Source organism: Dongia mobilis, assembly GCF_004363235.1.
In the GTDB taxonomy this organism is placed as follows: Bacteria; Pseudomonadota; Alphaproteobacteria; order Dongiales; family Dongiaceae; genus Dongia; species Dongia mobilis.
In genome coordinates, this window is sequence record NZ_SNYW01000012.1 from 121798 (window position 1) to 177178 (window position 55381).

The window sequence follows — 55381 nt, forward strand, 5'->3', positions numbered from 1 at the left end:
CCAGAGCGGTCTGCACCTCCTGGAACTGCTGGGCGGGCTGATCGATCTGTCGGCCGTCGAATCCGGCCACCTGGAGGTTCGTTTCGAGCCGGTCACGCCAGCCGAGGTGATCGCCGATTGCCGCGCCGTCATGGAATCGCTGGCGCGCGAACACCAGCACCTGCTGGTGTTCAGCGAACGCGCAACCGGCACCTGCCTCGGCGACCGCCGGCTGCTGCGCCAGGCGATTCTCAACCTGGCCAGCAATGCCGCAAAATATACGCGCAAGGGCGGTCGCATCGAATGTGCGACCGAGGACCGCAATGGCATGATCGTATTCCGCATGAGCGACAACGGTATCGGCATGTCGCCGCAGGATATCGAGCGTGCCCTGCAGCCGTTCACCCGCCTGGGCGATCCGATGCGTGCGGAAGTGGGCGGTTCCGGCATCGGCCTCACCCTGGTGAAGCGGCTGGTCGAGGCCATGGGTGGCACATTGCAGATCGACAGTGCGCGCGGTCAGGGCACGCGCGTCGAAATACTCATGCCGCGCCGCTGAGATCGTCAGGCCACCAGCGGCAGCAGTGTCGCTGCCAACAGCAGCCCCATCACCGCATTGAACCATCTGAGGCGGCCGGGATCGGCGAGGAAGCCACGCAGGGTGATTCCGAAGCCGGCCCAGCAAGAAACACTGGGCAGGTTCACGAAGGCGAAGGCAAGCGATATCAGGGCCACCGACAGGAACGGCGCGGCTGGATTGGTGTAGACTGCCATCGCCGTCGTCGCCACCACCCAGGCCTTGGGATTGATCCACTGAAACAGCGCCGATTCCCAGAAACTGATCGGCCGGGTGCCACCCTGTGTACTGCCGATTGCGCCCCGCGACGTGGCGATACGCCAGGCGAGATAGAGTAGATAGGCACCGCCCGCCACCTTCAATCCCCCTTCCAATACGGGCATTGCCGCAAGCAATGCGCCAAGGCCAAGCCCCACCGCCAGCAAGAGGAGCTTGAATCCGACCGTGATGCCGAGCACCTGGGGCAGCGTCCGCCGGAAGCCGAAATTGGCGCCGGAGGCCAGCAGCATGAGGTTGCTGGGGCCCGGAGAGATCGAGGTAACGAAGGCGAAGACGCAAAGCGCCAGCAAGGTGTCGACGTTCATGGTTTCCTCTTCAAAGATGCGTCACCTTGAGTGCGCCGCCCCAGCGGTCGTTAAGGTAGTCGCAGACGAGTTGTCGGTGACAGTGATGCGGCCTGGCTTCGGAGCACAGCAGGCAGGAGTCGTCGAACACGGCCGGTTTCAGCTTCTGCTCGACCTGCCGGGACGCCATCAGTTGCAGGAACTGGCGGCTGAACTCCTGCCACTCGCCCTTCTCCTTCTTGTACATGGTCATCAGCGCCTCGCTCGGCGCCAGCAGCGGCTCGTGGCGGTAGCCGGCGCCACAGATCTCACGCAGGAAGAAGGCGAGGTCGTCGGCCTTGGCAAAGCCGGCCAGTTGCGACGTATTGTGCAGGCGCACATCCACCACTTGGCGCACCTTGGCCAGCCTCAACCGGTCGAAAAAATGGCTCGCGCTGGTCTTGGTAAACCCGATCGTGGTGACGTTGACCGTTTTCTTGGCCGTCGCCATGTCGCCCTCCGCTTGTCTGCCGTCTGTCAAAATGGCCCGCGACGGCAATGCTGGCCATTGGCAAGCTTGACATTCTTGGTATCATTCTTGCCATGAAATTGCAGATCCTCGCCCTCGACGGGGTGTTCGACACCGGGCTCGCCGCGCTGCTCGACGTCTTTGCCACGGCAAACGAGTTGGTGGGGCACCTCGCCCTCAGCGTGGCGCCGTTCGAGGTACGGGTGGTCGGATTGCGCCGGCGCGTGAAGACGGCGCTCGGCTTCTCGGTCCCGATCGCCGGCCCACCGGCGCCCGCGGCGGCCGATTGGATGGTCATGCCGGCGATCGGCTACAAGATGCCCCAGACCCTCGTCCCGGCTCTCGCGCGTGCGGATGTGGGTGAGGCGACCGCCGTCCTGCGCGAAGCCCGGGCTGCGCACCGCCCAGTCGCTGCCGCCTGCATCGGAACCTTCGTGCTGGCGGAATCCGGTGCCCTAGACGGTGAACGGGCAACCACGACCTGGTGGCTGGCGCCGCTCTTTCGCGAACGCTATCCCAATGTGCGGCTGGACGAGGGGCGCATGCTGGTGCGCTCGGGCGATGTGGTCACCGCCGGGGCTGCCTTGAGTCACATGGATCTCGCGCTCTGGCTGGTGCGGCAGGCCAGCCCCGAACTGGCCGGTCTCGTGGCGCGATACCTCATCGTCGATTCACGACCCGCACAATCGGCCTATGTGGTCAGCGACCACCTGGCCCACAGCGATCCGCTGGTCGAGAAGTTCGAGCGCTGGGCACGGCGTCATCTGGCGGAGGGATTCTCGCTGGACGCCGCCGCCGATGCCATCGGCGCCAGCAAGCGCACCCTCGCCCGCCGCCTGCAGGCCGTGCTCGGCAAGACGCCACTCACCTATGTCCAGGATCTGCGGATCGAGCGTGCCTTGCACCTGCTGCGGACCAGCAGCCGAAGCCTCGGCGAGATCGCCGCCGCCGTTGGCTATGCCGACGAAGTAACATTGCGCAACCTTCTGCGCCGACGCCTCGGGCGCGGCATCCGCGAAATGCGCCTGTCCGATTAGGGCTGCTTGAAGAAATCCTCGGGCAGATCGCCGATATCCGGCGGCGCCACCGGCTTCGGCTTGAAGGCAAGCGAGCGCTTCTGCGCTGCCTCGAGCTGGGCCGGTGTCAGTTGGGCAGCGACCGCTTCGCGCAGATCGATCATGTCGGTGCGCTCCTTGCTCTGGGGCAGATGCGCGACCGCGATGTTGTACCAGGCATAGGCCCTCCCGGGATCCGGCAGGGCGCCTTCGCCACGGTCATAGAGTTGTGCGGTCGGCGCATAGGCCGAGAAGCAGCCCTGGTTCGCCGCGCTCTCGAAATAGAACAGCGACATCCGGAAATCCACCGGCACACCCTGGCCGAAATAGTAGACCACGCCCATCAACCGCTGCGCCACCGGATGGCCGATATCGGCCAGCTTCTTGAACAACGGCACCGATTTGGCGAAGTCGCCGGCGGTATAGGCCTCCCACGCGGCGTCGACGCCCTTCTCCAGCGGATCCCATTTCAGCGGAACATCATCGACCACGACATCACGCTTGCAGGCCCGCCGGTCGATGGCGGCATCCGATAGGATAAGCTCCCTGGGCGGTCCGGGCGGCTGCGCCGTCGGGTCGGCAAGAACTTCCTGATCCTGGGCAGAGGCCGGCCCGCCCAGGGCCAGGATGGCCAGGACCGACAGGGTTGCGAGCCTGACAAGGGGTTGCCGCGTCGGGAAAAATCGTTTCATGCCCGGGAAGCTAGCATGATCCGGGCCAGTTCTCCACGCAGGGCCTTGCCCATGACCGCCGGCCACCCCATCTGCTGCCATGGCAGCCTGGTCCATGTTGGCATGGGCAGTGGCGGCCTGGCGGGAGGCATGGATGGCGGTGTCGGACGAATCTCGGCCTGGCGAGGGGATGGCGGAAAACGGCAAATTCGCGCGGGACCGGGCGCGGGTGATGTCAGGTTTCTGGCCCAAGCTGCGTCGCCTCGCCGCCCGGCTGCCGTTCCTGGATGAGCTGGTTGCCGCCTATTACTGCGCGCTCGATCCCGCGACCCCGTTCAAGGTGCGGGCGGTCCTGATGGGGGCGCTGGCCTATTTTGTCATGCCGGTCGACCTTATTCCCGATTTCATCGCAGCGCTTGGTTTTGCCGATGACGCCACGGTGCTCTACGGCGCCGTGAAGACGGTTGCCCAGCACATCACCGCCGCGCATCGCGAGAAGGCGGCAGCGGCAATCGAGAAGTTGCGCGGCTAGTCCCGGCGCCGCCTTGCCTCGCGGTGCGCGATGTAGATCGTGCTGCCGATGATGAGGGTGGCGCCCATCAAGGTCCATTTGTCGGGCAGTTCCGCAAAGGCAACGAACCCGATCATGCCGGCGAACAGCAGGCGCAGGTAGTCGAAGGGCGCCACCACCGAGGCGTCGCCGGCCTTGAAGGCGAGGATCCACCAGTATTGCGACAAGGCGCCGGTCGCGCCGATGATGCAGAGATAGAGCCATTCCAACGGGCTCGGCCATTGCCAGAACCAGATCGCGGGCGGCGCCACCAGTGCGGTCGCGATGATGCCGTAATAGAACAGCATGACCAGCGGCGTCTCGCTCGCCGGCAGGCGCTTCAGGATCGTGATCAGGATGGCGATCGAGAACGCATCGCCCAAGGCCAATAGCGCCCAGGCGTCGAAGGCCTGGCTGCCCGGCCGCATCATCACCAGCACACCGAGAAAGCCAACAAAGGTCGCCGCCCAGCGCCGCCAGCGCACGTCCTCCTTGAGGATGATAACCGCCAGCACCACGGCAAACAGCGGTTTGGTAAATGAAAGCGCCGTATAGGTCGCCAGTTCCAGCTTGGAAATGCCGAGATAGGCGCAGGCCATGGCGACGATACCCAGCACCGAGCGCCAGACATGGGCCTTCATGTGCTGCGTGTGCAGCGCCCTTGGCCCGGCATAGAGGATGAAGGGCAGCAGCGCCACGAAGCCGAACAGGCAACGGAAAAAGGTGATCTCGAAAGTATTGATTCCGGCCTGGCCGGCCAGCTTGACGAAGGTCGCCATGACCGAAAAGCCGAGCCCGCACAGTGCCATCCACAGGCAGCCGCGGGCATTGGGCGACAGCGCGTTGAAGGCGGCGATCATGAATCCTGGTCTTTGGAATAGGCCCCCCTGGGCAGGACAGGCGCGGCGCCGGCCTGGGCGCTTTCCGCTGTCGCTGCGGTGGCAGCGGCGCGGGTTCCGCGCTGGTGGCGCAGGCGCGCCTCGCGCTGGGCGATGTAGAAGCCGGCCGCGACGATGATTGCGGAGCCGACCCAGAACCAGGAATCCGGCACCTCGCCGAACCAGAACATGCCGAGCAGCACGGTGAAGATGAGGCGCGAATAGTCGTAGGGCACGATGGCCGAGGCTTCCGCCATGGCAAAGGCCCTCGTCCAGCACAGGTGTCCCAATGTCCCGAACAGGCCAAGCGCCACCACATATGGCCAGGCGGCAAGGCTTGGCCAGGACCAGACGAAGAGCGCTGGCACCAGCGAGATGGGTGTCGCAAGCAGGACCATGTAGGTCACGATTGCGTTCGAACTCTCCGAGCGCGACAGGGTCTTCACGATGATAGTCACGGTCGCGGTCAGAAACGCACTCGCGATAATCAGCGTCTCGCCGGTGCCGATACTGCCGAATCCGGATTCCGCCCAGGGTTGCAAAATGACGAGAACGCCGCCAAAGCCCATGAGTGTCGCCGACCAGCGGCGGAAGCGGACCCGCTCCTTGAGGATCAGCGCCGCGAGGATGGTGGCAAAGAGCGGCGCGGTAAAGGAAAGCGAGGTGGCGTTGGCGATCGGCAGATAGGCAAGGCCGGTGAAACCGCACATCATCGAGACGACGCTGATCGAGGAGCGCAGCAGGTAGGTACCAAACCGCCCCGTGCGCAAACTGCCGAAGCCGTGCTGCCACAGCCAGGGGATCATGAACAGGAAGCCGAACAGGTTGCGCCAGAAGGCGGTGACGAAGCCGTGCAATTCGCCGGACAGGTGCTTGACCGTGGCGCTGAGGCAGGAAAAGAAGACGCAGGCTGCCAGCGCCAGCAGGGCCGCCAGCAGGGGCTCCGGAAGGCGGCTGCGGCTGGGGTCGGAACTCGTCATGCGGATGTCGGGAATCGTCTTGCCAGGATGTGCGCAGGCCCAGAAGATGCGGCCGAAAGGCACAGTAAAAGCCAACAGGCGCAATAAAAAGGCTCGACAACGCGGCCAAGCCTTGCATTTTCCGCAGGGCCGGGCAGTTTGACGTTGTTGCAGCGCGGCATGGTGAGGGGAAGGATCAAATGGACGGATTGCTGTGGCAGCCCAGCGAGGAGGCGATCGCGGCTGCCAACATGACCAAGTTTCGCACCCAGGTGGCCCGGGACTGGCAAGTCAGCCTGAAGGACAGCGCCGAACTCTGGCAATGGTCGGTCGACGAGATCGAGAAATTCTGGCTCTCGCTATGGCGTTTCTGCGAGGTGATCGGCGACGGGCCCGGTCATGCCATCCTCGCCGAGGGCGACAGGATGCCCGGCGCGCGTTTTTTCCCCGAGGCGAAGATCAACATTGCCGAGAACCTGTTGCGCTTCTCGAAGCCGGGCGACGATCGGGATGCCATCGTCTTCTGGGGCGAGGACAAGGTGAAGCGCCGTCTATCCCATGGCGAGGTGCATGACAAGGTGGCGGCGTTGGCGGCCCATTTCCGCAGCATCGGCCTTCAGCCCGGCGACCGCATCGCCGGGTTCGTCCCCAACATGCCGGAGAGCTTCATCGCTGCCATGGCCGCCGCGTCACTGGGCTGTGTCTGGTCCTCCTGCTCGCCTGATTTCGGCGTCCAGGGTGTCCTCGACCGCTTCGGCCAGATCGAGCCTAGAATCCTCATCACCGCCGACGGCTACTGGTACAACGGCAAGAGCCACGACAGCCTCGCACGTGCCGGCGAGTTTCTCGCCAAACTGCCGAGTGTCGAGGAAGTGCTGGTCATTCCCTATATCAGCGACGATCCGGATGTCGCGAGGCTGCCCAAGGCGCGCAACATCAATGACGTGATCGCCGCCAATGCAGGCGCAGAGCTCGCCTTCACCCGGGTCGATTTCAACCATCCGCTCTTCATCATGTTTTCGAGCGGCACCACGGGCGTCCCGAAATGTATCGTGCACGGCCAGGGCGGTACATTGCTGCAGCACCTCAAGGAGCACCGCCTGCATGCCGATGTGAAGCCGGGCGACCGCATCTTCTATTTCACCACCTGCGGCTGGATGATGTGGAACTGGCTGATCTCGGGCCTCGGCTCCGGCGCCACCCTGCTGCTTTTCGACGGTTCGCCCTTCGCGCCCGACGGCAACATCCTGTGGGATTTCGCCCAGGCCGAGAAATGCACCTTTTTCGGCACGTCGGCGAAGTATATTGACGCCTGTGCCAAGGCCGGCGTCAACCCGATGAAGACCCACGACCTGCCCCATCTGCGCGCCATCGGCTCCACCGGTTCGCCGCTGGCGCCGGAAAGCTTCGATTACGTTTACGAGAAGATCAAGCAGGACGTCTGCCTCTCCTCCCTCTCCGGCGGCACCGACATCATCTCCTGCTTCATGCTGGGCAATCCGACCGGCCCCGTCTGGCGTGGCGAGATCCAGATGCGCGGCCTTGGCATGAAGGTCGAGGTCTGGGACGACAACGGCAAGCCGGTCAAGGGCGAAAAGGGCGAACTTGTCTGCACCCGCCCCTTCCCCTCGATGCCGATCGGCTTCTGGAAAGACGAGGGCGGCAAGCGCTACAAGGCTGCCTATTTCGAACGCTATCCCAATATCTGGCATCATGGCGATTATGTGGAACTCACCGAGCATGACGGCATCATCGTCTATGGTCGCTCGGATGCCGTGCTCAATCCCGGCGGTGTGCGTATCGGCACGGCCGAGATCTACCGCCAGGTCGAGCAACTGCCGGAGATTCTCGAGAGCATCGTCATCGGCCAGGATTGGCAGGGCGATGTGCGCGTAGTCCTGTTCGTGCGCCTGCGCGAAGGCGTCGTGCTTGACGACGATCTGAAAAAGAGGATCGCCGGGCAGATCCGTGCCAACACGACTCCGCGCCATGTGCCGGCCAGGATCGTCTCCGTTGCCGATATTCCACGCACCAAATCCGGTAAGATCGTCGAGCTTGCGGTGCGCGATGTGGTGCATGGCCGGCCGGTCAAGAACCAGGAGGCACTTGCCAACCCCGAGGCCCTGAAGCTCTACGTCGATATTCCGGAGCTGCAATCGTGAGTCTTGTCGCCAATCCGTGGCTCCGCGCTGTCGCGGTCCCGCCCATCGCCGAGGCCCAGGGCTGGATAGAGGGGCGCAGCTTTCCTGCAGACAGGCCGCTGATCGATGTCTGCCAGGCGGTACCGGGCTATGCCCCGCCGGCGGAACTGACGCAACACATGGCCGCGGCGCTGCAGCAGCCTTCGACCCACCGCTATACCGATATCGTCGGGCTCGCGGACCTTCGGGCTGCGTTGGCGACCGACATCGTGCGGGCCTATGGACTGGCTCCGGGCTCCGTCACGGCCGACAACGTCATGATCACGGCGGGCTGCAACCAGGCCTATTGCCTGACCGCCGCCGCTCTGGCAAAGGCCGGGGACGAGATCATCCTGCCGCTGCCCTATTACTTCAATTACCAGATGTGGCTGGAGATGATCGGCGTCACCGCGCGCCATGTCTCGTTCCGGCCCGATTCCGGCGGCGAGCCGGATCTGGCCGAGATCGCGGCGGCAATCAATCCGAAGACCCGCGCCCTCGTCCTCATCTCGCCGAACAACCCGACCGGCGCAGTCTATTCGCCGGCATATCTGGCGGCAGCGCTCGATCTCTGCCGCCGACACGGGATCGCGCTCGTCCTCGACGAGACCTATCGCGATTTCATGCCCCATGACGAGCCGCCCCACGCCCTCTTCAAGGACGATGCGTGGGCCGACACTCTGGTCCACCTCTACAGCTTCTCGAAGGTTTTCTGCCTGACTGGCTACCGGGTCGGCGCCATCATTGCCGATCCGAAACTGGTGGACGAAATCGGCAAGGCGATGGATTGCGTCGCCATCTGCGCACCTCGCATCGGCCAGATCGCCGCGATCCACGGACTCTCGACCCTCGGCGCCTGGCGCGGTGGCAATACGCTTCTGATGCGCAACCGACTCGAGAGCCTGCGCCAGGCCTTCACCCGCAACGATCTCGGCTACGAAGTGGCGAGCGCCGGCGCCTATTTTGCCTATCTGAGGCATCCGCATCGCGGCCGCAAGGCGACGGAGGTAGCGCGACGCCTTGCAGACCGGCAGAATATCCTCGCATTGCCCGGCTCCATGTTCGGCCCGGGCCAGGAAGACTACTTGCGCGTCGCCTTCGCCAATGTCGACGCGTCGATGATGCCGGAGATCGCGGCGCGGCTGGCGGCGGATGCTGCGGATGGAAAGTGGTAATCCGGCTTTTATTGTCATGGGCCGCGCAGGCGGGCCATCCGCGAGATTGTCTGCTGTTGAAGAAAGGAACCTGGTGGTTCCTCGCCTTCTCGGGGAATGACTATCGGGGAAGCCCCTAGGGCCTGATTTCGATCGGCGCGCCGAGCTCGACCGCGTTCCAGACTACGTCCATGGCAAAGTTACTGAGGCCGATGCAGCCATTGGTGAGTGGCGAGCGGGTCAGGAAGCGCCACCATTGTCGCTGGCCGTGGATCATGATGCCGCCGCCGGCATCCTCGCCCTTGGCGGCCGCGGCTGCCGCCTGCTTCTTCGACGGGTAGGAAATCAGGATCGCGCGGTAGTGGGTCGAGTCCGGATTGCCCCAGATCAGGCGGTACTTGCCTTCCGGCGTGCGCTCGTCGCCCTCGCGCTGCTTCTGACCTTGGGGACTCTTACCCAGCGAAATGTCTGCGGTGAAAACCGCCGCGCCATCGCGCAGCAGGGTCAGCGAGCGTGCCGATTTGTCGACCACCACCTTGTCGACCGGGCCGAGGGCCAGCGCCGTCACCGGCCCTGCCAGGGCGAAAACGGCGCCCGCAGCCAGCGCCGCGCAGAGCGACCAGGTCAGGGCGCGATGCAGAAACCGTCGCGGCCGCGCCGCCGGAAGCGCGAGTTCGAGGGCAAACTCAGTCACCGAGCATCGCCTGCAATTCGATCCATTCGCGCTTGCCGAGGCCGCTCGATTCCTGGGTCACCTTTTCGCCGGCAAGGCGTCGCTTGACGACCGCAAGTGCGTTCTTGGACAGCGTCGCCGCGCCCAGGCGGTGCTGCACGAAGGCCTCGTAGCACATCGGCACCCAGCGCTTCAGCACGTCCAGCATCGCCTCGGCATAGACGCGGATCTCGTACTGCGCATGCGCATCGGCACGGAGCGAGAGGAAATGCATGAAATTGTGGAGGTCGATCTTCCAGTACCATTGGGTATAGAAGTTGAGACTCAAATTCATGCGGGCCAGTTCGCGAGCGAGGCCGGGGCGAGTGGGGTCGACGGGCTCGCCGCTCTCGGTCTCGTTCAGCATGTCGACATAGTGGTCGTAGACCTGGGTCGAATCCGCTTTCAGCAGGTCGAGCACGCGCTTGGCCTCGGCCCCCTCCAGCACGTCGCCGCGTCCTTGGCGATTGACAGCGGACTGGGCCGCCAAGTGCTCCGGCGCCGGAATGTAGAACTCCCGGTCGAGGATCGAGTAGCGGGCCGAATATTCATTCACATTGGCGGTGCGGTGGCGGATCCATTGCCGCGCCACGAAGATCGGCATCTTGACGTGGAACTTGATCTCGCACATCTCGAACGGGGTCGAGTGACGATGGCGCATGAGATAGTGGATGAGGCCCTGGTCTTCGGTCACCTTCTTGGTGCCGCGGCCATACGAGACGCGCGCCGCCTGCACGACCGCATTGTCATCGCCCATGTAGTCGATGACTCGGATGAGGCCGTGATCCAGCACTTCGATCGGCTGGTAGAGGATATCCTCCAGGGCCGGGGCGACGGAGCGCCGGGTCGGGCGCTGCTCCGCGCGCTGTTCCTCGATCTGGGCCAATTGCTCGCGGGAAAGAGCCATGCCGGGTCCTGCCTGTGTTCGGGAATACATGCCGCCAGCCGACTCGGGCAAGCGGGCCATGCCCGGTCGGGTGGCGGTTTTACCGGGAACCGGGGGACGCAACAAGATCGAAGCACCCATGCGGCGGCAGGCCTTTCACATCCTGCCCGGGGGGCCTATATTAAGCGTGTCGGGCAACCGACTATGGCGATAAACGCCGTGTGGAATAAGCGTTACGGACCCGGGGGCGGTACCCGGCGCCTCCACCATAAACCCTTTTGGTACAGTCGCTTACGGGCGCCTGTGCGGGGCTTCATGGGGGCGAAACAGGATCGACGTGCGCGGTAAAGACGCGGTTTTTGCTCGGTATGGTACCCGCCGTTATCGGGCCAAACCTAGAGATGCCAACGACAACGTTGCATCCGATCTCCGTATGGCTGCCTAACATCCCTAACGGGCTGTAAGTAGCTGACGAGAACGCGGTACCGGGGGGCGCCGGGCAACAGAAAGCCCCCCACCCGTTTCCGGTGCCGGCGAAAGACCCGGCGGAGCCAAGAATAATCGGAATCGGGCCGGACCAGGCGGGAAACGGGGCGTTACGATGGCGAAGGATTGGTTGCGCTATGACCAGATGGTCGAGGATGCGTTGCGCGGGGTTGTACGGCGCGCGCTGACGGAGGCGGCCATGAGCGGGCTGCCGGGCGACCATCACTTCTACATTACCTTCCGCACCGACAATCCGACCGTACGCATTCCGGGTCACCTGAAAGCACAATACCCACGCGAAATGACCATCGTCCTGCAGCACCAGTTCTGGGATCTGCATGTGGCCGACGAAAGCTTCGGCGTGACGCTGAGCTTCGGCGGCAAGCACGAGCCGCTGCATATTCCCTTTGCCGCTGTCGTCAGTTTCGCCGACCCATCGGTCAAATTCGCCCTGCAGTTTGATGCCGGCGAAGCGGAGAATGACGACGAGATCCTGGATGGGGATGACGGAGAACCGGCGGAGCCGTCGCTTGCGCTGGAAAAACCAGCCGAGAAGCCGGCCCTCGCCGACCAGCGCGGTGACGCTGACAAAGGTGAGGCAGTCGCATCCGGCGGCGCTACCGTCGTCGCCCTCGACGCCTTCCGCAAGAAGCAGCCCTAGGCACAGCCGCAATCACAGCCGCAATGCGGGGCGGCGTTGCGGCAATCGTGAAATTGTCGCGATACGTTTCTGCACTTGACGCGATCAAATGTCGCACTTATTTTGCGCCCACCTCTCGAACGAGGAGGAGGACCGTCGAATGACCCAACGCTACCGAAAGAGCTGCAACGCAGCCTGAGATTCGACTTCGGCCGACGCGCCGTTGTCGCGTCGCTGATCCCCTGGTCTTCCGGACTCACCTCAACTCCAACCGCGTAACGCTGGCTGTTTCCTGCAGCAGATTGCTGTCTCGTTGCTGAGGCACAATTTCGCCGCCTCGCCGCCGGCCATATCCGGAACCCGCTAGGCTTCACGCCACGCGCCATCGGCAACCCCTTCGCGGGGAGCGTCGTGCAAAGTCGCGCCTCATCACCACCAACCCCGACCTGGCCGCCGGCCGTTCGCCCGCTATCGGTGCGTTCGACGGATCGGATGAGCTTTGCCGCGCGCCAGGCAAATCGACGACAAGAAGGAAATCCGACATGCCGATCAATCTCAACCTCTGGAGCCTGATGCTGGGTCGCTGGCTGGACCCATCCGGCGCGGCGGCGCGTACCGCCAGCCCGGTGGAGGGCCGCGCCGGAACCGGCGAACTGCCGGGCGCCGACAAATGGCGCAACCGGCCGCCGCCATACAATCTCGCCCGGCTGTCGTCGCATCTCAGACGCGACATCGGCCTCGACTGGGACCGCATCTAGACCACGTCTGTCAGATGGCTGGCGCGCCAAGGCGTGCCAGTCGCTGACTGGCGCAAAGGGCAATCTGCAGAATCTGCGCGCGCCGACGGTTGCCATTAAGGGGCACCATCGGTGCCTCACGCAGGATGGCGCCGCCATGGCGGTCGGCGACGATGAGGCCGCAGGTTTCAGGCAGGATCTCGCGTGGAAAATCAGCCGCCACGGCAAAGAAAAACCGGTCGCAGAAACTCCGATATTCCGGCCATTTCTGGTCGGCTCGGAAATCGGCGCGCGAGGATTTCACCTCGACGATGACGATCTCGCCGGCATCGTTGAAGGCGACGAGATCCGCCCGACGCTTTGCCCGCAACGGGAATTCCGCCAGGCTGGCAAATCCGAGATCGGCAAAGAGCCGCGCGACGCCGCGCGCGATTTCCCCGGCCTTGTCCGGCTCGCGCGCCGCCACGTGCTCCGCAAAAACGGGTCCTGTTGCCATCCCCACCTCCTGCACCACCGACAGATTGCCGTGATGTTCACTGTTTGTCCATGGCATGCCAATCCCGGTGCCGCGTGCTCGGCTTGCGGCAGCCGTTCCGGATCAGTATCCAGAACGGGCAGCGCAGGCAGGAAAGGCTGTTGGATGAGCGGCGACAACATCGGGCGGCGACCAGGATTGTTCCGTCGCCTGTGGCGCGCCCTGCTCCAACTCGCGGCACTTTTTTTCCTGATCTCCGTCGTGCTGACCGCCGTCTACGCCTGGCTGCCGCCGCCGGCGACCCCCCTGATGGTGCTGCGCCTCTTCGACGGCAACTGGATCCACAAGGATTGGGAAGCCTACGAGAACATCTCGCCGCATCTCGCCCGCGCCATCATCGCCGCCGAGGATGCGAAATTCTGTTCGCATCGCGGCTTCGACTGGCAGGCGATCGAGCAGGCCTGGGAACGCAACCGTCAGGGCAAGCGCATGCGCGGCGGCTCCACCATCACCAACCAGACCGCGAAGAACGTCTTTCTCTGGCCCGACCGGACCTATGTCCGCAAGGCGGTGGAGTTCTATTTCAGCGGCCTCATCGAGCTTGTCTGGAGCAAGAAGCGGATCCTCGAGGTCTATATGAACGTGGTCGAGTTCGGCCCCGGAATCTACGGTGCCGAGGCCGCGGCGCAGGCGCATTTCGGCAAACCGGCGAGCGAGCTGACGCGACGCGAGGCGGCATTGCTCGCCGCCGTGCTGCCCAACCCGATCCGCTGGTCGGCGTCGAATCCGACGAATTATATCCGCAACCGGGCCGGGACCATCCAGGCCCGCATGAACGACGTGCCGGACCCCACCGGCGATCCCTGCCCGCGGCCGACAAGGTAAACGCCAATTAACCAAGACAGGCGTCTGTCGCCGCGCGAGAATGCCGCGTCATGCCCATGATCGGCAGCATCATCGATGGCGGCCAGGGTCAGGTCATCGCCCGCGTGCCGGGCGGTGCGCCGGGGACCGAGAGCTATCTGGTCCGCCGCCGCAGCGGCGATGCCGGCAGCGCGCCTGCCGATGCCGCCGCGCGCCCGGGCGGAACGCCGGCCCCCGAGACGACCGGCCAGCTGAGCCCCGAGGAAAAGCGCATCATTGCCGAATTGCAGGCGCGCGACCGCGCCGTCCGCAACGAGGAGGAGCGCCACGCCAACACGGCCGGCCAGTATGCTGGCGAGCCGCAATACACCTTTCGCCGCGGACCCGACGGCAAGCTCTATGCGGTCGAGGGAAGGGTACCAATCCGCCTCGGCAACGCCGGCGGCTCGCCGGAAGAGCAGGAGAAGGCGCTCCGCCGCGTCCAGGCTGCGGCGGTCTCGGTGCAATCGCCCTCATCGGGGGATTTCAGGGCCCTCGCCGGTGCCGCCGCCAGTCTTGTCGCCCAGGAAAGTGGCGAAACGACCACTCCGGCTGAACGCCGGCAGGAGGCCGAACGCGCCTATCGCGATGCCCAAAGGAATGCTGCGGCCGCCGAAGATGCCGCAAACCTTGCCCGTGAGCTTTTCGGCGCCATTGCCGACCAGCGGATCTAGCTCAGGCGGCGTCGCCCACCACGTCGAAGCCGGCGCCCTCGATGGCCGCAACCACCTTGGCGCGATCGGCCTGGCCTTCGACCTTCACTTCGCCGCCTTCGATATCGACCGCGACATTGCTGCCGGATGCGACCGCGGCCAGCGCCTTCTTGATCGAACTGGCGCAGCCGCCACAAGTGATGCCTTCGACCTTCAAATGCAACATGGTCCGGAACTCCGTTTTCGTGACGGTCGAAATATGGGGCTTCCCACCGTGGCAAGGTCAAGCCGCGACTCTGAGCCGGAGGATTTTCTCGCCGAGTACCCTTGAAATCGAACATATTTAGATATATCTAAATTCTATCTAATAACAACAAAGCAAGAGGTTTTCATGTTTTTCAAGCAGTTACACAAACGCTGCGAGGAGCGACATGCCCGAGGTGACTGGGGCATGGGCGGCCGCTGGAACCGGGAGCACGGTTTTGGCAAAGGATTTGGGGGGCGCCATCGCCATCATGGCGGGGGCCGCGTCTTCGACCATGGCGATCTGCGCCTGGTGATCCTCCACCTGATCTCCGAGAAGCCACGCTATGGCTATGAAGTGATCAAGGCGATCGAGGAAAAGGTGGCGGGCGCCTATACCCCAAGTCCCGGGGTCGTCTACCCGACGCTGACCCTGCTGGAAGAGACGGGCCTCGCCACGGTGAGCGAGGTCGAAGGCAACAAGAAGCTCTATGCCGTCACCGAATCCGGCAAGTCGCATCTGGCCGAGAACCGGGTCACGGTAGAAGGCATCCTGCGCCGGATCGAGGAAACCCATGCCGCCCATGGCGGCGGGCCGTCTCCGCAGATCATCCGCGCCATGGAGAATTTCAAGATGGCCCTGCGCCTGCGCCTGTCCCAGGGGAAGTTGAGCGAGGAACAGAACCGCAGCATCACCGCGGCCCTCGACGAAGCCGCACGCAAGATCGAACAGGCATGAGGTCTCTGACATGACCCCGAGGACATCCCTCGCCCGCGTCGCGACCGCCTCGCCGGCGCGCTATCTGGGCCAGTTGTGCAAACATTTCGCCCACAGGATCCCGGCTGCCCACGATGCCGAAAGCGGCTGGATCGAGTTTCCCTTCGGACGCTGCGACCTCGCTGCTGATGGCGAGGTTCTGGCAATGAGCGTTGCTGCCGCGAACGACGAAGATCTGGCCAGGATGGAAGATGTCATTGCGCGGCACCTTGTTCGTTTCGCCTTTCGCGAACCGCCCGAGATTGTCTGGCAACGCGGCGAGGGGTGATGCATCGCCGCAACCGCTCTCAGTGCGGCTGTTCCTTGACCTTCAGGAACTTCACCTTGGGGTGATCGGCTTGCGCCCGGTCGAGATGCCAGGCATTGCGGGCAAGGAAGACGGGATCGCCGTTATGGTCCTTCGCCATGCTGGCCCGGGTCTCGTCCAGGAACGACTTGAGAGCCGCGGCATCGTCGCTCTCCACCCAGCGCGCGGTATGGAGGCTGGTCGGCTCGAAGCGCACCGGCAGGCCGTATTCCGTGCGGATGCGGTCGGCCAGCACTTCGAACTGCAGCGCGCCGACCACGCCGACGATATAGTCCGTGCCGATCTCCGGGCGGAAGACGCGCGCCGCCCCCTCCTCCGCCAACTGCTCCAGCGCCTTGCCGAGATGCTTGGCACGCAGCGGATCATCGGCGCGAACGGATTGCAGGTATTCCGGCGCGAAACTGGGAATGCCGGTGAATTGCAGCGCCTCACCCTCGGTCAGCGTATCGCCGATCCGGAGATTGCCGTGATTGGGTATGCCGAGGATATCGCCGGCAAACGCCTCTTCCGCGATCTCGCGATCCTGCGCCAGGAAGACCACCGGATTGTGCAGGTTGATCTGCTTGCCGGATCGGACATGCAGCATCTTCATGCCGCGCTGGAACTGGCCGGAGCACAGGCGGAAGAAGGCGATGCGGTCGCGATGCTTGGGATCCATGTTGGCCTGGATCTTGAAGACGAAACCGGTTGCCTTCTCCTCGGTCGGCGCCACGTCGCGTGTCGTCGTGTGCTGCACGCGGGGCGGCGGCGCCATTTCGGCAAGACCCGCCAGCAGTTCGCCAACGCCGAAATTGTTGACCGCCGAACCGAAATAGACCGGCGAGAGGTGGCCTTCACGATAGGCCTGAAGGTCGAACGACTTCATCAGGCCGCGCGCCATCTCGACATCCTCGCGCAGGCGCGCAACCTCGTCGGGTTTCAGATGTGAGTCCAGCGCCGGATCGTTGATGCCCTTGATCTCGATCTCGGCCTCGTCCTGCTTGCCGCCGCGCTCGAACAGGAACAGCCGGTCGCGCAGCAGGTCGAAACAGCCCTTGAAAGTCTTGCCCATGCCGATCGGCCAGGAGGCCGGCGTCACGTCGAGGGCCAATTGCTGCTCGATCTCGGAAAGTAGATCGATCGGCTCGCGCCCTTCGCGGTCCATCTTGTTGATGAAGGTGACGATCGGCACGTCGCGCAGGCGGCAGGCCTCGAACAGCTTGAGGGTCTGGGATTCGATGCCCTTGGCCGCATCGATCACCATCACGGCGCTGTCGACAGCGGTGAGGGTTCGGTAGGTATCCTCCGAGAAATCCTCGTGGCCCGGCGTGTCGAGCAGGTTGAAGGCGCAGCCCCGATACTCGAAGCTCATCACCGAGGCGGTCACCGAGATGCCGCGCTCGCGCTCGACCTTCATCCAGTCGGAACGTGCGCGCCGCTGTTCGCCGCGCGCCTTGACGGCGCCGGCCAGCTGGATGGCGCCGCCGAACAGCAGCAGCTTTTCGGTCAGCGTGGTCTTGCCGGCGTCCGGGTGGGCGATGATCGCGAAGGTGCGGCGCCGCGATACTTCGTTGGGCAGGTTGGCCATGGATATCCCAAGCTTCAATTTTGCCGCAATCTACGCATTCCGGCGGGAATTTCCACCCCTATGATCGCGGCGACCCGTATGATTCTTCAGGCTTTTTTCGAACTTACCAGCATCACGCCGCCAAGCACGAAGGCGCCGCCCAGAATCTGCTCGAGGGAAACACTTTCCCCCAGCAGCGCCCAGGCGAAGAAGATGGTGGCGACCGGACCGATCGAGCCGATGATCGAGACCTTGGCGGCCCCGATGAGCTGGATCGCCCTCGCCGTCAGGAAGATCGGCAACAGGGTCGAGACGACCGCCATGGCCAGCGCATAGGCATAGACCTGCCATGGCTGGCCGAACGCCGTGGCCAGCGGGCTCTGGATTGCGAAATGGCCGATGCAGGCGATGGCTGCCACCGTGGTGGCTAGGGCCGCGAAACGCGTGGAGCCGATCCGGGTCATCATCTGTCCCGACCCCACCAGATAGATCGCATAGGTGATCATGCACAGAAAGACGAGACCGCCGCCGATCAACGTCGCCGCCTGATCGCCGGTCACCCGCACGTCATGCACGAAGGCGATGGCGATGCCGAGATAGGAGAGTGCCATGGCGGCAATGGCGCGACCAGTGATCGGCTTCTTGAGGACATAGACCGAGATCAGCACCACGACGGTCGGGTAGAGGAACAGAATCAGGCGCTCGAGACCGGCCGAAATATACTGCAGCCCCAGGAAGTCGAGCAGGCTGGACAGGTAATAGCCGAAAAACCCCAGGAAGAGGATCGCCCGCCAATCGCGCGGGCTGAGTGCCGTCGTCGATCCGCGTCCCGACCACCAGGCTGCCGCCAGCAGCACCGGAAGCGAGAACGTCATGCGCAGCGCGAGCAGCAGCACGGCATCAACCCCGTACTGATAGGCAAGCTTAACAAAGATCGCCTTCATCGAGAAGGCGGCGGAGGCAATGAAGGCGAGCCAGACGCCGCGGTGGATTGTCATGAGGGTAGTTCCGACCACGGACGCGGGTTGGGCAGATGGCGTCCTGCCCGCCAAGCTATGGCGGCATCATGCCGGCGACCAGCCGCATTTTCGGCATCGGCCGCTTTCGTTTCTGCATGGCCGGCAAAACGCCGGCCGGCTGGTCTAGCCGACCGCCTGCAGCGCTTCCGGCTCCGGCAGGTTCACGCCCCACATCTTCTCGAGACCATAGAGCGTCCGGATTTCCGGCCGGAACAGGTGAACGATGATATCGCCACCGTCGACCAGCACCCAGTCACCCTGGCTCAAGCCCTCGATACTGATCGACTTGACGCCGGCCTTCGAGAGTTTTTCAGCCACGTGCTGCGCCATCGCCGCCAATTGCCGCGTGTTGCGCCCGGTTGCGATCACCATGAAATCGGCAATGGCGGATTTCTCGGCAAGGTCGACATGGACGATATTCTCGGCCTTGTCCGCATCCAGCGACTTCTCGACCAATTGCAGCAGGTCATGCCGGCGCGCATCGTTTGCGGCCGGGACAGTCTGCTTGGGCTTCCTCGCCTTGCCGGCGGATTTGGGAGCAGCCTTAGGCTGCACGGCCGATTTCGGCAGGGGCTTCTTGACCGGGGTCTTTTTCGCGACCGACTTCTTGGCGGCTGAATTCTTGACGGCTGTCGCCTTCTTCGACGCAGATTTGGCACCAGTCTTGGCCGCGGCCTTGCCGGCCGCTTTGACCTTTGTGCCCGTGGCTGGCTTCTTGCCGGTCGATTTCACTGCGGATGTCCGACGCCCCGCGCTGTTCTTTTCAGGAATGGCTGCGATCCTCCATCCGGCGCTTCATTTGGTGCTCATCAGGGCGTCGCCGGCTGTGCCGCCCGTTGTTCCGGTTCCGCCCCAATTCCGCTTGCGGCGGATCTCGGTCGCAGAAATCGGATTCAATCGATGATGCACGAAGGTCCATGCCGGCGGTGACGACATAACCAGTGTCCGGGCAGCTTGCTCCCGCGCCCGAAAACAGGCGAATCGCCGTGCCGCCAACGCGGCCAATGCTTGATAAGTATAAGTCGGGCGGTCAAAAACCGCAATTGGCACGAGATGAAAGATCTGTTGCCAATCTTTCCAGGCCGCCATGCTGGCCAGATTGTCGGCCCCCATCAGCCAGACGAAGCGATAGGCACGGTACTGGTGCATGAGGCGCTTCAGCGTATCGGCAGTGTAGCGCGTCCCCGCCTTCATTTCGAAATCGGTCACCCGGATGCGCGGATGGGCGGCCACGCGCTCGGCTTCCTTCATGCGGACGGCAAAGGGGGCCATGCCGGCAGCGCTTTTAAGCGGGTTCTGCGGCGCCACCAGCCACCAGACCTCGTCGAGCCCGAGATAGGCCAGGGCCGCCAGGCTGATATCGCGATGCCCTTCATGGGCGGGATTGAAGGAACCGCCCAGCAGGCCGATCTTGCGCGCGACGACCGACACGGGTTACGGCCGCACCTGGCCGTTGCCGCGCACGATATACTTGTAAGAGGTGAGCTGCTCGGCGCCGACCGGGCCGCGCGCGTGCAGCTTGCCGGTTGAGATGCCGATCTCGGCTCCCATGCCGAACTCGCCGCCATCGGCAAACTGGGTCGAGGCGTTCCACAGCAATATGCCGGAATCGATTTCGCTGAGGAACCGCCGTGCCGCCGTCTCATCGGCCGTGATGATGGCTTCGGTGTGGTGCGAGGAATGGCGCGCGATATGCTCGATCGCCTCGCCCACGCCATCGACCACCTTCACGGAGAGGATGGCATCGAGATACTCGGTATCCCAATCCTCGGGGCTTGCGGCGCTCACCCGCTTGTCGAGGGCCTGGATCTCGGCATCGCCGCGGATCTCGCATCCCGCCTTGATGAGGTCGTCAAGGATCGGCTTGGTGAAGGCGAGTGCCGGGCGATCGATCAGCAGGGTCTCGGTCGCCCCACAGATGCCGGTGCGGCGCATCTTGGCGTTGAGCACGACCTTCCGTGCCATCTCCGGGTCGGCTGCGCGGTCGACATAGGTATGGCAGATGCCGTCCAGATGCTTCAGGACCGGAATGCGGCTCTCGCTGGCAACGCGCTCTATCAGGCCCTTGCCGCCGCGCGGAATGATGAGGTCGATATATTCGACAAGCCCCAGCATGATGCCGACTGCAGCCCGGTCGGTGGTAGGGAGGCGCTGGACCGCGGCCTTGGGCAGACCGGCGGCGCAGAGCCCCTCCTGCAGGCAGTCGAGAATGGCAGCGGCGGAATGGGCGCTCTCCGAACCGCCGCGCAGGATCGCGGCATTGCCGGATTTCAGGCAGAGGCCGGCGGCATCCGCCGTCACATTGGGGCGGCTTTCGTAGATGATGCCGATGACACCCAACGGCACCGCCACGCGCTCGATCCTGAGGCCGTTGGGTCGCTCCCAGGCACCGAGACTGCGGCCGACGGGATCGGGCAACTGCGCGACTTCCTCGAGGCCCTGAGCCATGCCGTCGACGCGCTTTTCATCGAGCAGCAGGCGATCAAGCAAGGCGGCGCCGAGGCCGCGCGCCCGCGCCGCCGCCATGTCCCTTTCATTAGCGGCAAGAATCTTCGGCGCCTGCGCGCGGATTTCGGCGGCCATGGCCTTCAGTGCCAGATCCTTCTTCTCGCGCGGCGCCTGGGCAAGCTTCAACGAGGCTGCCTTGGCTGCCCGGCCGAGCGCCAGCATCTCGTCCATGAGTGCGTCGCCAGTATCCTTCTTCAGCGCGGTCATTGCGTCTCCATGCCCTCAGTTGACCACCAGATCGTCCCGGTGGATCATCTCATCACGGCCGCGATAGCCGAGCAAGGCCGTGATCTCCTTGGATTTGTGGCCCATGATCCGCTTGGCATCCGCGGCATCATAGGCGGCGAGACCACGCGCCACCTCGTTGCCCTCCCGGTCGACCACCAGTACGGCATCGCCGCGCTCGAAACGGCCCTCGACGCCGACAATACCGGCAGGCAACAACGAGCGCCCGCCCTTCAGGGCATTCAAGGCGCCGTCATCCACGATGAGCCTGCCCTTGGCCTTGAGCGACCCGCCGATCCATCTCTTGCGCGCGGTCTTTGGGCCGCTGGCAGGCAGGAACCACGAGCAGGTGCCGCCATCAAGCACGGCCTGGAGCGGGTTCATCTTCTTGCCGCTGGCAATCACCATGCGGCAGCCGGCTGCCATGGCAATGCGCGCCGCCGCGATCTTGGTGACCATGCCGCCGGAGGAATAGCCGGCCGGCGCCGCCCCCGCCATACCCTCGATTTCGGCGGTGATCTCCGTCACCTCGCCAATGAAGGCGGCGTGCCTGTCCTTGCGCGGGTCCGCGCTGTAAAGCCCGTCGATATCGGAGAGCAGGACCAGCGTGTCGGCGCTGATCATCGCCGCGACACGCGCGGCAAGACGATCATTGTCGCCAAAGCGGATCTCGGAGGTCGCCACCGTGTCGTTCTCGTTGATCACTGGCACGGCGCCGAACTGCAGCAGCGTATTCAGGGTCGAACGGGCATTCAGATGTCGGCGCCGTTCCTCGGTATCGTCGAGGGTGAGCAGTACCTGCGCCACCGTGATGCCATGACGCGCCAGCGTCTCCTGATAGGCATGCGCCAGGCGGATCTGCCCGGTCGCCGCCGCGGCCTGTTTCTCCTCGAGCCTCAGCACACCGTCGAGGAGACCCAGATGCCGGCGCCCGACGGCAATGGCACCGGAGGAAACCAGCACCACTTCCTGCCCGGCCGCACGCAACGTGGCGACATCGTCAGCCAGTGCGTCCAGCCATTTCCGCCGGATGCCGCCGGTCTCGTCATCGACCAGCAGGGCCGAGCCGATCTTCACCACCACGCGCTTCGCGGCAGCCAGCGAGCGTTCCTTCGGCGGTGCTTTCTTCTTGTCACTCATCGAGCGCTTTCCCCCTCGCCCCAAACCCTCAGGCGTCGATCTCGACGCCCGCCTTGTCCTTGGCCTCTTCCGCCTCGCGCGCCTTCTCGGCATCGATGATCGCGAGCAGTGTGCGCATTAGTTCCGTGATACCGATGCCGGCGGCCCCCGAGACGCGATGCACGACCTGGCCCTTTTTCAGCTTCGCGGCCTTTTTCAGCTGCGCTGCCTTTTCCTCGATCTCCTCCTCTATGAGCGCGTCGCATTTGTTGAGCGCCACGATCTCGATCTTGGTCGCCAGTTCCTTGCTGTAGGCCTTCAGCTCCTTGCGGATGGTCTTGTAGGCGCCGGCCACATCCTCCTGCGTGCCGTCGACCAGATGCAGCAGCACCCGGCAACGCTCGACATGGCCGAGGAACTTGGTGCCGAGACCAGCCCCTTCATGGGCACCCTCGATCAGGCCCGGGATGTCGGCCATGACGAACTCGCGCTCGTCGACATGAACGACGCCCAGCTGCGGCTTTAGGGTGGTGAAGGGATAGTCCGCGATTTTGGGTCGGGCGCGCGAGACGGCGGCCAGCATGGTCGACTTGCCGGCATTGGGCAGACCCACCAGCCCGGCATCGGCAATCAGTTTCAGGCGCAGCCAGATCCAGCGCTCCTCGCCCGGCCATCCCTGGCCCGCCTGGCGCGGCGCCTGGTTGGTCGAGGTCTTGTAATGCGCATTGCCGAAGCCGCCATCGCCGCCCCGGCAGAGCACGATGCGCTCGCCCGGATTGGTCAGGTCGAACAACAGCGTCTCCTTATCCTCGTCGAAGATCTGCGTTCCGATCGGAACCCGCAGGACGATGTCCTCGGAATCCTGGCCGGTCCGCATCTTGCCCATGCCGTGATAGCCGCGCCGCGCCTTGAAATGCTGCTGGTAGCGATAGTCGATGAGCGTGTTCAGGTTGGGCACCACCTCGACGATGATATCACCGCCGCGCCCGCCATTGCCGCCATCCGGTCCGCCGAATTCGATGAATTTCTCCCGCCGGAACGAGACACAGCCCGCCCCGCCATCGCCGGATTTCACGAAGATCTTGGCCTCGTCGAGGAATTTCATTTTGCCGGCCTTTCACCGAGATGCTGGCAGAAGCGCAGCAGATATCCGTCCGGGTCCTGCACCAGGAACTGGCGCTGGCCGGTCTCATGCTGGTCGACGCGATACCAGGCGTCATAGGGTTCACGATAGAGAATGACATCGGCCGCCCGCAGCCGCGCAATCAGGTCGTCGAGATCATCTACTTCGATCTGCAGGTTGATGCCGCGACCGAAGGGCGGCTGCATCGGCCCGGTCAGCCAGGAATCTTCTGCATCGATCTGCTCGATCATGATCTGGGCGCGACCCTTCTCGAGATAGGCGAAGCCTGACTCCGTCCGATCATAGAGGCAGGCGAAGCCAAGCAGATCGACATAGAACATCCGGCTTGCCGCGAAATCGCGGCAGAGCAGTTCCGGCACCAGGGCGTTGTAGGCGATCTCTTGCGGCTTCATGTTGCTGGCTTCAGGACAAAGAAAAAGGGGAACGGCGTTTCCGCCATTCCCCTTTTCGAACACTTCAGCGAATGGCCGCGCCCGTTACCGGGCGCCGATGCTCATTCGGCCGCCGGTCGTGCCGCGGGCAGGACCGAGACGGTGGTGCGACCACCGGCACCGGTCTTGAAGGTCACCTTGCCTTCCGCCTTGGCGAACAGGGTGTGATCCTTGCCGATGCCGACATTCTGGCCGGGGTGGAACTTGGTGCCGCGCTGCCGGACGATGATGTTGCCGGCGATCACGCTCTCGCTGCCGGCCTTCTTCACGCCCAGGCGACGGCCAGCGCTATCGCGGCCGTTACGCGAGCTACCACCGGCTTTCTTATGTGCCATCTGGGTCTCTCCCTAATTCCTGACCAAGCCGGCCCTTCAGGCCGCCTTGATACCTTCGATCTTCAGCACCGTCACGAACTGGCGGTGGCCGCGCTTGCGGCGATAATTGTGGCGACGGTTCTTCTTGAAGATGATGACCTTGTCGCCCTTGCGCTGCTCGAGCACCTTGGCGGTGACCGAGGCGCCCTTCACCACGGGGGCACCCACGGTGATGTTGCCGCCTTCGCCCACCATCAGCACTTCGTCGAGCGAAACGCTGGCGCCTTCCTCGGCCTCCAGCTTCTCGACCAGGATGATGTCGTTGGTGGCGACCTTGTACTGCTTGCCGCCGGTCTTGATCACTGCGAACATGATTGCCGTCCTATGAGCGCTCGGCACGAAAGCCGCGTTCCGCCGCCCAAATTTGAATTCCACACGTCAAAAAACGTCGGGCCGCCGAAGGGCGACCCGTTCGGCGTGGGAAATAGACGTTATCGCCCCTGCCTGTCAACCTGAATCGGCCGGGCGCGCCTCGGCGCCTACGGCGTCCTTAAGTGCCTGCTTTCAAGCCATTTAACCGCAAGGTTCGGGTGGCCGGCAAGGCACTTTCCCCCGCCTGCTCCAGCCCCAGCACGGCGAGGCTGCCGGCGACACAATCTGCCATCACCGCCAACCTGCTGTATTTGTTGAGAATCGGGTATCGGAGCCAGGCAAAGTCGCCGGGCAGACCGTCAAGCTCGGCCGCCAGCGCGCAGGCGTCGCGGAAGCGCCCCGGGCTGTCGACGCCCCGGGGATATCCTCTCGGCCAATCCCCGGCTTGGCCCGGTTCCGGCCAGTGGTTCGAAATCGCGACTGGGCCGGGCCGCAGCCGCACCCGCTCCTCCAACCGCTCGACCACCATGCTGCGGCCGTCCACGCCGGTGAGGCTGAAAAGGGCCGGGATCGACAGGGGCGTGCCCGCCAGCAATGCCAGCGCCTCGTCAAAATCCGCAGCTTTTTCAAATACCTGACGCAGAAGATGGGTCGGCGGAATGGCACGGCGGCGGTGGACCCGAATCCGCTCGAGGACCCAATCGACCGGCTTTACCCCACTGGTCCGGCGGATCGGCGGCTGGTTATAGGCTGCGGCGAAGCGCCCAGGGGCAAGGCCGGTCAGCACGCCGACAAAGCCGGGCCAGGTAGCCTGCCACCAGGCGCCATGCGGCGATTGATGGCGCGTCACGGTAAGCTCATCGCCCAGACCGTTGAGCGGCCAGTCCAGCACCCGCATCAGCCGACCGCCATTGACCATGCTGGAGCAGGCCCATTCGGTGCTGAGATTGAGTGCATAGACCCCTGAAATGCCTGGCATCCCGGCGATCGCGGCAATTTCCACGGCATAGGGCGTCACGTTCCGTGCAAGCCAGCCGCGCGAACGCCAATCCATGGCGGCCTGGACCGGGCCGGTCACCAGTGCCCGGCCGGCGGCGGCAAGCCGCGCCACCTTTTCCGGCGCCATCAGCGCCAGGCGGTCGAAACCGGCCGCGCCCAGATCAATGACGGCGATTTCCGGCAATCCGCGGCTCTCCGGCACGAGCATCCCTCCACAGCACGGCTTTCGGACAGGATCGGGGCGGTAACGGCCGGGGGTCAAGCCGCACTTGCGAAGAGCGATTCACTTCGTTAGGTTCCGCGCCGTTCGACCGGCCCGGATCCTCCTGCGCGAGGACCCCTGCGGAGGGGTGCCAGAGTGGCCGATTGGGGCAGTCTCGAAAACTGTTGTACGTGCAAGCGTACCGTGGGTTCGAATCCCACCCCCTCCGCCATTTTCCCGACGCGCCCTGCAGTTGGAAAATTCGATGGCATCGAATTCGAACCGGGCTCCGGCAAAACTAAGCCAAATCGGACGCAAGCAGCGCACGCAGCGCGGCGGCATCGATGGGCTGCATGCCAAGCTGTCCCATCGTTTCCGCAACCGAGTGGACGAGATCCGCGTTTGACGTGGCCGTGCTGCCATCGGGCCGCAGCAGATTGTTCTCGAAGCCGACCCGAACATGGCCGCCCATCAGGGCCGCCGCCGTGACGCAGGCCGCCTCCCTTCTGCCAAAGGCACAGACACTCCAATGGGCAAAGCGCGGCATGTCCGGGGCGATGAAAGGCAGCAGGTCGCCGGGCTGTGACAATTGCCCCTTGCTGTAGCGGCCCAGCACGAAGAGGACCGGAATATCCGCCCAGGGAACAGCGCCGCTTTCCACCAGCTCGGCCAGCCGCCGCGCCTCGGTTGGGTCATAGAGAATGATTTGTGGCATCACATGTTCCTGCTTCATCCAGGCGAGAAGCTCGATGAAACGCGGCTCGGCGGCCGCGTCGGGAACGAACTCCCGCAGCGCCAGCGAGGCCGATTCCGGCCGCACGGCCTTCAGCACCGCGATCTGTTCTGCCGGCCGATAGATACCGAATGATTCGGTGGTGATCTGGATGACCAACCGGTCGCCGGTCGCGCGGCGGATGGCGGCGATGGCCTCGCGATAGGCATCCGCATCCAGCAAATGGGAGCCATCGGCCTTGCGTACATGCACATGGATCATGGCGGCGCCGGCCGCCACGCATTCGGCCGCATCGCGCGCCAGTTCGGCAGCATTCAGCGGGATGGCCGGATGATCGGCTTTCGTGCGCCGGCCGCCATTCGGCGCCACCGCGATCGCCACGCGGGTAGGAAGGAAACCGTCCGTCATGATACACGCCCCCGTTTTATGAAGCATTTAGATCATAACTATCATTATTGAAACAAGTGTTGCAGTTCGGCGACAAGGGGTGTAGAGGAGGGACATGCAGACCGCCCCCCTCTCCGACAAGATCGTCCACGCTTTTGACGGCATGTCCCGGCAGTTGCAGGTCGCCGCGCGCTATCTCCTTGAGCATCCGCGCGAGGTCGCCCTTCTGTCGATGCGCGAACAGGCGCGCCAGGCCGACATCCAGCCCGCCACCATGACGCGACTGGCAAAACATCTGGGCTTCGAGGGGTATGACGATATCCGCCAGCTTTATGCCGATGCCATGCGACAGGACGGCCTCGGCTTTGCCGGACGCGTTGGACAGCAGGCCAAGAGCCAGAAGCTGAAGGGCGACCAGGTTCTCGCCGCCGACATGCTTCGTGCTGTCGGCACCCATATCGCCGCACTGGCGCAGCCGGCGATGCTGGGCGATCTCGCCGAAGCAGCCCGCTATCTCGAACGCGCGCGGCGCATCCACTGCCTCGGCCTGCGCTCAAGCCATTCCGCGGCGTGGCATCTGCATTACATCCTCTCTATTACGGGCAAGCACTCCATCATGCTCGACGCCATGGGCGGGATCGGCGCCGATGCGCTGGGCAGTGCCAGCCGCGATGACGTGCTGGTCGCCGTCAGCGTGATGCCCTATACGCGCCAGACCGTCGACATTACCGAATACGCCCGCGCCTGCGGCGTCCCGGTCATCGCCATCACCGACAGCCCGGTGGCGCCGCTGGCCCAGAGCGCCGCCGTGGCGCTGATCGTTCCGACCGACAGCCCCTCCTTCCTCCACACCATGTCGCCGGCCTTCGTGGTGGCGGAGATCCTGGGCGCACTCGTGGCCGGGCGGAACGGCAAGGCGGCCGGCGAGGCGCTGGCCCGGGTGGACCGGCAATCGGCCGCGCTCAATACCCATCTCAAGAGCCGCGGCAGGCGCTGATGACCCGGCTGCTACACCGCGCCATTCGCGGAACCATGCCCGTCGCTATCGGTGGCGCGGGGATAACCCTCAACGATGCCGACGGCAAATCCTATATCGACGCCTCCGGCGGGGCTGCCGTCTCCTGCCTCGGCCACGGCCATCCGGACGTGATTGCCGCGCTGCATCGCCAGGCCGACAGGCTGGCCTATGCCCATACCGGATTCTTCACCAGCGAACCGGCCGAGGCGTTGGCCGAGCGGCTGATCGAGGATGCGCCCCCAGGGATCAGCCATGTCTATCTGGTTTCCGGCGGCTCGGAAGCGGTCGAGGCGGCGCTCAAGATGGCGCGGCAATATTTCGTCGAAAAGGGCGAGCCGCAGCGGCGCCACATCATCGCCCGCCGGCAGAGTTACCACGGCAACACCCTGGGGGCGCTGGCGGCGGGCGGCAACGAACTGCGCCGCGCCCAGTTCAAGCCGCTGCTGATCGAAACCCATCACATCGATCCCTGCTACGCCTATCGCCTGCAGAAACCCGGCGAGAGCGACCAAGCCTATGCCGCGCGCGCAGCACAGCAGCTTGAAGACAAGATCATCGAGTTGGGGCCGGACCAGGTCATCGCCTTCGTCGCCGAGACCGTGGTGGGCGCGACGGCGGGCGCCGTGCCGCCGGTCGCCGATTATCTGGCGCGGATCCGCAGCATCTGCGACCGCTACGGCATCCTGCTGATCCTCGACGAGGTGATGTGCGGCATGGGCCGCACCGGCACGCTCCACGCCTGCACGCAGGATGGCGTCGCCCCGGACCTCATGACCCTCGCCAAGGGTCTCGGTGCGGGCTATCAGCCGATCGGCGCCGTTCTTCTGTCGCAGCACATCTTCGACGCCTTTGCCGGCGGATCCGGCTTCTTCCAGCACGGTCACACCTATATGGGCCATCCGATGGCCGCCGCCGCTGCCCTGGCGGTACAGGACGTCATCCGCCGCGATAACCTGCTCGCCAATGTCGCTGCCATAGGCGCGGAACTCGACCGCCGCCTGCAGGAGCGCTTCGCCGATCATCGGCATGTCGGCGACATCCGCGGCCGCGGCCTTTTTCGCGGTCTCGAACTGGTCGCCGACCGGGCGACGAAACAGACCTTCAACCCGGCGCTGAAACTCCATGCCCGCGTCAAGCAGGCAGCCATGGCGCATGGTCTGATGGTCTATGCGATGGGCGGCACGATCGACGGCCGCCATGGCGACCATGTCCTGCTCGCGCCGCCCTTCATCGTCACCCGTGCCGATATCGAGGTCATCGTCGAACGGCTCGGCGCCGCCATCGATGACGCCATCGCCAGCATCCCTGCCCCGGCCGGGGTGCACGGATAGAAGGACTTTCACAACGACCGCCACACCAGGACAGGGAGAGAATCATGAAACGCACCAGCCTTCTCGTCGCCGCCTTCGCCGCCGCCATCGCCATCGCCCAGCCATCCCAGGCCGAAGACCTCATCGTCGCCACCGACACCGCTTTCGTGCCGTTCGAGTTCAAGGAGGGTGACAAATACGTCGGCTTTGACATCGATATGTGGGACGCCATCGCCCAGGAGATCGGCGTGACCTACACGCTGCAGCCGATGGATTTCAACGGCATCATTCCGGCCCTGCAGACCAAGCAGGTCGATGTTGCGCTGGCCGGCATTACCATCAAGGAAGAGCGCCAGAAGGTGATCGACTTTTCCGACGGCTATTATGACAGCGGCTTCCTGCTGATGGTCCCGGCCGACAGTTCGATCAAGGGCGCCGAGGATCTGAAGGGCAAGATCCTGGCGGTCAAGACCGGCACCTCGGCGACCGATTACGCCAAGGAGCACTTCACCGAAACCGAGTTGCGGCAGTTCCCCAATATCGACAACGCCTATCTCGAGCTGCAGACCGGGCGCGTCGACGCGGCGATGCACGACACACCCAACGTGCTCTATTACATCGCCACCGCCGGCGGCGGAAAGGTCAAGGCGGTGGGCGAGCAGATGATGGCGCACCAATACGGCATCGGCTTCCCGAAGGGCAGCGAGTTGGTTGCCAAGGTCAATGCCGCCCTCGCCAACATGAAGAAGGACGGCCGCTACAACGAGATCTACAAGAAGTGGTTCGGCGCCGAACCGCAGAGCTGATCACCCGCGTCAGGCGCGCCGGCATCGCCGGCGCGCCTCACACCTCACCAGGATGGTCGCCATGGAATTCGACTGGTCCGTTATCGTCGATGCCACCCCCGCATTGCTCGGCGGCGCTCGCCTCACGGTTCTGATCACGCTGGTCGGCCTCGCCGGCGGCCTTGCGGTCGGCTTCGTCGCCGGCCTGATGCGGGCCTATGGCGGTCGCTTCCTGAGCGCCCTCGCCTTTACCTATATCGAGCTCATCCGCGGCACGCCGATCGTCGTCCAGGTGATGTTCATCTACTTCGCCCTGCCGGTGCTGGCCGATATCCGCGTCAATCCGATGACCGCCGCCATGACGGCCATCATCGTCAATGCCGGCGCCTATATCGCCGAAATCGTGCGCGGCTCGTTCCTCTCGGTCCACAAGGGCCTGAAGGAGGCCGGGCTGGCAATGGGCCTGCCGATGTGGAAGGTGCTGCTCTATATCATCGGCCCGGTGGCGTTCCGGCGCATGATTCCGCCGCTCGGCAACCAGTTCATCGTCAGTCTGAAGGACACCTCGCTGTTCATCGTCATCGGCGTCGGCGAATTGACGCGCCAGGGCCAGGAGATCATGGCGGCGAATTTCCGAGCGGTCGAGATCTGGACGGCGGTTGCCATTCTCTATCTGCTGATGACCGGCACCCTGACCCTGATCCTGCGGATCACCGAGAAGAGGATGCGGATGCTATGAGCCTCGTCAAACTCTCGAAAGTGACCAAGACCTTCGGCACCGTCGTCGTGCTGCAGGAAGTCGATCTCAGCATCGAGGCCGGCGAGGTGGTGGTGCTGGTCGGCCCGTCGGGGTCGGGGAAGTCGACCCTGCTGCGCTGCATCAACGCGCTGGAGCCGATCAATGGTGGGGACCTCATCGTCGACAATATCAGCGTCCGTGCCGGCCGCTCGCAGATACGCGCCATCCGCCAGGAAGCCGGCATGGTCTTCCAGCAGTTCAACCTGTTTCCCCAGATGACCGCGTTGCAGAACGTCGCTTTCGGACCACGGCATGTCCGGGGTGCTGGCAAGGCCGAGGCGCTTGCCCAGGCCCAGGCCCTGCTGGCCAAGGTCGGCCTGGCCGAGCGCGGGCATCACTATCCCAGCGAACTCTCGGGCGGCCAGCAGCAGCGCGTCGCCATTGCCCGGGCGCTCGCGGTCAAGCCCAAGCTGATGCTGTTCGACGAGCCGACCTCGGCGCTGGATCCCGAACTGCGGCACGAGGTGCTGCAGGTCATGAAATCGCTGGCCGAGGAGGGGATGACCATGATCGTGGTCACCCATGAAATGGCGTTTGCCCGTGAAGTCGGCACGCGGCTGATTTTCATGGAGGACGGCAAGATCTCCGTCGATGGCGATCCGGCCAGCCTGCTCAGCAATCCCGACAACCAGCGGCTGCGCGAGTTCCTGCAACATGTCCACTAGGGTCATGCCGGACCTTGCGGCGCTCGACATCTCGGGCTCGCCCTATGAGGTCGGCCTGCAGCTTGGCCGCTTCGGCGCGCGGATCACCCACGACTATCTCCGCCATTCCCCGGCATGGCTCGGTGTCATGGCACACCGTGCCGACCCGAAGCTCGAAGAGATGCGGAGGTTGACCCAAACCCGTTACGCGGCCTATTGGCAGGAACTCCAGGGACTGGCGGACGGCCTCGATCTTCCCTTTGACGACGTCTTTCTCTGGAACTGTCGCGGCGACATCTGGGCGCTGGCGCCGGACGGGTGCACGACCGTGCAGATTCCGGGCGACATTCCCGGCGCAGCGCACCTGATCGCGCATAACGAGGACGGCGATCCAGGTCTGCGGAGCCATTGCGCGATAGCACGGATCGCGCCCGGCGGCGGGGCTGGCTTCCGCAGCTTCATCTATCCCGCCTCGCTACCCGGGCATACCTTTGCTGTGACCGATCGGGGATTGGTCCAGACCGTCAACAATATCCGCGCCGGCGCCGGCGCTGCCGGTCTGCCGCGCATGGTGCTGGGGCGCGCCGTGCTCGATTGCCAGGATATCGATGACGCCATCGCGCTACTGAAGGCTGCACCGCGCGCGGGGGCCTTTCATTTCACGCTCGCGCAAGCGGGCGATCCGCGGATCTTGAGCATCGAGTTCACCCACAATCAATGCTCGGTCGCGGGTGTGACGGGCGCTGATTGCCACGCCAACCACCTGGTGCATCCGCGGATGACCGGCGAAGCCCAGACGATCACCGCTTCTTCCCAAGCTCGTCAGCGGCGCGCGCGCGAGATGATTGCCAAAGCCAGCACCGGCCGGGAGGTTGACGCCCTCGCCATCCTTTGGGATCAGGCGAACTCCACCCTGCCGATCTATCGCGCACAGCCCGACGATCCGGATCAAGAAAATACGCTGGCGACGGCAGAGTTCGTGGTAGCCGAAGACGCCGTCGACTGCCGGATCCACGAACGCGACGGAAGCGCGCCCGTGATGACCTTCCGCGTACCGGCCGCGGCGGCGGCCTAGAGCGGCCAGACCAGCAGCAGCATCGGCAGGGCTACCGCCACCACGATCACCTCCAGCGGCAGGCCGAGTTTCCAGTAGTCGCCGAAGCGAAAACCGCCGGGGCCAAGGATGAGTGTGTTGTTCTGGTGGCCGATTGGTGTCAGGAACGCGCAGGAGGCACCCACCGCAACCGCCATCAGGAAGGGGTCCGCGCTGGCGCCCATCGAGTTTGCCGTCCCGATCGCGATCGGGCACATCACCGCCGCCGTCGCCGCATTGTTCATGAAATCGGACAGCGTCATGGTGACGACCAGGATGAGGCCGAGCGCGACAATGGCATGCCCCCGTGCCACGCCGTCCAGCAGCAGGCGCGCGATAAGGTCGGCCGTCCCGGTGGTCGCCATTGCCTCGGCCACGGGGATGAGGGCGCCGAGCAGCACGATCACGGGCCAATCGACGGCGTCATAGACGCGGCGCGGCGATACGGTCCGGAAAGCCATGCTGGCGAGCACGCCGCCGGCAAACGAGATTGCCGCCGGCAATAAGCCGACGGCCGCGCTGCCGACCGAGGCCAGCATGATCGCAGCCGCGATGAAGGCCTGGCGGCTGTCGGGTAGTCGCAGCGATCGTTCGGCCAGGGGAACGCCGCCGCATTGCGCGGCAAAATCGGCAATCGCGTCCGGCGTTCCCTGCATCAGCAGCACGTCGCCGGGCTGGATCGGCATTGTCCGCAAGCGCGCAATCGAGCGCTGGCCCTGGCGCGAGATAGCAAGAAGGTTGATGCCATAGGTCGAACGCAACCGGATGTCGCTGGCGGAACGGCCGGCCAGAACCGAATTCGGCAGCACAGCAATTTCCCGCAGCAGAATGTCCTCGGGCAGTGCCGCGGCTTCTGCTGCCCCTTCGGCCTTCTCCGTCTCGCCCTTCTGGTCGGTGACGGCCTCTTCCAGGGTGAGGTTGAGTGTGGACAGGACCGCTGCCAGCGCCTTGGGTTCGGCCTCGATGATGAGAATGTCCCCGGCCTGCACCTTGCGCGCCGGGTTGGGGGCTGTCACGCGAAACTCCCGCCGCACCAGGCCGACGATCTGGGCGTCGGCTTCGTCGAGCACCCGCTCGATTTCGCGCAGGGTCATGCCGACGGCCTTTGCCTTGTCGGAGACCCGCGCCTCGGTGAGGTAGGCGCCGGTGTCAAATTCCTCCGCGCCGGCACCCTTGCGTGCCGGCACCAGTCGCCAGCCGACCAGCGCCACGAAGCCGAGGCCGGCCGCCGCCACGGCCAGGCCGACCGGGGTGAAATCGAACATCGAGAAAGACGCATTGCCGAGGCCGCTGCGGAAGCTGGACACGATGAGGTTTGGCGGGGTTCCGATCAGTGTCGTCATGCCGCCGAGGATGGAGCCGAAGGCCAGCGGCATCAGCACCTTGCCGGGCGGCAGGTTCTGGCGTGCCGCCATCTGCAACGCCACAGGCATCAGCAGGGCTAGCGCCCCGACATTGTTCATGAAGGCGGAAAGAATGGCGGCGAGGCCGGTCACTGCGGCAATGGCCAGGGTCGGTCCGGCCGCTTCCGGCAGGACCCGCTCGGTCAGTATGTCGATGACGCCGGATGCCTGCAGGCCGTGACTGAGCACCAGGACACAAGCCACCGTGATGACCGCGGGATGCGCGAAACCGGCAAATGCATCCGCGGCCGGCACAACGCCGGCGACGACGCCGGCGAGCAACGCGGCAAGCGCCACCATGTCATGCCGCCAGCGACCCCACAGGAACATGGCGGCAGCGGCGGCCAGGATGGCAAGGATGAAAACCTGATCTTCCGTCATGATTCCGCAGTTTCTGAAGTCGAAAAAGATTGCCGCGCCGGCCTGCGGCCGTTCCACGGCCGGGTCATCTTCGTGCTAGGGTCGCTTGTTGCCGCGATATCAGCATGGGAGCCGGAAGGATGAAAGCCTATTGCATCGTCTATGAAAACATTGACGACCCGGAGATGTTCCAAACCTATCGCGCACAGGTGATGCCGACGATCGAGGCCCATGGCGGCCGGTTTCTGGTTCGGGGCGGGGCCTTCACGGTACTGGAGGGCGAAATGCCGTACTCGCGCATCGCCGTGCTGGAGTTTCCGTCGCGCCAGGCAGCTGAAGATTGGTACCATTCGCCGGATTACCAGCGCATCCTGCCCTATCGCCTCAAGGCCGCCCGCTGCCAGTTCGTGGTGGCGGACGGGATCGGCTGAGGCAAGGCATCGATCCACCCACCGGATAGCAGCAGCAATCCCCTAGCGCGCCGGATTGAGTTGATAGCCGGAGCCGGCTGCCACCATACTGGTAGCGAAGCGGAAATCGGTCGGGTGCGCCGCATGGATGCGGTAGAGAGGTTCGCCCTTCTGCACCGGGTCGCCAACCTTCCTGAAGAGGTCGATGCCGGCGCCCTTGTCGGTGGGCGCCCCGGCAATGCGGGCAAGCCGCGCCAAGCGATAGCAATCGATCGACGCCACGATGCCGTCGGCCTCGGCAGGGACGTCATGACGCAGGGGGCCCAGATCGGGTCTTGCCGGCGGCGATCCCTGGGCGGTCATGATCAACTCCATCTGGCGAGCCGCAGCGCCGCTCTCGAGCAGTTCGAGCGCACGCGCATGCCCCTTGCCGCCACGCAGCCCGGGATCGAAGTCGAGAATATGTCCGGCCAGCAGCAGGGCCCGGGCGCGCAGGTCCCGTGGCGCCAGCGGATCGTTTTCCAGCACCCGCATCACATCGCGCGCCTCCAGCATCGGGCCGATGCCATTGCCGACCGGCTGCGAGCCGTCGGTGATCTCGACCCGCACAACGAGGCCCAGCTGGTCGCCGACGAATTCGAACAGCTTGCGCAAGCGGATGGCGTCGGCATGGGTTCGCACCTTGGCCGTGGGTCCGGCGGGAATGTCGATCACCAGATGGCTCGACCCGGCGGAGAGCTTCTTCGACAGAATGGATGCCACCAATTGTTCGCGCGTATCGATGCCGAGCGGTCGTTCGACCGAGATCAGGATATCGTCGGCCGGTGCAAGATTCACATGGCCGCCCCACACGATGCAGCCATGGGTGGCGCGTACGATGTCGCGCATCTCGTCGATGTCGATTTCGACCCTGGCCAGCACCTCCATCGTGTCGGCGGTGCCGGCCGGCGAGGTGATCGAGCGCGACGAGGTCTTCGGGATGGTGAGGCCGTGCGCCGCCACGATCGGCACCACGATCATCGAGGTGCGGTTGCCGGGAATGCCGCCGATGCAATGCTTGTCGACCACCAATTGATCCGGCCAGGTGAGCCGGCTGCCAACGGCGGCCATGGCCCGGGTCAGGCCCAGCACCTCGTCGGTGGTGAGGAAACTCGCCGAGGCGATGAGAAAGGCCGCGATTTCCATCTTGGAATAGCGGTTGGCGGCGATGTCGCGGATGATCGCCTCGAAATCCGCCGGCGACAATGTTTCGCCCAGGACCTTCGCGCGCACCGCCTCGCGGCTGGCCGGCGGCAACGCCTGTGCCACCTGTACGATCTCGCCTGCCGGCAGGCCGAGCTGGCGGAACCCGGATTCAGAGAGGCCCAGTTCGTCGGCGCCGAGCAGGCCGGCATCGTCGATGATGTTGAGCACGGCGAGGATGGAGCGGCCGTTCCTGGAGACCTCGATCTTGGCGAGGCCCTGGAACTTCTCCGCCCGATAGAGCGGGCAGTCGCGCGAGAGATAGGCGACGTTCTCGCGATAGGTATCGATCGCCATGGGTTTCAGTTTGAGCACGCGCGCAAGTCTCCATCGCCGCTGACGGAAATCATTTGCCAGACCTGCCCCTGATCATACTTGATTCAAATCAAGCAGGGACAGGGCGATCCCGGTTATTCGTTATATGCGGCGAGGACACGGGACCATGCAGCAACCATCGGCGGCCGGCCGGTTCATTTATGTGATGGGCGCCTCGGGCGCCGGCAAGGACAGCGTCATGTCGCTGGCCCGGCAGCAGCTCGGCCCTGCCGACGCGGTTGTTTTCAGCCATCGCTATGTCACGCGCCCGGCCGAACTCGGCCACGAGAACTACGTCGCCCTGACACCGGCGGAATTTACCCTGCGCCGCGACAGGGGGCTCTTCCTGTTCGACTGGCGGGCCCATGACCTCGCCTACGGTATCGGCATCGAGGCCGATCTGTGGCGCCGGGCCGGGCTCGACGTCGTCATCAGCGGTTCCCGCGCCCATTTTGCAACCCTGCCTGCGCTGCCGCACCTCCTCCCCGTGCTGATCGATGCACCGCCGGACGTGCTGCGGCAGCGTCTGCTGGCGCGCGGCCGCGAGGGAACGGCGGCGATCGAGGCGCGACTTGCCCGCGGCCAGTCGCTCAGGCCGGCGCATCCAAAGCTGGTGACCGTCGAGAATGCGGGCCTGCTCGCCGCGGCGGCCGGGCGCTTCCTCGCCTTGCTGCGCGGCGCGGCGATCAGGTAGCTGGCGGACGGCCGAGCATCTCGCGGCAGGTTCCCAGCAGGGCAACCACCTCGGCATCGGCGACCTGCGGGAAATGCCGGTAATAGGCACCAACGGCACCAAATCCTTCGGGGATCGACAGACAGACGAGGTCGTCGACTTCCCTGCGCAGCATTTCGACCGTGTCGCTGGGCCCCACGGGCACGGCCAGCACGACGCGCTTCGGCCCCTGACGGCGCAGGGCACGCAGGGCAGCGCGCGCCGTCGCCCCGGTCGCCAGGCCGTCATCGACCACGATGGCGACCTTGCCGGCCGCGGAAAGCGGTGCATGGCCACAAAGGTAGACCTGCCGCCGCCGGTGGATCTCCTTCAACTCGCGTTCGCTCGCTTGCCGCAGGAACTCGGGCGTGGGCTGGAGTAGCCGCACGATGTCTTCGTTCAGAACGATCTCGGGCTCGGCCCCGTCCACCACGGCGCCAAGTGCCAGTTCCGGCTGGAATGGCGCCGAGATTTTCCGGACCATGATGAGATCGAGCGGGGCCGACAGAGCCCTAGCCACTTCGAAGGCAACCGGCACGCCGCCCCGCGGCAGGGCGAAGACGATGCAATCCTGGCCGCGATAGGCGTCGAGTGCGGCAGCAAGCTGTCGACCGGCCTCATTGCGACCCTGGAACATGCTCAGCCTCCCCATGCCTTGGGATGGCTGGAAACCTAGGGCCTCCGGCCGGACGATATCTTGACCTGAATCAAGTCGGGGCGGCGGCCGCCCTCAATCCGCGCCCTTCATCTCCTGAAGGATATTGCCGCCATCGACCACCAGCATCTGACCGGTGATATAGGAGGCTTCGCTGCTGGCGAGAAAAACGGCCGCGGCCGCCACTTCCGCCGGCCGCCCCGGGCGACCCAATGGCGTATGCCGGCCGGCCTCGATCTCCCTGGCCGATGACGACGCAGTTTCGATCCAACCCGGGCCGATGGCATTGACCGTGACGCCCTTGCTGCCGACCTCGACCGCCAGCGCCCGGGTCATCCCCATCATTGCGGCCTTGGCGGTCGAATAGCCGGCACTGCCCGGATTAGTGACCAGCGGACCGGTCACCGAGGAGATGTTGACGATGCGGCCATATTGCCGGCGCAGCATCTGCGGCAGCACGGCGCGCGTCACCAGGAAACAGGTATCGAGGTTGATCTCCATCGTGCGGCGCCAATCCGCCGTCGCGATCCTGTGGAATAGGGCGGTCTTCTCGCGCCTGCCGGTCTGGATCATGCCGGCGTTGTTGACCAGGATGTCGATCCTGCCCACCGATTTGTTGACGGCAGCGACGAGGGCGTCGACCTCGGCCTCGACAGTGAGATCGGCGATGAATGAGGCATGGCCGTCGCCAGCCAGTTCGCGCCGGCGGTCATGGATACGACGGGTGGTCGAGGTGATGGCGACGCGCGCACCCGCCGCCGCCAGCGCCTTCGCGGTTGCAAAACCGATCCCATCCGAACTGCCGGCACCCGTTACCAGCGCGATCCGGCCTTCCAAGCTCAACATGGCAGTGCTCCCCGCTCTTCATATTCCTCAAGACCTTACCCCTGTTCGGCAGGGATTTTCGGCTCTCCCCCTTGCTTAACCGGGGGCGCGGTCGCTATCAATGGCGCCCTCGACAACAGCGAAAGGGGCACGTGCGCGCATCATGGCATCACTGGAAGCCGGCCTGCCGATCAAGCAGGTCGACGCGATGATCAAGCGAGAGAGAGACCGTTACATCCAATCCAATCCCGTTTCCCGGAAGCTCGGCGAAGACGCCCGCAAGAACTGGGTCAAGGGCGTTCCCCATCACTGGATGCTGGACTGGTCGACCCCCTTCCCGCTCTTCGTCGCCGATGCCAAGGGTACGACCCTCACCGATGCCGACGGCCACACTTACGACGATTTCTGCCTGGGCGATACCGGCTCGATGTTCGGCCATTCGCCGGAACCAGTGGCCAGAGCCATCGCCGCGCAGGCGTCCCACGGCCTTACCTACATGCTGCCGACCGAGGACATCATCGCGGTGGGTGCGGCACTCGAGAGGATGTTCGGCCTGCCCTTCTGGCAGGTGGCGACGACGGCAACGGATGCCAACCGCTTCGTGCTGCGCTGGTGCCGCGCCATCACGAAACGACAGAAGATCCTGGTCTTCCACGGCTGCTATCACGGTGCCGTCGACGACACCTTCGTGCGATTGAAGGACGGCCGGGCGATCCACCGCCCCGGCCTCATCGGCCAGGTCTACGACCTCACCGCCAACACCAAGGTGGTCGAGTTCAACGACGTGCCGGCACTGCAAGCAGCCCTCAAGGATCGCGACGTCGCCTGCGTCATCACCGAACCGGCGCTGACCAATATCGGCATGGTGTTGCCGCAAGCCGGCTTCCTCAAGGCGCTGCAGCAGGCCTGCCGTGATACCGGCACGCTGCTGGTGATCGACGAGACGCATACCATCTCGACCGGCTATGGCGGCTATACCCGCACGCACGGACTGAAGCCGGACTTCCTGACCCTTGGAAAACCGGTGGCGGGCGGCCTGCCCTGTTCGGTCTTCGGTTGCACCGCTGAGATCGCCGAGCGGATGCGCGCGGCGGAACAGGAAGCGGGGCCCGGCTACAGCGGCATGGGCACTACCTTGTCCGCCAATGTGCTGCAGTTCAAGGCGATGCGCGCCAACCTCGAGGAAGTGATGACGCCGGCGGCTTATGCGCACATGCTGCCCCTGTCGGAAAAGCTGGCCCGCGGCATCGAGGCGGAGATCACGCAACGCGGCCTGCCCTGGCATGTCTCGAATGTCGGTGCGCGGGCCGAATTCGTCTGCGCGCCGGAACGGCCGAGGAACGGCAGCGAGGCGCAGGACGCCATGCATGGCCCGGTCGAGCTGGCGGTCCATCTCTATCTCTTGAATCGCGGCTTGCTGATCGCGCCCTTCCACAACATGACCCTGGTCAGCCCGGCGACGACGCCGGCCCAGGTGGACCGCCTGGTGGCGACGATCGGCAACTGTCTCGACGAACTGGCTGCCTGACCGGCGCCGCAACTTCTTCCTGGAGAACATGATGAGCAATTACGTGGCCGATATCGGCACCTGCGACGCGTTCCTGGCGGCGCATCCCGAAGTCAGGTTCGTGCAGATCTATTTCACCAACCAGTCGGGCGTGCCGCGCGGCAAGAACCTGCTGCGCCATGACATCCGGCCGATCTACGAATACGCCCGCTTCCTGCCGGGTACCATGCTGGCGCTCGACATCACCGGCATGGATGTCGAGGAATCGGGCCTGGTCTGGACCGATGGCGACGCCGATCGCCTCGGCAAGCCGACGCCCCAGGGCCTCACCCTCGCGCCATGGCTGGGGCCGGATTTCGCCCAGCTGATGCTGAGCGTCTATGAACTCGACGGCAGCCCCTGCGATGTCGACCCGCGCCACGTCCTGCAGGGCGTCATCGACCGATTCAAGGAATTCAACCTGACCCCGGTCATCGCCTGCGAGATGGAATTCTACCTGATCGACCGCGAGAACCGCGCCGATGGCGGGAAACAGCCGCCGGCCTCGCCCGTCACCGGCAACCGGCCCTGGGACATCCAAGTCTATGGCCTGCGCGAACTCGACGATTTCGAGCCCTTCTTCCGCGACGTCTATGCCATGGGCGAGCAGGTCGGCCTGCCGCTGGAATCGGCGATCTCGGAATATGCGCCGGGGCAGCTGGAACTCGGCCTTCAGCACCGGGCTGACGCCTTGCGCGCCTGCGACGAGGCCATCATGTACAAGCGCCTGGTGAAGGGCGCCGCCGTGCGCCACGGCTTCGAGGCCAGCTTCATGGCAAAACCGCACAGCGACATCGCCGGTTCCGGCATGCATCTTCATGTCAGTCTCGGCAATCCGGATGGCAGCAACGCCTTTGCCAGCGACGACCCGGCCGGCAGCCCGCTGCTGAGGCAGGCGATTGGCGGCATGCAAGCCCTGCTGGATGAATCCATGGCCGTTTTCGCGCCAAACGCGAATTCCTATCGCCGCTTCAGATCAAATTCCTATGCACCGGTGGCGCCGACCTGGGGCATCAACAACCGCACGGTCAGTTTCCGCGTGCCGGCCGGTCCGCCCAAGTCGCGCCATATCGAGCACCGCATCTGTGGCGCCGATGCCAATCCATATCTCGCCGTGGCCGCGCTGCTGGCGGCGATCCACTGGGGACTGAAGCAGAAGCTCGACCCCGGTGCGCCCGTCGAAGGCAACGGCTATGAAGTGGCCCGGGAAATGGGCCTGACCCTGCCGACCAACTGGCAGGCTGCCATCGACATGTTCCGCAAGTCTGCGCGGATGAGGGAGTATCTCGGCACCCGTTTCCATCATGTTTACAGTTCCGTGAAGCAGGCCGAGCACGACCGCTTCAATGCCCGCGTCACCGAACTCGACTATGCTTGGTATCTGCGCAACGCCTGACGGTCCGCGCCGGAATGCAGGGGCCGGCATTCCCGACGTCGACCGCTTGTGAGAGTCCCGGCCAAGTGTTAACTTCCCGGGCGACTCGAGATGATGGCATTGGCGCGTCCCATGCGGCGTCTCGAGAAATGTTGCCTGAATCGGCTGTAGGGATCTGACGAGCGCTGCATATGGGTCTGTTCCGTTCCAAGAAGGACAACCGGGTCGTCGTCGGCAACCGGTATCGCTCAGCCGATACCAATCTCATCACATGGGAAGTCGCTTCGGTCTTCAACGGCATCGATGGCACACCCTATGCGCACATCTTCTGCGTCCAGGACCAGTCGCGCCGCAAGACCGTCGCCCAGAGCTCGCTCGAAGCCAGCAGCCAGTATATCCGCCTGCCCAACAAGCCGGCCTGAGCGCCCGACGGCATGGGCAAGCATCTGCAGCTGACCGACCGGCTCGATCGCTACCTTCTCGACTTCGCCTTTCGCGACGACGATCTGCTGCGCGCCTTGCGCGACGAGACGGCGATGATGCCGAACGCACAAATGCAGATCGCGCCCGAGCAGGGCCAGTTCATGGCGCTGCTGGCCCGCATCGCCGGCGTCAGGAAGGCGCTCGAGATCGGCACTTTTACGGGTTATTCCAGCCTCAGCGTGGCACGCGCCCTGCCTGCGGACGGCCGCCTTGTCTGCTGCGACATCAGCAAGGAATTCACCGATGTAGCCCGCCGCTATTGGGACAAGGCCGGGGTCACCGCGAAGATCGACCTGAAACTGGGTTCGGCGCGCGAAACCCTGGCTGCCCTCGAGAAAACCGAGGCCGGCAGTTTCGACATGGCCTTCATCGACGCCGACAAGCTCAATTACCCGCATTATTACGAATCGGCGCTGGCGTTGCTGCGGCCGGGCGGCGTGCTGCTGATCGACAACGTACTCTGGGGTGGCGATGTCGCCGATCCCGCGGCGACGGATGCCGAGACCGTGACCCTGCGCGAGCTCAACGCCAGGGTGAAGGCAGATGAACGCGTCGATTTCTGCCTGCTGCCGGTGGCCGACGGCCTCACCCTCATCCGCAAGCGCTGAGCCTTACGGCTCGGGCGGGGTTTCCCGCTGCGGCCATGTGATCCGCGCCCCCGGCCCGATGCCGAGCATGGCCGCAAGCCCGCCGCGAATCTCCAGCGCCGCCTGGGCCGGCTCGATGGAAGGAATCATGGTTTCGTCGAAGGGCCGCGCATCGGCCGCCACATGCACCACCCTGCCATCGGCGGCGATGAAGATGATGTCGAGTGGAAGCGGCGTGTTCTTCATCCAGAAGGTCCGCAGCCGCTCGTCGGGATAGAGGAACAGCATGCCCGCATCATCGGCCAGCCGATCGCGGTACATGAGTCCCAGCGATCGCTCGGCGCCGTCATCCGCCACTTCGACGGCGAAGTGGTAGGTGTTGGCGCCGGCCTCGACAGTCAGCGGCACGATCTCCGGCGAGGCATCCTGGGCCACGGCTACGGCCGCCGCCAGCCATTGCCCACAGAGCAGGAGGATTGCAACAACAACGCCGGTTGCCCGCATCGGTCCGATGACCTCGCCGTTTCGACCGGCCGAACTTGGCCGCCGCCGATCCGGTTGACAAGGCCAAATGTAGGATCCTCTATGCTTACCCGAGAATAACGCGGAGGATTCGACCCCATGGACATGACCGGCGAATACACGATCAAGGCGCCGCGCCAGGCGGTCTGGGATGCCCTCAACGACCCCGAGGCGCTGAAGGCCGCCATCGCCGGTTGCGAGGAGCTGGTCCGGGACGGCGATGGCTTCAAGGCGACCGTGGTGGCCAAGGTCGGGCCGGTGAAAGCCAAGTTCGGCGGCCGCGTCACCCTCTCCGACCTCGATCCGCCCAACGGCTATACTATCTCTGGCGAGGGCCAGGGCGGCGCCGCCGGCTTTGCCAAGGGCGGCGCGAAGGTTCATCTGCTGGACGATGGTGCCGGAGGTACAATCCTCAAATACGAGGCCCAGGCGCAGATCGGCGGCAAGCTCGCCCAGATCGGCTCGCGGCTGATCGACGGTGCCGCCAAGAAGATGGCGGACGATTTCTTCAGCGCCTTTGCAGCCGGCGTCGAAGTCAAGGCCGGCAGCGCCGCAGCTCCGGCCGCAGCCGAACCTGTGGCCGAGCCTGGCACCACCGACGTCGCGGCACCCGGTGCCGCCAGCCCGGAGGCGCCGGCAACGGGCCTTTCGCCGGTTGTCTGGATCACCGGCCTGGTCGTGGTGGTGGGCGGCATCCTCTATTTCTTCACCCGGAACTGAGCCGGAAGATCCCATGGGCCTACGCATCTCCAGGGAAGCCAATCTGGCGCTCAACTGGATCCTCAACGAACTGGTGCCACCCTTCATCCGCGACCGCCGCTGGTTCGGCTGGCTGATCACGCGGGCGCTCTACGGCGACAAGGCCCGCCATTTCATGAACTTCCACGCCCGCGTCTACGAGATGAGCGAGGCGGAATATCGCGGCGTCTATGGCGCCACCCGCGCGGCGGCCATCGAGCGCGACACGGATCTCAACGATGCCTGCCTCAAGCTGATCCTCGAACACGCGGTCGGGCCGAGGGTCCTTGAGGTCGGATGTGGCGGCGGCTTCCTGTCGAAACGCCTCGCCGAAAGGTTCGAGGTCACGGCGACCGACATCGTCATCGGCGAGCGCACCAGGGCTGAAAATCCGAAAATCACGTTCCAGGATGCTTCGGCCGAGAGCCTGCCCTACCCGGACCGCAGCTTTGATACCGTCGTCACCACCCATGTGCTGGAGCATGTGCGCGACATCCGCCGCGCGATCGACGAGCTGCGCCGCGTAACGGCCCGGCGCCTTATCGTGGTGGTGCCGAAGGAGCGGCCGCATTTCTATACGCCGAACCTGCATCTGCACTTCTTTCCCTACCCATTTTGCTTCTATGCCGTGTTCGGGCATCAGCCTGGTCACATGCTGCAGAATGCCGGTGGCGACTGGTTCTATGTCGAGGACCGTCCGCCCGCGGCGTGACGCGCCGCAACATTGATGAATATTTGAGCAGCAGCGCACGCTGTGCATTGCCACAGATCAATCCGACCAAGGTCGTAACCCCCCGTCATGCATTCAAAACTTGACATTCATTGAGGGGCATCAGCTTAATTCTGCCACGCGATCTCGACCGCTGAAGTTGACGATGCCGGCGGTCACGTGAACGCAAAAGGCAGCTAGTGGCACAAAGCCACAGCAACTCATGGGAGGATCGGAATGCCCACCGTTAAGATGACGGTGAACGGCAAGCCTGTCTCGGCCGAGGTCGAGGCGCGCACCCTGCTCGTTCATTTCCTGCGCGAACATCTTGATCTCACCGGCACGCATGTCGGCTGCGACACGGCGCAATGCGGCGCCTGCACCGTGCATGTCGGCGGCAAGGCGGTGAAGTCCTGCAACATGCTGGCGGTCCAGGCGGATGGCGCCGAAGTGACGACCATCGAGGGGCTTGCCACTGGCGACACCCTGCACCCGATGCAGGAGGCCTTCCGCGACCATCACGGCCTGCAATGCGGCTTCTGCACGCCCGGCATGGTGATGAGCGCCATCGACCTGGTGAAGCGCAAGGCCGACCTCTCGGAAGCCGAGATCCGCGCCGGGCTGGAAGGCAATATCTGCCGCTGCACCGGCTATCACAACATCGTCAAGGCGGTTCAGGCCGGTGCCGCCGCCACACGGGGGAGGTGAGCCATGGCTGACACTGGAAACCCCACCGGGATCGGCGCCTCCGTCAAGCGCAAGGAGGACTTCCGCTTTCTGACCGGCCAGGGCACCTATACCGACGACATCAAGCGCCCCGGCCAGGCCTATGCCTATATCCTGCGTTCACCCCACGCCCATGCCGAGATCGTGAAGATCGACACAGCCAGGGCAAAGGCGATGCCCGGCGTGGTGGCGATCTTCACCGGCGCCGATTACGACAAGGGCGGCGTGCCCTGCGGCTGGCAGATCCACAGCAAGGATGGCAGCCCGATGGTGGAGCCGCCGCATTTCCCGCTGTGCAAGGACCGCGTGCGCCATGTCGGCGACCAGGTCGCCCTTGTCATCGGTGAATCGCTCGCCCAGGCCCGCGACGCGGCCGAGGCGATCGCGGTCACTTACAAGGAATTGCCGGCGATCGTCTCGACGGCGGATGCGGACAAGCCGGGTGCAGCCCAGGTCTGGCCGGATGCCAAGAACAACACCTGTTTCGACTGGCATCTGGGCGACAAGGCGGCGGTCGATGCCGCCTTCGCCAAGGCCCATCACGTCACCAAGATCGACATCGTCAACCAGCGTCTGGCACCGAATGCGATGGAGCCCAGGGCCGCGATCGGCGATTACGACCGGGCGACCGGCGAGTACACACTCTACACCACCAGCCAGAACCCGCATGTCATCCGCCTGCTGATGGGCGCCTTCGTGCTGCAAATTCCGGAACACAAGCTGCGCGTGGTGGCACCGGATGTGGGCGGCGGCTTCGGCTCGAAGATCTTCCATTATTCGGAAGAGGCGCTGGTCACCTGGGCCGCGGCCAAGGTGCGCCGTCCGGTCAAATGGACCTCGGATCGGTCCGAGGCCTTCATCTCCGACGCGCAGGGGCGCGACCATGTCAGCCATGCCGAGCTGGCGCTCGACAAGGACGGCAAGTTCCTGGCCTTGCGCGTCAGCACCAAGGCCAATATGGGCGCCTATCTGTCGACCTTCGCGCCCTGTGTGCCGACCTATCTGTCGGCGACGCTGCTGGCCGGCGTCTACACGACGCCCGCCATCTATGCCGAGGTGAAGGCGGTTTTCACCAACACGGTCGCGGTCGATGCCTATCGCGGCGCCGGCCGGCCGGAGACAACCTATCTCCTCGAGCGGCTGGTGGAGAAAGCGGCGCGCGAGACCGGGATCGACCGGGTCGAACTGCGGCGCAAGAACTTCATTCCCAAGGACGCCTTCCCCTATCAGACGCCGGTCGCCCTGCAATATGACAGCGGCGACTATTTCTCGACCCTGGATATCGCCCTGAAGCGAGCGGACTGGGCCGGATTCGAGGCGCGCCGGGCGGAGGCCAAGAAGCGCGGCAAGCTCCGAGGCATCGGCATCTCGACCTATATCGAGGCCTGCGGCATCGCACCCTCGGCCGTGGTGGGGTCACTGGGCGCCCGCGCCGGGCTTTACGAATGCGGCTCGATCCGCGTGCATCCGACCGGCTCGGTGACGGTCTTCACCGGCACCCACAGCCACGGCCAGGGCCACGAGACAACTTTTGCGCAGCTGGTTTCCGACACACTCGGCGTGCCGTTCGATAGCGTCGAAGTGAGCCACGGCGACACCAACAAGATCCCCTTCGGCATGGGCACCTATGGCTCGCGTTCGCTGGCGGTGGGCGGCTCGGCGCTGGTCAAGGCGATGGACAAGATCATCGCCAAGGCCACCCGGATCGCGGCGCATCTGATGGAGGCATCCGCCGCCGATGTCGAGTTCAAGAACGGGGAGTTCTCGGTGAAGGGCACCGACAAGAAGGTGCCGTTCGGCCAGGTCGCCTTGACCGCCTATGTGCCGCACAACTATCCCATCACCGAACTGGAACCGGGCCTCGAGGAGACGGCGTTCTACGATCCCCTCAACTTCACCTATCCCGGCGGCTGCCACATCTGCGAGGTCGAGATCGACCCCGATACCGGCGTCACCCAGGTGGCGAAGTTCACCGCCGTCGACGATATCGGCCGCGTCATCAACCCCATGATCGTCGAGGGCCAGGTGCATGGCGGCGTGGTCCAGGGGATCGGCCAGGCGCTGCTCGAGAATTGCGCCTATGACAACGAGTCCGGACAGCTGCTGACCGGTTCCTACATGGACTACACCATGCCGCGTGCCGACGACGTGCCCAGCATCGATGTCGCAACCCACAACACCATGTGCACGCACAATCCGCTGGGCTCCAAGGGGGTCGGCGAAGTGGGCGCCATCGGTTCGCCGCCGGCCGTCATCAACGCGGTACTCGACGCCCTGCTGCCGGTCGGCGTCAAGGATATCACCATGCCGGCGACCCCGGTGAAGGTGTGGCAGGCGATCCAGTCGGCCGGCTCCGCCAAGGCCGCGGAATAAGGGAGGAATGAGCCATGAATAATTTCGGTTATCACCGCCCAGCTTCCGTCGCCGACGCCGTCAAGGCGCTGGGTGGTTCCGGCGATGCCAGGATCGTCGCCGGCGGGCAGACCCTGCTGCCGACGCTCAGGGCCCGCCTCGCCACGCCGAGCGATCTGGTCGATCTCCGCGCAATCGCGGAGTTGAAGGGCATCAAGGCGGAAGGTGACGGCATCACCATCGGCGCCATGACGCCGCATGCCGAGGTCGCGGCCTCGGATGTGGTGAAGGGCGCGATCCCGGCGCTGGCCTATCTCGCCGATCATATCGGCGACCGGCAGGTGCGGACGCTCGGCACGATCGGCGGATCGCTCGCCAACAATGATCCCGCCGCCTGCTATCCCTCGGCCGTGCTGGCACTCGGCGCCACGATCCGTACCAGCAAGCGCGAGATCAAGGCGGACGATTTCTTCCAGGGGCTGTTCACCACGGCGCTGGAGGATGGCGAGATCATCACGGCCGTGCACTTCCCCAAGCCCGAGAAAGCGGCCTACGAGAAGTTCGTCCAGCCGGCCTCGCGCTTCGCCCTGGTCGGCGTGTTCGTCGCCAAGGCCAGAGAGGGCGTGCGCGTCGCCGTCACGGGGGCCGGCCAGGAAGGCGTCTTCCGCGCCAGGGAACTGGAACAGGCCCTGTCGGCGAACTTCTCTCCCGATGCCGCGAAGGGCGTCAAGGTCGCTGCCGGCAACCTGATCAGCGACCTGCATGGCACGGCGGAATACCGGGCCCATCTGATTCCTGTCCTGACCGCCAGGGCCGTTGCGGCGGCAAAATAACCCGATCACCGCCGACCTGAAGAACGGGCAGCATTCCCATGCTGCCCGTTTTCTATTTTGGGGCAGGCCGCATGCTTTTTTGACGCGGATCAAGCGCTGTCGCGCTATGATTTCTCCCGGGCGCAGACAGCCGCCGCAGGTTGCCGGTTGCGGCCGATCTCTTCCGGGGAGTGGGCATGACCGATCCGCCAGCATGGAGGGAATGGCGCCGACGCCTAGCCGGCAGAGCCGGTGCGACCCTGCGCAACGAGCCGCGGCTCGTGACCGTGTCGGCCATTCTCGTGATCGCTGCCACCTGGATCTCGATCGGGCTGCATGTCACCGAACAGCGGCGCGACCTCTATCTTGCCGCCGAACGGGAACTGCGCGGCGGCATCCTTACCCTGAGTTCGCATGCAAGGCGCACCTTCGAGGCGGTGAATACGACCCTGCATGCGGTAGATTCCTGGCTCTATGAAACCTCGCGGAACACCCGCTCGGCGCCGATTTCGGAACTGGCGAAAGTGATCGACGACGTGCAGTCGTCGAACGAGGACTATGTCGATATCCGGCCTATCAGCAATGACGGCTTTCTGTTCCGTTTCGCAGCCGATGACGACTTCCGGGCCTTTGTCGGCGACCGGCCGTATTTTGAGGCTCTCTATCTGGCCGAGCCGGGAACCATCGAATACTCGACCCCCGTGGTCAGCCGCGATACTGGCCGCCATGTCCTGCCGATCGCCATGAGGGCGCGACCGAACCGCTACGGGGTGGGCTATCTGGTCGCGGCGGTTACGGTCGACCAGTTCGATGCCGCCTATCGCGACCTGCTGATCTCGGCGACGGGCCAGATCGGGCTGGTTCGCAGCGACGGCAAGGTGCTGGTGAGCGTACCCGAGGATGTCATGCGGAACGAGGCGTCGGGGAGCGCCTTTATCGGCGCGATTATGGCCAACAGCCACACCGAACCCGGGATCATCGACGCCGCCTCGCCCAGCGGCGGCAGTGGCGCCATCGCGGCTACGCTGCGCCTGGCGCGGCATCCGGTCATGGTCTATGCCGCCTTCGAACGGGACGAACTCGACCAACGCTGGCAGGCCGAGGCCCTGCCTCACTTCATTGCCGGGGCCATCGCCACACTTTTGACCATTCTCATCGCCGGCTGGCTGCGGCATGTCATCCGCCTCAGGGAAGGCGCGGCTGCCGCCACTGCCGCGGCCCTTGAGACGGCCAACGCCGCCAATGAAGCGAAACGGCAGTTCCTGGCCAACATGAGTCACGAACTGCGGACACCGCTCAACGCGATCCTGGGATTTTCTGAAGTGATCGCGCGGGCGATGTTCGGCCCGCTTGATGCCCATTACCGGACCTATGGCAAGGACATCCACGACAGCGGCAAGCACCTTTTGCATCTGGTCGACCAGTTACTCGACATCTCGCGCATCGAGGCCGGGGCGGTCGCCCTGCAGCCGCAACCCTGCAACCTGGGCGAGATCGTCGACGAGGCAATGCGGATCATCGAGCCGCTGCGCGCGCAGCGGGAACTGTCGCTAACGACCGATCTGTCCGGGGTGAAAGGGCCGGTGCTGGCCGACCGCGGCGTCCTGCGACAGATCTTCATCAACCTGCTGGGCAATGCGGCCAAGTACAACCGTCAGGGCGGATCGGTTTCCGTCACCGCACGGCGCAGCGACGGGAACGTCTTCATCGTTGTCGCCGATAGCGGCCAGGGCATTGCCGAGACGGATCTCCGCCACATCTTCGAACCCTTCAGGAAGGGTGACGCCCATGTCGCCGAGCCGGCGGAGATGGGTCTCGGTCTTGGCCTGCCGATCGTCAAGGCCCTGCTGGATTTGATGCGCGGTGAGATCAGGATCGAATCCACCGCCGGCGAGGGTACCCGGGTCCTGCTGCGCCTGCCTGATGACACAGCGGTCAACAGGCAGGCCAGCTAAAATTTGCCAGCTGAAGATGGCGGGCGGAAAACGGGCCGTCTGGTCCGAATCACCCGGCGCGGATGCGGGCGATGAAGCTGTCGACCTCGCGCCGCAGCGCCTCCGACTGGCGCGACAGTTCCGACGATGCGCCAAGGACCTGGCCGGCCGCCTGGCCGACCTCGCTCGCCGCCTGGTTGACACCGCCGATATTGCGCGACACCTCGTCGACGCCCTGTGCCGCCTGCTGGGCATTGTTCGAGATTTCCTGCGTCGCGGCAGACTGCTCCTCGACCGCCGCGGCGATGCCGGAGGCGATCTCGTTGATGCGCGCGATGGTCGAGCGGATGTGCCCCATCGCCTCGGCGGCATCCTTGGTGACCTGCTGCATGTTGGAGATCTGGACCGAAATGTCCTCGGTCGCCTTCGCTGTCTGGCTGGCCAGGTTCTTGACCTCGCTGGCCACAACGGCGAAGCCCTTGCCGGCCTCGCCGGCGCGGGCCGCCTCGATGGTCGCATTCAAGGCCAGCAGATTGGTCTGACTGGCGATGTCATTGATAAGCTGCACGATGCCGCCGATCCGGTCGGCCGCCGTGGCGAGGCTTTCCACGGTCTGGCCCGTTTTCTCCGCTTCCTGCACGGCGGTCTGCGCCACGGTCGAGCTGTCCGACACCTGCCGGCTGATCTCGGTGATCGAGGAGGAGAGCTCCTCCGCCGCGGCGGCCACCGTCGTCACATTGGCCGAGGCCTGGGTGGTCGCTGCGGCGACGGCCGTGGATTGCTGCGTCGCCTCCTCCGCCGTACCGGACATGGAACTGGCGCTGGATTGCAGCTCGGTCGCCGCCGACGAGACTCCTTCGACCACGCCCTTGATCGCCTGTTCGAAAGAATCGGCGAGGCGCAGCATGTCCTGGCGCCGCTGCTCCGCCGCCCGCTGTTCCGCGATCTTCTGTTCCTCGCGCAGGCGGTCGACCTCGATCAGCTTCTCCTTGAAGAAATCGATCGCCCGCGCCATGACGCCAAGCTCGTCGCGCCGCGCTGTCATCGGCACGTCGAGCGCCGTGTTGCCGGCGGCGAGACTCTCGACCGCACCGGTCAGCGCCCGCACCGGCGATACCGCGACACGGCGGATGAGCAGGGTGACGACGATGCCGAGAAGGAAGATGATGACTGCCGCGGCAATCAGCAATCCCTGGGTGAGGGCGACAACCGGCGCCTCGATCTTGTCGAGCGGCAGGTTGACCATCACCGACCAGGGGGTGGTGGACTTGCCGGCTTGGACCGGCAGGAACAGGCGGTGTACCTCGCCGCCCATCGACTGCGAATTGTCCATGAGATCGGCCGCCTCGCCGGCCTGGATGGCCGCGCGCACCGCGGCCATCTGCGGCGCGCCTTCCTCGATCGGCTTTGCCAGCAGGTCGACCGTCTCATGCGCCGCCCACAGGCCACCATTGGATATGAGCGAAACGGAGCCGGTTTCGAACGGCTTGATCTCTCCCAGCATCGCGTTGAGACCGGAAAGCAGCATGTCGATGCCGGCGACGCCGATGCTCTTGCCGTCATGGATGATCGGCACGGCGACGCTGGTGATCAGCTGGTTCACACCGTCGATCTCGTACATGTATGGTTCGAGCAGCTGCTCTTCGCCGCTGTTGCGCGCCAGCAGGTAATAGTCACCGAGACCCGGCGTTTCGTAATCCAGCAGCGGCGTGATGACGATGCCCTGCTCCTTGCTGCGCGCGACATAGGGGATGAAGCGCCCGGTCGCGTCATGCATGTCGGTTGAGACAAACGCGCCGTCGCGGCCATCGAAAGCATTGGGCTCGAAGGCAATCCACGTGCCGACCAGCGCCGGATTGTCGGCCAGCAGCTTCTTCAGCAGTGCCAGCACCGTGTCGCGGTCGGCCTTGCCGGTCTGGATCTGGGCGAGACTGGCGGCGCCGATCGCCCGCGCGACCCCGAAGGAATTGGCGAACTCCTTCTCGACCTGCTGCGCGGCTTCACTGGCAACCTGCGCGCCGAGATCGTCGCTGAGTTCGTTGACGGTGTCGCTGCTCTGTGAAACGCCGAACCAGGTCGAGATGCCGAAACCAAGGACGAGAACCAGCAGGACCGGCAGCACGATCTTGAGCGCCAGCGAGCCGCCAGCCACCTTTTCACCCGACATGATACTTCACTCCACAGGAAAGATTTCTTTACTGGAGTGAAACTATGATGATGCCCGGTTAACAAGTGATGAAATTTTGGGAATTACATCCCTTGGCGACAGAGACGACCGGCCGGGGCCAGTGGAACAACCACGCCCGGTTTTGTCAGATGGTCACGCAAGGCATTGAGATCATTGTCTCCCTGGACCCGGTTGCGGCCTTCGCGCAGGACGGTGAAACGGTCGCCGCCATCGGCCAGAAAGGAATTGACCACGATTCGATAGGTGTCTGCCGGGTGCAGCAACTGGCCGTCGAGAGTTATGGTCTCCGCCAGGACCTTGTTGCCATCGGTGCGGCCTGCGTCATAGCAGTAGCTGAAGCCTGCCGAGACCTGCAGCATGCGCGGCCGGCGGTCTTCGGGCTGATCGATCCATTGCTGCTCCAGCAGGGTCTTGATCTCGGCCCCGGTCAGGTCCATGGCAACCAGATTGTTGCCGAAGGGTTGCACGGCGAAAAGATCGCCCAGTGACACATCGGTCTTTGCCGGATCGCTCGGCAGATCCTGGCGGATGCCGCCCGGATTCATGAAGGCGATGCGCGCACCCAGCAACCGGCCGCTGGCGAGCTGCGCATCGGCGATGAGGTCGCCGAGGGCGGATTCGCCGCTGCCGTCCGGCGACCGCGTCACCTGGCCGGGCAGGCCGGCGACGGGCTGGGCCCGAATGGGGGCGGTCGCCGCCTCGGCCTCCGCCACCAGTGCGGCGATGTCCGGGTCCGGCGCCACGTCACGCGTCACCGGCTGGTTTCTCACGCTGGCGGCCACGACATCGCCCCCTTTCAGGGTGAGATCGATGACGCTCAGCATGCGGCCATAGCTTGCGGTCTGGGTGACCAGCCGCCCGTCGAGGCGGCAGGCATAGGCCTGGTGCGTGTGACCACTGATGAAAAGGTCGATGGCCGGATCGGCGCCCTGGACGATGTCGACCAGGGCGCCCGACATGCCCTCGCAGGGCCTGCCATCCTGGGCGATCCCGGCTGGCACCGTAGCGCCCTCGTGCAGGATGGCGACGATGGCGTCGACCCCGTCCGCACGCAGCGTCCGGGCGACGCTGTTCAGCGACTCCAGAGGATCCTGGAACGTGAGCCCCTTGATCCCGGAGGCAGCAACGATGCTGGGCGTCTCGGCCGTCACGGCGCCGATGAAGCCGACCTTGACGCCGTCAAATCCCCTGACCGACCAGCCGGGAAAGGGTGGCGACAAGGCCGCCGGATTGAGGACATTGGCGGCAAGATAGCCGAAGCGGGCCGCGCCCATCTTCTGCTTGAGTTCGGCCAGCCCGTAATCGAATTCATGATTGCCGACGGCGTTGAGGTCGAGGCCGATCTCGTTCATCACATCGATTGTCGGCGCGTCTTTCAGCAAGGCGGAGACCAGGGGGCTGGCGCCGGTGAGGTCGCCGGCGCTCACCAGGATGCTGTTGGCATGGCCCGCCCGCTCCCGCGCCACATGGGCGGCGAGATAGGCGGCACCGCCGGTCTCGACCATCTCCTCCTTGCCGTCGATCGTCAGCGTCAGGCGGCCGGGGCTGGGGTCGCTGGCCTGGATGTTGCCGTGGAAATCGTTGAAGGCGAGGATGCGCAGGCTGACCAACGCCTTGTCCGCATCGACCGCCGCGCCGTCGGGCCCGGCCGGCGCACAGGCCGCCAGCATCACGGCAAATAGTACCGGCATCCATCGGCCGGTGCGACGGGCACTGTGCGTTGGCGGGCCGGCGTTCACTCATCCCTCCTTTTGCCGGTGGGGGTCGACTTGCCGGACGGGGTTTGCGGCTGGGTCGCCTGCCCGCCATCGTCGCCGTCGAACTCGTCCGGCAATTCGGTGCCGTCGTCGGTGAACCAGTCGCGGATGAAGCCGGGGGCCAGCGCCGACCATTCGTTGACGTTGATCCTGGGTTCGTTGAGGCCACCCTCGATCGAGTAGGTCGCCGCGAACATGCCCTCACCCTCGCCGCCCTGCAGCAACGGCCCGATCAGGGGAATGTTGCCGAACACGCTGTTGAGGGCATAGGCCGGCACCAGCGTTCCCTTGACATTGACGAGGTTGCGGTCGAGGTCGATCTTGCCCTGTGCCGTGACGCCGATGGAGGGGCCGGCGCTGCGAAACCGGCGCACATCGATGAGGCCCCTTGTCTTCACGAAGCGGCCGCTGGCGCCGCCGAATAGGAAGCCCTCGCCGGTCACCGCATCGACCACCCCGGTCAGGGTGGCGACACTGAGGAAGCGGGCGATGAAGGGTGTGTTGACGAGGCGAAAGGACGACATCTCGATCCGCCCGCGCAATGGCCGCCAGGGCTGGTTGTCCTTCACCTTGCCGGTGATCGACAGGGTCCCCCCCTCGACCGAATCATAGAGGCCGAGAGCGCGCAGCGCGCCGCCGCCGTCGCTGGTCGTTATGCTGAGGGCATGCTCGCCAGGATCGCCCGGCCGATAGTCGAAGGTGATTGGCTCGCCGCTGGGCAGTGTCGCCTGGAAGGCGACCAGATCCCACCATTGCGGTTCCCGTACTGCCTCGATCGTGACACCGGTCAGTTCCTGTCCCTCGCCCAGGCTGAGCCCGCTCAGCTTGCCGCGCAGCGTGAAGGGCCGCTGTCGCTCCGGTTCGGTCAGCGCCAGTTCCTCGGGCGTCAGTGGATCGTCATCCTCCATCCAGGGCGAGGCGTCGAGATAGCCGTCGTCCACCGTTGCCAGGGTCCAGCCGTCGCGCAACTCGACGTCAACCCCGGCCAGTTGCGATCCGCCCATCCTGAGATCCGGCAGGGTCACGCGCGAGACGTTGCCAGCGGCGTCGAATGTCAGCGCGCCCCTGGCCGCGAGATCGTCTGTCGCCACCTCGAAGCTCGGTATCGCGACCGGCCGGTCGCCGGCGATATCCAGCACCAGCTCCGCCCTCGCCGCCGCACCGGGGTCCTTCCACCATTTGGCGGCC

The 55381-nt window shown here is 64.8% G+C and carries 58 protein-coding genes, 1 tRNA gene and 1 other RNA gene (2 of these 60 running past the window's edge); 31 read left to right on the top strand and 29 right to left on the bottom strand.

The features are described 5' to 3' along the window. Positions 1 to 538, top strand: the 3' portion of a protein-coding gene (locus A8950_RS16405) for a sensor histidine kinase (protein ID WP_133614767.1). Its footprint begins 1424 nt before the window's first position; the window shows 538 of its 1962 coding nt (coding positions 1425-1962); its start codon lies beyond the left edge, outside the window; it ends in the stop codon at positions 536 to 538. Positions 539 to 543: 5 nt separating this feature from the next. Here A8950_RS16405 and A8950_RS16410 read toward each other — a convergent pair whose 3' ends face one another. Both A8950_RS16410 and A8950_RS16415 read right to left on the bottom strand, forming a co-directional pair. Beyond that, complete coding sequence (locus A8950_RS16410) at positions 544 to 1140, bottom strand: LysE family translocator (RefSeq protein WP_133614768.1); 597 nt, start codon at positions 1138 to 1140, stop codon at positions 544 to 546. Positions 1141 to 1150: 10 nt separating this feature from the next. Then, positions 1151 to 1609, bottom strand: a complete 459-nt coding sequence (locus tag A8950_RS16415; RefSeq protein WP_133614769.1) for a DUF488 domain-containing protein — start codon at positions 1607 to 1609, stop codon at positions 1151 to 1153. Positions 1610 to 1701: 92 nt separating this feature from the next. Between A8950_RS16415 and A8950_RS16420 the strand changes: the two genes are divergently transcribed. After that, positions 1702 to 2664, top strand: a complete 963-nt coding sequence (locus A8950_RS16420; RefSeq protein ID WP_133614770.1) for a GlxA family transcriptional regulator — start codon at positions 1702 to 1704, stop codon at positions 2662 to 2664. On the opposite strand, the gene A8950_RS16425 is transcribed toward A8950_RS16420, so the two are convergent. Next, positions 2661 to 3374: a tetratricopeptide repeat protein gene (locus A8950_RS16425; protein WP_166645237.1), complete on the bottom strand. Its 714-nt coding sequence runs from the start codon at positions 3372 to 3374 to the stop codon at positions 2661 to 2663. The two genes, A8950_RS16420 and A8950_RS16425, sit on opposite strands and share 4 nt — an antisense overlap. Positions 3375 to 3507: 133 nt before the next feature. Here A8950_RS16425 and A8950_RS16430 point away from each other — a divergent pair, with 133 nt between their 5' ends. Then, positions 3508 to 3885: a YkvA family protein gene (locus A8950_RS16430; protein ID WP_208109900.1), complete on the top strand. Its 378-nt coding sequence runs from the start codon at positions 3508 to 3510 to the stop codon at positions 3883 to 3885. Here the strand turns inward: A8950_RS16430 and A8950_RS16435 are convergent. Both A8950_RS16435 and A8950_RS16440 read right to left on the bottom strand, forming a co-directional pair. After that, on the bottom strand, positions 3882 to 4763 hold the full coding sequence (locus A8950_RS16435) for a DMT family transporter (RefSeq protein ID WP_133614772.1): 882 nt from the start codon (positions 4761 to 4763) through the stop codon (positions 3882 to 3884). The genes A8950_RS16430 and A8950_RS16435 overlap by 4 nt on opposite strands. After that, a complete protein-coding gene (locus A8950_RS16440; RefSeq protein WP_133614773.1) occupies positions 4760 to 5761 on the bottom strand; it encodes a DMT family transporter in 1002 nt (333 codons plus the stop codon). Before A8950_RS16440 ends, A8950_RS16435 begins: the two co-directional genes overlap by 4 nt. A 179-nt stretch (positions 5762 to 5940) precedes the next feature. Here A8950_RS16440 and A8950_RS16445 point away from each other — a divergent pair, with 179 nt between their 5' ends. Both A8950_RS16445 and A8950_RS16450 read left to right on the top strand, forming a co-directional pair. After that, positions 5941 to 7902, top strand: a complete 1962-nt coding sequence (locus tag A8950_RS16445; RefSeq protein ID WP_133614774.1) for an acetoacetate--CoA ligase — start codon at positions 5941 to 5943, stop codon at positions 7900 to 7902. Further along, on the top strand, positions 7899 to 9095 hold the full coding sequence (locus tag A8950_RS16450; RefSeq protein WP_133614775.1) for an aminotransferase: 1197 nt from the start codon (positions 7899 to 7901) through the stop codon (positions 9093 to 9095). Before A8950_RS16445 ends, A8950_RS16450 begins: the two co-directional genes overlap by 4 nt. Before the next feature lie 115 nt (positions 9096 to 9210). On the opposite strand, the gene A8950_RS16455 is transcribed toward A8950_RS16450, so the two are convergent. Together A8950_RS16455 and thyX are read right to left on the bottom strand one after the other, a co-directional pair. Then, positions 9211 to 9768 carry a L,D-transpeptidase family protein gene (locus A8950_RS16455; protein WP_208109901.1) on the bottom strand — a complete coding sequence of 186 codons (558 nt, stop codon included), beginning with the start codon at positions 9766 to 9768 and terminating at the stop codon, positions 9211 to 9213. Continuing rightward, entirely contained in the window at positions 9761 to 10693 is a 933-nt protein-coding gene (gene thyX, locus A8950_RS16460) for an FAD-dependent thymidylate synthase (protein ID WP_133614776.1), read from the bottom strand. Before thyX ends, A8950_RS16455 begins: the two co-directional genes overlap by 8 nt. Positions 10694 to 10822: 129 nt before the next feature. Between thyX and ssrA the strand changes: the two genes are divergently transcribed. The 3 genes from ssrA (at position 10823) to A8950_RS16475 (ending at position 12556) form a co-directional block, all read left to right on the top strand. Next, positions 10823 to 11189, top strand: a transfer-messenger RNA (tmRNA) gene (gene ssrA / locus A8950_RS16465). 84 nt (positions 11190 to 11273) lie between these two features. After that, positions 11274 to 11819, top strand: coding sequence for an SspB family protein (locus tag A8950_RS16470; RefSeq protein WP_133614777.1), 546 nt, complete (start codon positions 11274 to 11276; stop codon positions 11817 to 11819). 521 nt (positions 11820 to 12340) lie between these two features. Then, positions 12341 to 12556 carry a hypothetical protein gene (locus A8950_RS16475; protein ID WP_133614778.1) on the top strand — a complete coding sequence of 72 codons (216 nt, stop codon included), beginning with the start codon at positions 12341 to 12343 and terminating at the stop codon, positions 12554 to 12556. Positions 12557 to 12566: 10 nt separating this feature from the next. On the opposite strand, the gene A8950_RS16480 is transcribed toward A8950_RS16475, so the two are convergent. Then, positions 12567 to 13031 carry an MmcB family DNA repair protein gene (locus A8950_RS16480; protein ID WP_133614779.1) on the bottom strand — a complete coding sequence of 155 codons (465 nt, stop codon included), beginning with the start codon at positions 13029 to 13031 and terminating at the stop codon, positions 12567 to 12569. A gap of 144 nt (positions 13032 to 13175) precedes the next feature. Here A8950_RS16480 and mtgA point away from each other — a divergent pair, with 144 nt between their 5' ends. Together mtgA and A8950_RS16490 are read left to right on the top strand one after the other, a co-directional pair. Then, entirely contained in the window at positions 13176 to 13895 is a 720-nt protein-coding gene (gene mtgA / locus A8950_RS16485) for a monofunctional biosynthetic peptidoglycan transglycosylase (RefSeq protein WP_133614780.1), read from the top strand. 50 nt (positions 13896 to 13945) lie between these two features. Then, complete coding sequence (locus A8950_RS16490; RefSeq protein WP_133614781.1) at positions 13946 to 14587, top strand: putative metalloprotease CJM1_0395 family protein; 642 nt, start codon at positions 13946 to 13948, stop codon at positions 14585 to 14587. Between the two features lies 1 nt (position 14588). Here A8950_RS16490 and A8950_RS16495 read toward each other — a convergent pair whose 3' ends face one another. Next, positions 14589 to 14792: a heavy-metal-associated domain-containing protein gene (locus A8950_RS16495; protein ID WP_133614782.1), complete on the bottom strand. Its 204-nt coding sequence runs from the start codon at positions 14790 to 14792 to the stop codon at positions 14589 to 14591. Between the two features lie 225 nt (positions 14793 to 15017). On the opposite strand from A8950_RS16495, the gene A8950_RS16500 reads away from it, so the two are divergent. After that, complete coding sequence (locus tag A8950_RS16500) at positions 15018 to 15548, top strand: PadR family transcriptional regulator (RefSeq protein ID WP_243735679.1); 531 nt, start codon at positions 15018 to 15020, stop codon at positions 15546 to 15548. 10 nt (positions 15549 to 15558) lie between these two features. Further along, the gene (locus A8950_RS16505; protein WP_133614784.1) at positions 15559 to 15855 is read left to right on the top strand and encodes a DUF2218 domain-containing protein; all 297 of its coding nucleotides are present in this window, start codon (positions 15559 to 15561) and stop codon (positions 15853 to 15855) included. Between the two features lie 19 nt (positions 15856 to 15874). Here the strand turns inward: A8950_RS16505 and A8950_RS16510 are convergent, their stop codons facing one another. From A8950_RS16510 to A8950_RS16560, 11 genes are all read right to left on the bottom strand, one after another. Continuing rightward, positions 15875 to 17461, bottom strand: a complete 1587-nt coding sequence (locus A8950_RS16510) for a peptide chain release factor 3 (RefSeq protein ID WP_133614785.1) — start codon at positions 17459 to 17461, stop codon at positions 15875 to 15877. An 86-nt stretch (positions 17462 to 17547) separates the two neighbouring features. Continuing rightward, complete coding sequence (locus A8950_RS16515; RefSeq protein WP_133614786.1) at positions 17548 to 18438, bottom strand: DMT family transporter; 891 nt, start codon at positions 18436 to 18438, stop codon at positions 17548 to 17550. 144 nt (positions 18439 to 18582) lie between these two features. Further along, entirely contained in the window at positions 18583 to 19191 is a 609-nt protein-coding gene (gene rsfS, locus A8950_RS19895; protein WP_243735680.1) for a ribosome silencing factor, read from the bottom strand. A 63-nt stretch (positions 19192 to 19254) separates the two neighbouring features. Beyond that, positions 19255 to 19890, bottom strand: a complete 636-nt coding sequence (locus tag A8950_RS16525) for a nicotinate-nucleotide adenylyltransferase (RefSeq protein ID WP_243735681.1) — start codon at positions 19888 to 19890, stop codon at positions 19255 to 19257. A gap of 3 nt (positions 19891 to 19893) precedes the next feature. Next, positions 19894 to 21174 carry a glutamate-5-semialdehyde dehydrogenase gene (locus A8950_RS16530; RefSeq protein WP_133614787.1) on the bottom strand — a complete coding sequence of 427 codons (1281 nt, stop codon included), beginning with the start codon at positions 21172 to 21174 and terminating at the stop codon, positions 19894 to 19896. 15 nt (positions 21175 to 21189) lie between these two features. Then, entirely contained in the window at positions 21190 to 22332 is a 1143-nt protein-coding gene (gene proB, locus A8950_RS16535) for a glutamate 5-kinase (RefSeq protein WP_133614788.1), read from the bottom strand. 28 nt (positions 22333 to 22360) lie between these two features. After that, positions 22361 to 23416 (bottom strand): GTPase ObgE, encoded by a 1056-nt coding sequence (gene obgE, locus A8950_RS16540; protein WP_133614789.1) that lies wholly within the window; start codon positions 23414 to 23416, stop codon positions 22361 to 22363. After that, positions 23413 to 23847, bottom strand: a complete 435-nt coding sequence (locus tag A8950_RS16545; protein WP_133614790.1) for a bleomycin resistance protein — start codon at positions 23845 to 23847, stop codon at positions 23413 to 23415. The genes obgE and A8950_RS16545 overlap by 4 nt, the downstream gene beginning before the upstream one ends. A gap of 101 nt (positions 23848 to 23948) precedes the next feature. Further along, positions 23949 to 24221 (bottom strand): 50S ribosomal protein L27, encoded by a 273-nt coding sequence (gene rpmA / locus A8950_RS16550; protein ID WP_133614791.1) that lies wholly within the window; start codon positions 24219 to 24221, stop codon positions 23949 to 23951. Positions 24222 to 24257: 36 nt separating this feature from the next. Next, a complete protein-coding gene (rplU, locus tag A8950_RS16555; RefSeq protein WP_133614792.1) occupies positions 24258 to 24572 on the bottom strand; it encodes a 50S ribosomal protein L21 in 315 nt (104 codons plus the stop codon). A gap of 178 nt (positions 24573 to 24750) precedes the next feature. Then, complete coding sequence (locus A8950_RS16560; protein WP_133614793.1) at positions 24751 to 25773, bottom strand: Ntn hydrolase family protein; 1023 nt, start codon at positions 25771 to 25773, stop codon at positions 24751 to 24753. Positions 25774 to 25915: 142 nt separating this feature from the next. On the opposite strand from A8950_RS16560, the gene A8950_RS16565 reads away from it, so the two are divergent. Next, positions 25916 to 26005 (top strand) — tRNA-Ser (locus A8950_RS16565). A gap of 66 nt (positions 26006 to 26071) precedes the next feature. Here A8950_RS16565 and A8950_RS16570 read toward each other — a convergent pair. Beyond that, the gene (locus tag A8950_RS16570; protein ID WP_133614794.1) at positions 26072 to 26914 is read right to left on the bottom strand and encodes a BKACE family enzyme; all 843 of its coding nucleotides are present in this window, start codon (positions 26912 to 26914) and stop codon (positions 26072 to 26074) included. 94 nt (positions 26915 to 27008) lie between these two features. On the opposite strand from A8950_RS16570, the gene A8950_RS16575 reads away from it, so the two are divergent. The 6 genes from A8950_RS16575 to A8950_RS16600 all read left to right on the top strand — a co-directional run bounded on the left by A8950_RS16575 (position 27009) and on the right by A8950_RS16600 (position 32524). Continuing rightward, on the top strand, positions 27009 to 27890 hold the full coding sequence (locus A8950_RS16575) for a MurR/RpiR family transcriptional regulator (RefSeq protein WP_133614795.1): 882 nt from the start codon (positions 27009 to 27011) through the stop codon (positions 27888 to 27890). Next, positions 27890 to 29242: an aspartate aminotransferase family protein gene (locus A8950_RS16580; protein WP_133614796.1), complete on the top strand. Its 1353-nt coding sequence runs from the start codon at positions 27890 to 27892 to the stop codon at positions 29240 to 29242. Before A8950_RS16575 ends, A8950_RS16580 begins: the two co-directional genes overlap by 1 nt. Before the next feature lie 44 nt (positions 29243 to 29286). Next, the gene (gene glnH, locus A8950_RS16585; protein WP_133614797.1) at positions 29287 to 30027 is read left to right on the top strand and encodes a glutamine ABC transporter substrate-binding protein GlnH; all 741 of its coding nucleotides are present in this window, start codon (positions 29287 to 29289) and stop codon (positions 30025 to 30027) included. Between the two features lie 61 nt (positions 30028 to 30088). After that, the gene (gene glnP / locus A8950_RS16590) at positions 30089 to 30745 is read left to right on the top strand and encodes a glutamine ABC transporter permease GlnP (protein WP_133614798.1); all 657 of its coding nucleotides are present in this window, start codon (positions 30089 to 30091) and stop codon (positions 30743 to 30745) included. Next, the gene (glnQ, locus tag A8950_RS16595) at positions 30742 to 31470 is read left to right on the top strand and encodes a glutamine ABC transporter ATP-binding protein GlnQ (protein ID WP_133614799.1); all 729 of its coding nucleotides are present in this window, start codon (positions 30742 to 30744) and stop codon (positions 31468 to 31470) included. Before glnP ends, glnQ begins: the two co-directional genes overlap by 4 nt. 4 nt (positions 31471 to 31474) lie before the next feature. Beyond that, positions 31475 to 32524, top strand: coding sequence for a C45 family autoproteolytic acyltransferase/hydolase (locus A8950_RS16600; RefSeq protein WP_133614800.1), 1050 nt, complete (start codon positions 31475 to 31477; stop codon positions 32522 to 32524). On the opposite strand, the gene A8950_RS16605 is transcribed toward A8950_RS16600, so the two are convergent. Next, entirely contained in the window at positions 32521 to 34326 is a 1806-nt protein-coding gene (locus tag A8950_RS16605; RefSeq protein WP_133614801.1) for an SLC13 family permease, read from the bottom strand. The genes A8950_RS16600 and A8950_RS16605 overlap by 4 nt on opposite strands. A 119-nt stretch (positions 34327 to 34445) precedes the next feature. Between A8950_RS16605 and A8950_RS16610 the strand changes: the two genes are divergently transcribed. Further along, the gene (locus A8950_RS16610; protein WP_166645238.1) at positions 34446 to 34736 is read left to right on the top strand and encodes a DUF1330 domain-containing protein; all 291 of its coding nucleotides are present in this window, start codon (positions 34446 to 34448) and stop codon (positions 34734 to 34736) included. Between the two features lie 42 nt (positions 34737 to 34778). Here the strand turns inward: A8950_RS16610 and A8950_RS16615 are convergent, their stop codons facing one another. Beyond that, positions 34779 to 36272, bottom strand: a complete 1494-nt coding sequence (locus tag A8950_RS16615) for a thymidine phosphorylase family protein (RefSeq protein ID WP_208109903.1) — start codon at positions 36270 to 36272, stop codon at positions 34779 to 34781. A gap of 127 nt (positions 36273 to 36399) precedes the next feature. On the opposite strand from A8950_RS16615, the gene phnN reads away from it, so the two are divergent. Beyond that, a complete protein-coding gene (gene phnN / locus A8950_RS16620) occupies positions 36400 to 36966 on the top strand; it encodes a phosphonate metabolism protein/1,5-bisphosphokinase (PRPP-forming) PhnN (protein ID WP_133614803.1) in 567 nt (188 codons plus the stop codon). On the opposite strand, the gene A8950_RS16625 is transcribed toward phnN, so the two are convergent. Together A8950_RS16625 and A8950_RS16630 are read right to left on the bottom strand one after the other, a co-directional pair. Beyond that, a complete protein-coding gene (locus tag A8950_RS16625; protein ID WP_208109904.1) occupies positions 36959 to 37621 on the bottom strand; it encodes a phosphoribosyltransferase in 663 nt (220 codons plus the stop codon). The genes phnN and A8950_RS16625 overlap by 8 nt on opposite strands. Positions 37622 to 37714: 93 nt before the next feature. Continuing rightward, entirely contained in the window at positions 37715 to 38485 is a 771-nt protein-coding gene (locus A8950_RS16630) for an SDR family NAD(P)-dependent oxidoreductase (RefSeq protein ID WP_133614805.1), read from the bottom strand. Positions 38486 to 38627: 142 nt separating this feature from the next. On the opposite strand from A8950_RS16630, the gene A8950_RS16635 reads away from it, so the two are divergent. The 4 genes from A8950_RS16635 (at position 38628) to A8950_RS16650 (ending at position 42476) form a co-directional block, all read left to right on the top strand. Next, positions 38628 to 39992, top strand: coding sequence for an aspartate aminotransferase family protein (locus A8950_RS16635; protein WP_133614806.1), 1365 nt, complete (start codon positions 38628 to 38630; stop codon positions 39990 to 39992). A 31-nt stretch (positions 39993 to 40023) separates the two neighbouring features. Continuing rightward, positions 40024 to 41406 (top strand): glutamine synthetase family protein, encoded by a 1383-nt coding sequence (locus A8950_RS16640; RefSeq protein WP_133614894.1) that lies wholly within the window; start codon positions 40024 to 40026, stop codon positions 41404 to 41406. A gap of 170 nt (positions 41407 to 41576) precedes the next feature. Beyond that, positions 41577 to 41807, top strand: a complete 231-nt coding sequence (locus A8950_RS16645; RefSeq protein ID WP_133614807.1) for a hypothetical protein — start codon at positions 41577 to 41579, stop codon at positions 41805 to 41807. A 12-nt stretch (positions 41808 to 41819) separates the two neighbouring features. Further along, on the top strand, positions 41820 to 42476 hold the full coding sequence (locus A8950_RS16650; RefSeq protein ID WP_133614808.1) for an O-methyltransferase: 657 nt from the start codon (positions 41820 to 41822) through the stop codon (positions 42474 to 42476). Between the two features lie 3 nt (positions 42477 to 42479). Here A8950_RS16650 and A8950_RS16655 read toward each other — a convergent pair whose 3' ends face one another. After that, positions 42480 to 42959 carry a DUF192 domain-containing protein gene (locus tag A8950_RS16655; protein ID WP_133614809.1) on the bottom strand — a complete coding sequence of 160 codons (480 nt, stop codon included), beginning with the start codon at positions 42957 to 42959 and terminating at the stop codon, positions 42480 to 42482. A 117-nt stretch (positions 42960 to 43076) separates the two neighbouring features. Here A8950_RS16655 and A8950_RS16660 point away from each other — a divergent pair, with 117 nt between their 5' ends. The 6 genes from A8950_RS16660 (at position 43077) to A8950_RS16685 (ending at position 50269) form a co-directional block, all read left to right on the top strand. Beyond that, positions 43077 to 43697, top strand: coding sequence for an SRPBCC family protein (locus A8950_RS16660; protein WP_133614810.1), 621 nt, complete (start codon positions 43077 to 43079; stop codon positions 43695 to 43697). 13 nt (positions 43698 to 43710) lie between these two features. Then, the gene (locus A8950_RS16665) at positions 43711 to 44427 is read left to right on the top strand and encodes a class I SAM-dependent methyltransferase (protein WP_133614811.1); all 717 of its coding nucleotides are present in this window, start codon (positions 43711 to 43713) and stop codon (positions 44425 to 44427) included. A 234-nt stretch (positions 44428 to 44661) separates the two neighbouring features. Then, entirely contained in the window at positions 44662 to 45132 is a 471-nt protein-coding gene (locus A8950_RS16670) for a (2Fe-2S)-binding protein (RefSeq protein ID WP_133614812.1), read from the top strand. A 3-nt stretch (positions 45133 to 45135) separates the two neighbouring features. After that, positions 45136 to 47523, top strand: a complete 2388-nt coding sequence (locus A8950_RS16675) for a xanthine dehydrogenase family protein molybdopterin-binding subunit (protein ID WP_133614813.1) — start codon at positions 45136 to 45138, stop codon at positions 47521 to 47523. Positions 47524 to 47537: 14 nt separating this feature from the next. Further along, on the top strand, positions 47538 to 48335 hold the full coding sequence (locus tag A8950_RS16680) for an FAD binding domain-containing protein (RefSeq protein WP_133614814.1): 798 nt from the start codon (positions 47538 to 47540) through the stop codon (positions 48333 to 48335). Between the two features lie 266 nt (positions 48336 to 48601). Next, positions 48602 to 50269 carry a sensor histidine kinase gene (locus A8950_RS16685; protein WP_166645239.1) on the top strand — a complete coding sequence of 556 codons (1668 nt, stop codon included), beginning with the start codon at positions 48602 to 48604 and terminating at the stop codon, positions 50267 to 50269. Positions 50270 to 50318: 49 nt separating this feature from the next. Here A8950_RS16685 and A8950_RS16690 read toward each other — a convergent pair whose 3' ends face one another. The 3 genes from A8950_RS16690 to A8950_RS16700 form a co-directional block, all read right to left on the bottom strand. Further along, positions 50319 to 52415, bottom strand: coding sequence for a methyl-accepting chemotaxis protein (locus A8950_RS16690; RefSeq protein ID WP_133614816.1), 2097 nt, complete (start codon positions 52413 to 52415; stop codon positions 50319 to 50321). 83 nt (positions 52416 to 52498) lie between these two features. Next, positions 52499 to 54127: a bifunctional metallophosphatase/5'-nucleotidase gene (locus A8950_RS16695; RefSeq protein WP_133614817.1), complete on the bottom strand. Its 1629-nt coding sequence runs from the start codon at positions 54125 to 54127 to the stop codon at positions 52499 to 52501. 44 nt (positions 54128 to 54171) lie between these two features. After that, a protein-coding gene (locus A8950_RS16700; protein ID WP_133614818.1) for a YhdP family protein crosses the window boundary here: on the bottom strand, positions 54172 to 55381 show its 3' portion. It continues 2033 nt past the right edge of the window; 1210 of the gene's 3243 nt are visible here — the last part of the coding sequence; its start codon lies beyond the right edge, outside the window; the stop codon is at positions 54172 to 54174.

Excerpts from the sequence above, each read along its gene's own strand:
- A8950_RS16410 (WP_133614768.1), bottom strand. The coding sequence starts at position 1,140 with ATGAACGTCGACACCTTGCTGGCGCTTTGCGTCTTCGCCTTCGTTACC.
- A8950_RS16415 (WP_133614769.1), bottom strand. The coding sequence starts at position 1,609 with ATGGCGACGGCCAAGAAAACGGTCAACGTCACCACGATCGGGTTTACC.
- A8950_RS16420 (WP_133614770.1), top strand. The coding sequence starts at position 1,702 with ATGAAATTGCAGATCCTCGCCCTCGACGGGGTGTTCGACACCGGGCTC.
- A8950_RS16425 (WP_166645237.1), bottom strand. The coding sequence starts at position 3,374 with ATGAAACGATTTTTCCCGACGCGGCAACCCCTTGTCAGGCTCGCAACC.
- A8950_RS16430 (WP_208109900.1), top strand. The coding sequence starts at position 3,508 with ATGGCGGTGTCGGACGAATCTCGGCCTGGCGAGGGGATGGCGGAAAAC.
- A8950_RS16435 (WP_133614772.1), bottom strand. The coding sequence starts at position 4,763 with ATGATCGCCGCCTTCAACGCGCTGTCGCCCAATGCCCGCGGCTGCCTG.
- A8950_RS16440 (WP_133614773.1), bottom strand. The coding sequence starts at position 5,761 with ATGACGAGTTCCGACCCCAGCCGCAGCCGCCTTCCGGAGCCCCTGCTG.
- A8950_RS16445 (WP_133614774.1), top strand. The coding sequence starts at position 5,941 with ATGGACGGATTGCTGTGGCAGCCCAGCGAGGAGGCGATCGCGGCTGCC.
- thyX (WP_133614776.1), bottom strand. The coding sequence starts at position 10,693 with ATGGCTCTTTCCCGCGAGCAATTGGCCCAGATCGAGGAACAGCGCGCG.
- A8950_RS16470 (WP_133614777.1), top strand. The coding sequence starts at position 11,274 with ATGGCGAAGGATTGGTTGCGCTATGACCAGATGGTCGAGGATGCGTTG.
- A8950_RS16475 (WP_133614778.1), top strand. The coding sequence starts at position 12,341 with ATGCCGATCAATCTCAACCTCTGGAGCCTGATGCTGGGTCGCTGGCTG.
- A8950_RS16480 (WP_133614779.1), bottom strand. The coding sequence starts at position 13,031 with ATGGCAACAGGACCCGTTTTTGCGGAGCACGTGGCGGCGCGCGAGCCG.
- mtgA (WP_133614780.1), top strand. The coding sequence starts at position 13,176 with ATGAGCGGCGACAACATCGGGCGGCGACCAGGATTGTTCCGTCGCCTG.
- A8950_RS16490 (WP_133614781.1), top strand. The coding sequence starts at position 13,946 with ATGCCCATGATCGGCAGCATCATCGATGGCGGCCAGGGTCAGGTCATC.
- A8950_RS16495 (WP_133614782.1), bottom strand. The coding sequence starts at position 14,792 with ATGTTGCATTTGAAGGTCGAAGGCATCACTTGTGGCGGCTGCGCCAGT.
- A8950_RS16500 (WP_243735679.1), top strand. The coding sequence starts at position 15,018 with ATGGGCGGCCGCTGGAACCGGGAGCACGGTTTTGGCAAAGGATTTGGG.
- A8950_RS16505 (WP_133614784.1), top strand. The coding sequence starts at position 15,559 with ATGACCCCGAGGACATCCCTCGCCCGCGTCGCGACCGCCTCGCCGGCG.
- A8950_RS16510 (WP_133614785.1), bottom strand. The coding sequence starts at position 17,461 with ATGGCCAACCTGCCCAACGAAGTATCGCGGCGCCGCACCTTCGCGATC.
- A8950_RS16515 (WP_133614786.1), bottom strand. The coding sequence starts at position 18,438 with ATGACAATCCACCGCGGCGTCTGGCTCGCCTTCATTGCCTCCGCCGCC.
- A8950_RS16530 (WP_133614787.1), bottom strand. The coding sequence starts at position 21,174 with ATGACCGCGCTGAAGAAGGATACTGGCGACGCACTCATGGACGAGATG.
- proB (WP_133614788.1), bottom strand. The coding sequence starts at position 22,332 with ATGAGTGACAAGAAGAAAGCACCGCCGAAGGAACGCTCGCTGGCTGCC.
- obgE (WP_133614789.1), bottom strand. The coding sequence starts at position 23,416 with ATGAAATTCCTCGACGAGGCCAAGATCTTCGTGAAATCCGGCGATGGC.
- A8950_RS16545 (WP_133614790.1), bottom strand. The coding sequence starts at position 23,847 with ATGAAGCCGCAAGAGATCGCCTACAACGCCCTGGTGCCGGAACTGCTC.
- rpmA (WP_133614791.1), bottom strand. The coding sequence starts at position 24,221 with ATGGCACATAAGAAAGCCGGTGGTAGCTCGCGTAACGGCCGCGATAGC.
- rplU (WP_133614792.1), bottom strand. The coding sequence starts at position 24,572 with ATGTTCGCAGTGATCAAGACCGGCGGCAAGCAGTACAAGGTCGCCACC.
- A8950_RS16570 (WP_133614794.1), bottom strand. The coding sequence starts at position 26,914 with ATGACGGACGGTTTCCTTCCTACCCGCGTGGCGATCGCGGTGGCGCCG.
- A8950_RS16575 (WP_133614795.1), top strand. The coding sequence starts at position 27,009 with ATGCAGACCGCCCCCCTCTCCGACAAGATCGTCCACGCTTTTGACGGC.
- A8950_RS16580 (WP_133614796.1), top strand. The coding sequence starts at position 27,890 with ATGACCCGGCTGCTACACCGCGCCATTCGCGGAACCATGCCCGTCGCT.
- glnH (WP_133614797.1), top strand. The coding sequence starts at position 29,287 with ATGAAACGCACCAGCCTTCTCGTCGCCGCCTTCGCCGCCGCCATCGCC.
- glnP (WP_133614798.1), top strand. The coding sequence starts at position 30,089 with ATGGAATTCGACTGGTCCGTTATCGTCGATGCCACCCCCGCATTGCTC.
- glnQ (WP_133614799.1), top strand. The coding sequence starts at position 30,742 with ATGAGCCTCGTCAAACTCTCGAAAGTGACCAAGACCTTCGGCACCGTC.
- A8950_RS16600 (WP_133614800.1), top strand. The coding sequence starts at position 31,475 with ATGCCGGACCTTGCGGCGCTCGACATCTCGGGCTCGCCCTATGAGGTC.
- A8950_RS16605 (WP_133614801.1), bottom strand. The coding sequence starts at position 34,326 with ATGACGGAAGATCAGGTTTTCATCCTTGCCATCCTGGCCGCCGCTGCC.
- A8950_RS16610 (WP_166645238.1), top strand. The coding sequence starts at position 34,446 with ATGAAAGCCTATTGCATCGTCTATGAAAACATTGACGACCCGGAGATG.
- phnN (WP_133614803.1), top strand. The coding sequence starts at position 36,400 with ATGCAGCAACCATCGGCGGCCGGCCGGTTCATTTATGTGATGGGCGCC.
- A8950_RS16625 (WP_208109904.1), bottom strand. The coding sequence starts at position 37,621 with ATGTTCCAGGGTCGCAATGAGGCCGGTCGACAGCTTGCTGCCGCACTC.
- A8950_RS16630 (WP_133614805.1), bottom strand. The coding sequence starts at position 38,485 with ATGTTGAGCTTGGAAGGCCGGATCGCGCTGGTAACGGGTGCCGGCAGT.
- A8950_RS16635 (WP_133614806.1), top strand. The coding sequence starts at position 38,628 with ATGGCATCACTGGAAGCCGGCCTGCCGATCAAGCAGGTCGACGCGATG.
- A8950_RS16640 (WP_133614894.1), top strand. The coding sequence starts at position 40,024 with ATGAGCAATTACGTGGCCGATATCGGCACCTGCGACGCGTTCCTGGCG.
- A8950_RS16645 (WP_133614807.1), top strand. The coding sequence starts at position 41,577 with ATGGGTCTGTTCCGTTCCAAGAAGGACAACCGGGTCGTCGTCGGCAAC.
- A8950_RS16650 (WP_133614808.1), top strand. The coding sequence starts at position 41,820 with ATGGGCAAGCATCTGCAGCTGACCGACCGGCTCGATCGCTACCTTCTC.
- A8950_RS16655 (WP_133614809.1), bottom strand. The coding sequence starts at position 42,959 with ATGCGGGCAACCGGCGTTGTTGTTGCAATCCTCCTGCTCTGTGGGCAA.
- A8950_RS16660 (WP_133614810.1), top strand. The coding sequence starts at position 43,077 with ATGGACATGACCGGCGAATACACGATCAAGGCGCCGCGCCAGGCGGTC.
- A8950_RS16665 (WP_133614811.1), top strand. The coding sequence starts at position 43,711 with ATGGGCCTACGCATCTCCAGGGAAGCCAATCTGGCGCTCAACTGGATC.
- A8950_RS16670 (WP_133614812.1), top strand. The coding sequence starts at position 44,662 with ATGCCCACCGTTAAGATGACGGTGAACGGCAAGCCTGTCTCGGCCGAG.
- A8950_RS16675 (WP_133614813.1), top strand. The coding sequence starts at position 45,136 with ATGGCTGACACTGGAAACCCCACCGGGATCGGCGCCTCCGTCAAGCGC.
- A8950_RS16680 (WP_133614814.1), top strand. The coding sequence starts at position 47,538 with ATGAATAATTTCGGTTATCACCGCCCAGCTTCCGTCGCCGACGCCGTC.
- A8950_RS16690 (WP_133614816.1), bottom strand. The coding sequence starts at position 52,415 with ATGTCGGGTGAAAAGGTGGCTGGCGGCTCGCTGGCGCTCAAGATCGTG.
- A8950_RS16695 (WP_133614817.1), bottom strand. The coding sequence starts at position 54,127 with ATGCCGGTACTATTTGCCGTGATGCTGGCGGCCTGTGCGCCGGCCGGG.